The sequence below is a fragment of the Rhodococcus sp. 05-2255-1e genome (assembly GCF_002259025.1).
In the GTDB taxonomy this organism is placed as follows: domain Bacteria; phylum Actinomycetota; class Actinomycetes; order Mycobacteriales; family Mycobacteriaceae; genus Rhodococcoides; species Rhodococcoides fascians.
Map to the genome: position 1 here is coordinate 186094 of NZ_NOZE01000033.1, position 55594 is coordinate 241687.

Here is a 55594-nt window from a genome sequence, read left to right on the forward strand (position 1 = left end):
GTCCCAGTTCGCTGGAGTCGATCGGCCCGGTGACGGTCTGGACGATCATTGCTTACCCGGTGCGCTCTGCAGGTGCTTGAACAGCGAAGCCAGAGAGTGCCCGCGCATGTTGATCCAGATGGCGACGAGCAGAACGACACCGGTGATGATCGGTGTCAGGAACGGGCTCACACCGAGTAGCGTCAGGCCGTTGGCGATGATGCCGGTCAACACTGCACCGATGACGGTGCCGATGACCGTTCCCCGGCCGCCGAACAGGTTGGTGCCTCCCAACACCACTGCGGTGATGACGGTGAGCTCGAAACCATTGGCGGAGTTGGCCGATCCCGAACCGAGTCGTGCAGCGATCAATAGGCCCGCGATGCCCGCGGCGAGCCCGGTGAACACCAGGGTCATCATCAGCACGCGACGGGTGTTGACGCCGGAGCGTCGGACGGATTCGACGTTCGAGCCGATTCCGGTGACGTAGCGGCCGAATCGTGTGCGGTTGAGCGCAACAGCGCCGACGATCACTACGGCCAGAGCAATCCATGCGCTTGCCGAAAAGCCCAGCCACGACGCCGTACCCAGTTTCGCGAAGGCGGTACCGGGAGTGATCGGCACCGAGAAGCCCTCGGTCCTGTACAACGCGATGCCGCGGATGATGGACAGGGTTGCCAGGGTGACGATGAACGGCGGAATGCCCTGATACGCGGCGAGCCAACCGTTGACCAAGCCCCATGCGGCACCCATCAGAGGTGCCGCGACGAATACCACCGACGAGTCGACTCCGGCTTGGATGAGTTCGGCGCTCATCGCGGCGACGAAGGCAACGGTCGCTCCGACCGACAGATCGATCTGACCGGTGGTGATCACGAACGTCATGGCAACGGCGATGATGAGCACCGGAGCAATCTGCGTCGCGAGATTCGAGATGTTGGTGAAGGTCAAGAACGAGGACGTCGTCACCGAGAACACCAGGGCCACTGCGACGGTGACCGCCAGCATGGCCAGGGTGGGTTTGTTGGTCTGCTGCCACAGAGTCGGGCGTGCCGCGAGTTTCTCCACGGTCGGCTGGGCTTTCTTGTCCACGGTGATCATGGGCGGCCTTCCGGCGAGGAGGGTGAACGCTGGGGAACCGGCGTGCGCGTGATCAATCCGACGAGCGACTCGATGTTCAGATCGCCGATCGGAACATCGTCGACGCTCTGCCCCTCGTACATGACGGTGATGCGGTCGCAGACCCGGAACAGGTCCTGTAGGCGGTGCGTCACCAGGATGACTCCGACGCCTTGGGCTGCGACGTCGGTGATGAGCTTGAGGACTGATTCGACCTCTGCCACAGCAAGAGCGGCGGTGGGTTCGTCCAGAATCAACACGTCCGGTCGAAACGAGACCGCGCGTGCGATGGCCACCGTCTGGCGTTGCCCACCGGACAGTTGCCCGATCTCCTGGTAGGTCGACTTCACCTTCACGTGCAGGTCCGCCAGAATCTTGGCGGAACGTTCGTGCATCCCGTGGCGATCGAGGAACGGCCCTTTGCGTGGCTCGCGGCCGAGGAACAGATTGCTTGCGACGTCCAAGGTGTCGCACAGGGCGAGGTCTTGGTAGACGATGCCGATTTTTTTCTGTTGCGCGTCCAGCGGTGTCGAGAAGCGCACCGGTTCCCCGTTCACCCGCATCTCTCCACCGTCGTGTTGGACGGCGCCGGCAAGGATCTTCATGAGCGTCGACTTGCCGGCGCCGTTGTCTCCGACGACGCCGAGTACTTCGCCGCGGGCGAGTCGAAGGTCGACTCCGCGAAGCGATTTCACCGGGCCGTACGATTTGGTGATTCCCGAGAGTTCGATCAGTGGCGCGACCGTCAGGTCTTGTTGTGCCATAGGGCTACTTCTCCAGGTAGTACATGTAGTCGCCGACGTTCTCCGGAGTGACGATCTGGGTCGGTACCGGGATGTCAGCTGGTGCGGTCCGTCCGCAGCCGAGGTCGATGGCGGCATTCATGGCCTCGTAGCCGAACTCGAAGGTGTTCTGCTGCACGACGCCTTTCAGCCACCCTGCGTTGAGAGCGGAGACGGCCTGATCGGACAGATCCCAGCCGACGGCCTGAATTCGGTCCTGGGCGTTCTGGCTGTTCACCGCGGCGACCAATCCGATCAGAGCAGGCTCCCCGGTGGCGTACACGTACTGCATGTCCGGGTTGCCGGTGAGCAGGTTCTCGGCTGCGGTCTGCGCGTTCTCCTGGATGTTGCGGCCGTCGACCACGGTGCCGACGGTCATCCCGGCCGCCGAGACGGTATCGGTGAAGCCCTTCTGACGTTCGAGCTGGATGGTGCTGTTGAGTGCGCCGACGATTCCCACGGTGCCGGTGTTGTTCGCCAACGCAGTGAGGGTGTCGCCGATCTGAACGCCGCCTTCGGCGTTGGCGGTGCCGACCTGCGTGTCCACGGCAGGATCGTCGACGGTCGCGTCGACTGCGACGACCGGAATGCCCGCAGCATCAGCCTTGATGATCGAGGGCTTGATGCCGTCCGTGTCGATGGCGTCGACGATGATCGCGTCCACGCCCGAGGCGATGAGATTGTCGAAAGCGTTGGCCTGGCTGACCGAGTCGTCGTTACCGCTGATGATCTGCAGCTCTACGCCGGTCTGGTCCGCGATTTTCTGGGCAGCATTGTTGATCTGATTGAAGAACAGCGCCTGGAGGTTGATGGTGACGAGACCGACCTTGAGGGCACCGTTCTTACCGTCGCACGAATCGGCGACGCGGCTCGGATCCGGGATGCTCGACGCAGCTGCGTCGGTTCCGCCCGCGGTGTCGCTGCTGGATGCGGAATCGCACGAGGTGAGGGTGAGCGCGAGTGCGGCACCGAGAACGAGGGGGAGTGCGCGTTTGATCATCGGGTCTCCTGAAGGTCGACAGTGGCGAGCGTGGTCGTGAAGTCGGTGAGTTCGGTCGGCGTGGGGCATCCGCGTGGTCCGGCTGTGGCGCAGGCCAGAGCTGCCGAGGCTCCCGCCATTCGGGCTGCGTGGATCGGGAGTTCGCCCGCGTCGATGAAGGCGATGTAGGTACCGCAGAAGCAGTCTCCGGCTCCGACGGCATCTATGACGTCGACCGGTACTGCCGGTTCGGTGATGGTCTCACCCGAGGGTGTGACCAGGGTCCACCCGCGTTCGCCGTCGGTGACGACGAGGTGGGTGTCGTGCTCGGCGGTCAGTATCGGCCACCGTTCGGCTGGAATGCCGAAGCTGTTCTGCCACAGACTGCGTCCGACGATGACGTGGTCGGCAAGGGCGAATGCGTGCAGTGCGGCGTCGAGGTCGTCACAGCCGTCGAGGTCGATGGCGAGGCCGACGTTGTCGGGGAGTGTGGGTGGGAGCATCGATGCGCGGTAGCCGTCGAGGAACACGCGTCCACCGTCGATCGAGAGCTTGTCGAGGACCGTGCGTAGTCTGCCTGCGTCGTTGGCGTCGTCCTGGCTGATGATCGATCGGTCCCCGCCGTCGGCGATGAGAACCACTGCGGTGGAAAGGAATGCGTCGCGCGGTGCCCAGCTGGTGTCGACTCCGTCGCGTTCGAGGGCCGCGAGGAATTCGGAGGATCGGATGTCCGGGCCCACCGCTCCGGCGAACGCGACGCGGGCTCCCATGCGGGCTGCCGACACTGCGGCGTTGGCATTCATGCCGCCGTCGATCGACTCGATCGTCGTGGCCTGCACCCTCTCTCCGAGGGTCGGAACATGCGGAACATGAACCGTCACATCGTTGTTGGCGTAGCCGAAAAATACGATCATCGTCTACTTCCCGGCTGCGCGGGACACGTCGCGAACCTTCTCGCCGGAGACACGGCCCCACCAGCGTGCGTTCTCTTTCACCGAAGAAGCGATGATGGCACCGTCGCACTCGTTCATCAGGTCGGCGACGTTGGCCGCCGTGATTCCCGATCCGATGATGACGGGGAGCACTGTGTTGTTCTTGATGACCGACACCTCGTCGACCGAGGCGGCGTCACCGGTTCTCGAGCCGGTGGCGATGAGGACGTCTGCGTCGAAGAATTCCGCGTCCTCGGTCTGTTCGGCGATGGTGCGATCGGCAACGATGGCGTGGGCACCGTGCTTGACGTGCACGTCGGCGAAGATCTTGACCGGGTCGGCACCGATGCGGTGGCGAAAGCGGGTGGTCTTGGCTGCTTGGCCTTCGATGAATCCCTCGTTGGCGATGTAGGCGTTTGCCCACTGGTTGACCCGCACGAAGCTCGCTCCGGCGGCCCACGCTGCGGCCACGCCGCATTCGCCCGCGTTGGACAGGATGGATACTCCGACTCTGCTGCCGAACTCACCGACGACGGAGGCGGTGACGACACCCATGCTGGCGGCTGTTTCGTATCCGTGCTCTCCGGGCTTGAGGAAGGGTATGTCCCAATGATTTTCGACGATGACGCCATCGAATCCGTTGTCGATGTATGCGTGCGCCTCCTCCACGGCGAAGGCTGCGATCTCGGAGACGGGCTGGCCCTTGTAGTGCGGGCTGCCCGGCAGTGCGGGCAGGTGGATTGCGCCGATGAGTGCAGGTGCCGAGGTGAACATTTCGGCCAGCGCCGACGGCTTGGTCGGAAATACCCCCAGCGAGGCTGAGGGGTTCGGATCCGACGGGGACGTACTCACGTAGGGAGCTCCTCTGGTGTGGTCGTCGACCGAGGCGATGTAATCGATTGCCTCGTATGTATGCACCGTAGGCGATCGGCACCGGGTCGTGTCAAGGAATTCGCGAGTCGTTTATGTAAACGATTACCTCTACTGTGTAAACAGCATCGCAAGCGACCGTGCGGTTCGCTAGCCTCGGTTCACACGCGAGAGTAGGAGTTGGATGCGCAAAGCAACCATTCGCGACGTCGCGGAGCGCGCGGGCGTCTCGACAGCCACGGTGTCCCGGGCGCTCTCGGGGTCACGTCCGGTGTCGGACGACGTGGCCGCGAGCATTCGGCAGGCGGCGGCCGATCTCGGCTATTCGGGCAACATCATCGCCAGTTCGCTGCGCCGCAACCGCACGGACACGGTTGGGATGGTGGTGCCCAGTATTGCCAACCCGTTCTTCACCTCGCTCGTCGTCAACGTCGAACATGTTCTCTCGCAGCGTGGACTGCAGTTGTTCCTGTGCGATTCGCGATCGGATCCGGAAGTCGAGGCGCAACGGCTGCGTAGTCTGGTCTCGCGTCAGGTCGACGGCATCATCATCAGCCCGTGCCATGGAGAACGTTCCGCCGAGGCGGTTCGTGCGTCGGCCCGTGCGATCCCCGTGGTCCAGCTCGACCGCTTCGCTCTCGATACTCATACCGATTGGGTCGGCGTCGATGATGACGCCGCTCAGGGCCTGATCATGGATCACCTTGCTGCACAGGGTGTTCGGAGTGCCGCGTTCATCAGTTCCGAGCTGACCAATTCGTCGACGGAGTTGCGGCGGGCGGGCTTCTTCCGCCATGCCGAGCGCGTGGGGATTCGGACGCGGGACGAGTGGACGTTGTTGGGTGATTATTCGATCGACTGGGGGCGTGAGTCGTCGCGCTCGATCCTCGCTTCTCCCACGCGGCCCGATGCGGTGGTGGGTGCGGACGACCTGATCGCCCTCGGGGTGCTGCAGAGCTGCCAGGCTCTGGGATTGTCGGTCCCGGGCGATGTGATGGTCACCGGGTTCGACGACATTCCGTTCTCTGCATTGAGCAATCCGCCGCTGACCACCATCCGGCAACCGCAGGAACGAATCGCTGAAGAGGCCACTCGCCTACTGGATCAGGCCATGAACAGCGATCACACCGGCACTGCGCACATCGCGTTGCAGCCGGAGTTGGTGGTCCGTCAGTCGACGGTCGGCCACGCACGCGTCGCCGCGGTGTAGGCCACGATCGCCGCATCGAGTTCGTCGAGCGTCACGGTTTCGTCGGCGGCGTGCATCAGTGCCGGCGTCCCCGGCCCCCACACGACAATAGGGGCACCGGGGGCAGCGGATCCGATGATGGACGCGTCGGTGAAGTACGTGACCGGTTCTGTAGCAACGGTATGCGGAAGGCCATCCACCCATCGGTCGCCTTGGGGTGTGCGAACTCCTGGCAGATCGATGCGAGCGTCGGCGTGATCGACCTCGGGTTGATCGCGCCACCAGGACAGCAGTGCCGAGCCGTCCCCGACGGTGCGATGGTCGACGACGACGTGTGCGGTGTCGGGAACGATGTTGGGTGCCGAGCCGCCGTCGATCAATCCCACGTTGAACGTTTCGGCGCCCAGGAACTGATCCGTAGACAGCGGGAGCTCGGTGCGGGCTCGTGCCAACACGTCGACCAGTTTCATGATTGCACTCTCGCCCCGTTGTGGAGTGCTGCCATGTGCCGCAATGCCTTTGGTGGTTACATCGACCCACAGTGCTCCTCGATGCCCCAGGTGTACCTGGTTCCCTGTCGCCTCGGGAACCACAACCGCTCCCACGGCGCAGTCGGCGACGGCGTGGCGGGCGGCACGCGCACCGAGTGACCCGATCTCTTCGTCGCTGGTGAGCAACAGGGCGGCAGGAACCCCGTTGCCGAAGGCGTCCATCACCGCAGCGGTGGCGGCAACAAGCCCGGCCTTCATGTCCGAGGTGCCGCGGCCACGGAGTACACCGTGTTCGATATCCGCGGCGAAGGGATCGAACTGCCAATTCGACAGATCGCCCGCCGGAACGGTGTCCACGTGGCACGCGAACATCAACCGCTTCGACGTCGGCGGGGAGGGATTGGTGATCAACAGCCATGGGTGGGGACCATCCGGATCGCCGTCGATGGCAAGGTCACCGACGCGGGCCCTGAGTACGGACACGATTGCGTCCATCGATGAGCGCTGGGGACGAGGATCACCCGACACAGTGGGCTGGGTGACCAGTTCGGTGAGAAGTCCGACGGAATCCATGACTCCAGTATGCCCGTGGTGCCTGCGGCAGTGGTGCGGCAATGCGCCGCAGAGGGCACATAACCGCACCACTGCCGCAGGCATCTATGAGGCGTTGGCGATGATTGCCTGCGCGGCTTCGGTCGGTGCCTGAGTCGGGATCCAATGTGTCACTCCGGCAAGCACAGTCAGGGTGTAGCGGGCATCGACGTACTGTTGTGCGCGTTCGATGGCCGAGCGGCCGATGAAGGTGTCGCCGTCACTCCACACCATCGATGTCGGGACTGTGATGCGCAGACGGCCGATACCAGGGTTGGAGAACGGCAGTCCGCGATACCAAGTGACAGCGAAGGGAAGTGCGCCGTAGTCGACGACGTCCGTGCGCGTGCGCTCCAGGTCGTCCGCATTCATACCGCTTTTCTCATACCACTTTTCGGCCCTCTGGCCAGGCCGTGTCATCCATTTCTCGGGGAGCACCGGCAGTTGGAAGAATGCGAAGTACCAGGAGTGCAGAATTTGTCGTGAGGTGAGCAGAGCCGTCATGAACGACCCGGGATGCGGGACGGAGAATGCCGTCAGTGACGACACCAGATCGGGGCGTCGGCCTGCGGTGACCCACGCGATCATCGCTCCCCAGTCGTGGCCGACCACATGCACCGGGGCACCGATTTCGTCGATGAGGGCCACGACGTCGTTGACGAGCGCACCGACGCGATAGTCGCGTCGGCGTTTGGGTCGGGCACCCGGCGAGTACCCGCGCTGATCGGGCGCGATTGTTCGGAACCCCGCCTCGTTCAGCTGGTCCATCACTGCGGACCACGACGCGGCTCGTTCGGGAAAGCCGTGTAGCAGCAACACAATCGGTCCGTCCAGAGGTCCCTGGTCGAGGACGTCGAAATCGAGTCCGCCATGGGTGTAGCGTGCGATCCTCTCGCTCACCGAAGAATCCTTTCGTTGGTCAGCACGTGCTGGGAACCGATGCACCGGCGAATTCGGCGACGAGGAATTGCACGGCCGCGTCGTCGCTCACATTGTGTCCCTGCTCTGTTTGTTCCTGAGCGACAACCCGATCGCCGAGCGCACACGCTGCGCGGACGGCGTCGGCCGTCCACTGCGGTAGCACGATGTCGTCGCGCGCACCGTAGGCGACGAACATCGGCACGGTGGTTCGTACCTGCGGGAGGGTGTAGCGGCCGATCAGATCGAACAGCTTCTGTTCTGCCTCGGGGGATCTCGGTGCGAACTCCGTCGGTGCCATCTCGCTGACCGCGCGCTCCTTGGTTGCGGTGTTCGTGCCCTGGCACGCGAGTAGCAGTTCTGCGTTGGTCTGGGCCACCGTGCCGCTGTAGTCGCGAGGGTCGAGGGTGGGATCGACCTGTTGCGCCCCGTAGAGCAGGTACGGCAGCAGCCCTTTCTGCGGTGTGGTCAGGGTGCCGTCCCTGGCGGCACGCGCCAGCGGTGTCAGATCCGTGGGCGGGGACAATGAGACCGAGGCGATCAGTTCCAGCCCTTGCCCATAGCTGGAGTTCAATTCGTTTGCAGCCCAAGCGGCTTGCCCGCCCTGCGACAATCCGACGGCCGCCCACCGAGCAGAGGTCTCGGGCAGGGCATTGTGGACGGCGCGAGCCGCGTCGATCATGTTGTGGCCCGCAGTGCGCGGCTCCAGGTACGGGTGGGTGCCGTCTCCGCTACCGAGTCCTTGGTAGTCGGGCAACACCGTGACGTAGCCGAGTTCGGTGAAAGCCTCGACCGTGGAGTCCAATCCGAGTAGGTCGGGGTACAGGGAGGGCCCGCAGTCGGCCTGTACGCCGGTGGTGCCGTGGCCGTAGACGACGATCGGCCATCCACCTGCCGGAGGTGTACCGGGTGGAACAGCGGCGACACCGGAGACCGCAGTCGCAGAATCATCGATACCGGACGTCGACTCGTACACGAAGCGATAGACGGTCGCTCCCGTCGCAGTGAGCCTGGCCGACCGGGACCCGAAATCCTCCGACTCGAGCAGCGTCCCCGCAGTACCCGTCAGCTCGTACCCCGACTGTGCTGCGGACGTCGTTGCGGGCGCGGGCGAGTCGGGCACAGCGGGCGACGAACTGCATCCGACGGCCGTCACCAGCGTGAGCCCACACGCAGCTGCGAAGAGTCGACGAGACGACAAGGCAATGGATGCGGGCATATCGCGTGTCTACCAGAACGCAGCCAACAACTCCTCGGTCGCCTGCAGTGGCGCATACCCGTCGGGAATGACGCGACGGCATCCGTCGAGTTCGATGGTGAAATTGCGAATGTTCGACGGCCATCCAGCAACATAAGTCGTCACCGCCGTCCGCGTTGCGGACATCGAGCAGGGCCCGGCGGGTGCCAAGTCTTCGATCGATATCCCGATTTCATCTGTGGTGCCGACAGGGACCCTGCCGGAGAACAAGCAATACATGTAGCCGACCGTCAGTCCCGTGGCGGGCTCGGTACCCACGACGGGGTCGGCATAATGAGGGGAGCAACTGGACACGCTGAGCCGTGCCCGTTGGAGAACAGGGTCGCGATGCTCCGCCACGTCCACCAACTCGAGTGCCCGGATTGCCTCGACTCCGTCTTGTTTCGCGAGGCCGCATTCTCCGACGGGAAGAGTCGGTTGCATCGCTCTGCCTTGAGCGTCTTCGAGCCACAGTTGATCGGGTTCAGCCACGCTGTAGGTCGGACACAGGTCCGCATTCAGCTCGCGTTCGGACGGCTCGTTCAGCAGACGTATCGCGGTGGAGAAGTCTCCCGCTCGGCGTAGCTCGCGGTAGGCGACTGTGCCGTCGGGATCGACGGTTTCGCCGCCTTCGCACATGACCGCGGTTGCCGGCACAAAATCCTCCGGAATTGTTCCAGGGATCGGCCGATCGACAGCCGGGGTCGGTCTGTCGACCGGCTGAAGAACCTGGCATTCGAAGGACTCCGCTGATCCGATTTGGGCCGCCGGACGTGCGGGTCCGAGCGACACCGGCGACGCACAGGTGACCGCGGTGATGGCGACGAGCATCAGTCCCACCGTCCATCGCCATGTCATCAGCACAACGTAGCGGCATCGCAGTTCAGGGTTTGTCGCTTCTGATTTTCGGGGACTATCGCAGCCATGAGGATTGGCGTCGTTGTCAGTGCGGTCGTAGCGGTTGTGGTGTCGTTTCTCGGCTCCGGCGCGTGGATAGGGACGCCCATTGCCGAGGCGGCCGGCGGGGCGCTCAGTGCCACGTCGACGCTGGTGGCTCCCGCTGGTCCCGCGTTCTCGATCTGGTCGGTGATCTACACCGGTCTCATCGTCTATGCCGTCTGGCAGTTCCTACCCGGTCGAACTGCACGTCACGACGCCTTGCGGGCACCGGTCATCGCGTCGATGTTGCTCAATCCTGCGTGGATTCTTGCGATTCAGTTCGGGCAGGTGTGGCTCAGCGTGGTGGTCATCGTTGCGTTGTTGGCCGCTCTCGTGCGCGTGTTCGTTCTCCTGCAACAGCAGCGCCCGGAATCCGTGGTCGACGCGGTGATCACCGACGGCACGATGGGCCTCTATCTCGGGTGGGTGTGCGTGGCCACCATCGCCAACATCTCGGCGTGGCTGGTCGATCTCGGAGTCACCGGTGGCGCGACGGTGTGGGCGGTCGTTGTACTGGCCGTCGCAGCACTGGTCGGGGTGACTCTGGCGCGTTGCTCGAACGGAGCGATCGCTCCGATGCTCGCCATCGTGTGGGGCCTGGGATGGCTGGCGCAGGGGCGTCTCGGCGGCGAGCTGACGAACGCCACGGTCGGATGGACGGCTGTATGTGCCGCAGCGATCGTCGCCGTCGTGACGGTGGGAATCAGGCTCCGATCACGGCGGTCGACGGTCCATCGCCGCGTCAGGGCTGTGTGACATAGGTCGAGAGTCCGTCGAGGGTTTCTCCGAGCCGCTTCTTGAATGTCCCCTGTAGCGCTTTGCCGATGGGCCCGACCAGCAACGGGCTGGACACGACGAGGTCGATGGTGACGGTCGTATTCTCGCCTGACGCTTGGCATTCCACGCGCATGTGAATTTTCGAGCCGGTCGATCCTTTGCCGTCGAAGATGATTTCGTGCGGCGGGTCGAATGCTTTCACCTCGAAGGTGATGGTGTCGACCAATGCCGCAACCTTGATCTTTTCGACCATCACCGCTCCGACCGCGATGGTCTGCGGTGGTAGTTCCTCCCACCCGACGTGCAAGGCATGCCAGTGCTCGAACGTGGTGACGTCCGAGACGGTGTTCCAGACCTTCTCGGGCGAGGCGGCGATGTCTCGGCTCATGGTGGTCGTCGTAGTCATCACGGTCCTTTCGATGGCGGATGTTCCTGTCGATTACGCACCATTGTTGACTTGATGTCAACGTTGACTTCGAGTCAACTAACTCGTACGGTCGGGAGACTCAGATCTCCTGCCGCCTCAGTGACTCGGGGCCGAATCGAAGGGAACACCATGACTGCCGCCACAAATCCGCCCGTTCTCGAGAACCACCCCATCGACAGCGGCGCAGCCGTGTTGGTCAATGTGCGCGCGTTGCTGCCCGAGCTGAAGAAGGGTGCCTCCGAGAACGAGCGGGCCCGTCGGCTCTCCGACGACACCGTCGACGCCCTCCGGCGAGCGGGCGCCTTTCGGGTCGCGGCACCGACCCGGTTCGGTGGACTCGAATCCGGCCTACGCACGATGCTCGACGTCTCTGCCGCTGTTGCCGAAGGTGATGGTGGCGCGTCCTGGGTCACCACGTTGTCCAACGTCAACCATTGGGCGCTGGGTTTGTTCTCCGAGCAGGCGCAGGCGGAGGTGTATGCCGATGGGCCCGACGTCATCATTTCGGGCGTCGTGTCGCCCACGGCCGTCGCGAAGCCGGTGGAGGGTGGGTATCGGGTCAGTGGTCAGTGGCCGTACGCGTCGGCGAGCCTGCACTCGACGTGGTGCACGGGCGGTGTGGTGATCGAGGACGAAGACGGATCGGTGATGGATCAGGGCATGGCGCTGATCCCTCGTAGCGACTATCGCGTCGACGACACCTGGTACGTGGCGGGCATGCGAGCCTCCGGCAGCAACACCGTCGTGGCCGAAGATGTGTTCGTGCCCGAGCATCGGATGCTGTCGATGATGGGGGCTTTCAGCGGATCGTATGTCGCCGAACGCACGGATTCGGCCTTCGCGCGGTCCGCGTTCGGGCCGATGCTGGTGATGGTTCTGGTGGGTCCACAGCTCGGAATGGGCCGAGCTGCTTTGGAATTGGTACGAACCAAAGCGGCAGAGAAGTCCTTGGCCTACACGGTGTTCGACCGCCAAGCCGATTCAGTCGCCTTCCAGATGATGGTTGCCGAGGCCGCGCTGAAGATAGACACCGCCCATCTGCACGCCTATCGCGCCGCCGACGACGTGATGCGGTGGGCCGACGCAGCTGAATATCCGGATTTGCTCTCACGCGCACGGGTGCGCGGGGACGCGGCAACAGCACTGCGCAGCATCAACGAGGCGTTGAACATTCTGTTGGACGCCACCGGAGCGGGAGCATTCGCAGATGTCAATGCGCTGCAACGTATCTGGCGTGACTCGAATGTCGGAGCGCGACATGCGGTGATGCTGCCGCGAGTGTCGATCGAGACCTACGGCAAGGCGCTGCTGGGGGTCGAACTGCACGACCACATCACCCCGATCATCTGATCGAGACCGCACATGATGAAGCCCTATACGTCGACGCGCGTCGTGCCCGGGCCGATGGCCTAAGCTCGTCAGTGTTTCACGGAGGTGCCGTGAGCCGACGCGATGAGATGGGATCTACAGTGCCGGAGGCCTCCTCGAGAAAGCAGGCGCGCTCTGCGCAGGCGGCGGAGACTCGTCGACGGTTGATCGACACCGCGGTTGCCCTCTTCGCCGAGAACCCTTACGACAAGGTCGGTGTCACCGAGATAGTCGAGGCCGCCGATGTCGCGCACGGCCTCTTGTTTCACTACTTCGGTAACAAGCGGGGCATCTATCTCGAGGCCATGCGTGCGACGGCCGACGGGTTGTCCCAGTCGTTCGTCGATCTCCCGGATGCGGAACCCGACGTGCAGTTGCGTGCGGCGCTGAAAGCTCATCTCACGTATCTCCGCACTCATCGGGGCCTGGCGCTACGCATGGTGCTGGGCGGCCGAGGGGCCGATCCGGAGGCGTGGCAGGTATTCGAGGAAGCTCGGGCCGGCGTTCTCACAGCCGGGGCGATGCTGCTCGGTCTCGATCCGCACAATAGTGCGATCGCTATGGCCGGGCGGGCCGCCGTCGCCGCCATCGACGAGACCACCGTCAGGTGGCTGGAAGACGAGAGCGCCTTCGAGATCGACACGGTCGTCGAGATGCTGATCCACCTTGTCGCGGGGTGCCTCGAATCGGTGTCGATACTGGACTCCAGTGTCTCGGTGGACGCCGCAGTGGCCACGATCCTCGGTAACGGGAATCGATCCGGCATCGATTCCCGGTCCTGACAACTCCTTGCCTGTCACACGGTCTCGGCGTAGTACCTCCTCCACTGCGTTTCGAGGAAGTCGGACAGCGAACTCCCCGAATCGTTGGTACGCCAGGCGACGTGACCGTCGGGTCGGACGAGGACCGCTCCGGTCTCACCTACCTCGTACAGCGATATCAGTTCGTTGCGATCGACGCCGACGGGTGCATCCAGCACGACGAGCGACATACCCGGGCGTGCATCATGCATACTCTCCACCACCGGCTCCCACGCAGAACCATCGAAGGTGAACAGCGTCAACATGTTCGGGTCCAACACGTCGTGCGGCGAGACGAGTTGCCCGTCGGCCGAGACGAGCGCGTGCGGCAATCGCGCACCGGGGTACGTGGTGGGCACGTAATCGACAACATCTTCCACGGGCTTCGTCGACGCGTCTTGCGCGATCAGTGGACTGTCGTAGAGGTAGCCGAATTGCAGACCGGTGGAGACGAAATGCTCCAACTGCAGTGGAATCGCCGCGGCGATCTCGGCACGCAGTTCCGCCGACCCGGGGACGTCCGGGCGCAGGCTTCGTGACCGACTCATCTGCTTGCGGGTTGCTGCAGCCGCGATGGGCGCGATCAGTCGGCCCGGAATCTTGTTCAGTGGTGCCCGGCCCATGGCTTGAGTTGCCTTGGCCAGCATGGCGTTGGTGATCCCGACGCGCTTGCCGATGTCGTCCATGCGGAAGTGGTTGGCCACACTCTGTTCGGCGAACTTCTCCACCACCGGGCGGCGCTCGGTGTCGTAGGTGTCCAGCAGCTCCGGGCCTGCCGCACCAGAGAGCACGGCATCGAGCTTCCACGCGAGGTTGTGGGCATCCTGCACTCCGGAATTGAGCCCGAAGCCGCCGGTATGCGGAAAGCGGTGAGCGGCATCGCCCAGCAACAGCAGCCGATCGTGGCGAAAGGTGTCGGCCGTCTGCGACGTCATCACCCACGTGCCCGTCGATTCGAGCGTGAAGTCGTTCGTACCCAACGCCTTCGGTAGCGTCTTCTCCCAGAATCGACGGCCGTTCGTGGCGATCTCCTGCGCTGGATGCAGATAGGCCGTCATCAGGATGTAGCGGTGGTCGGCGTGCGAGATGAGCACTCCGCACAGGTCCGGGGTGTAGATCCAACTCAACAGCGGACGCGCGTCGTCGGGAAACAGCGTTGTCGACGTGAAGAACGCACTGCCCATGTTGGCGAGTACCGGTCCGGTCAGCGATATCCCGGCGGCGTCGCGGGTCGCGCTGTTGGCGCCGTCGCAAGCGAGGACGTACGGCGCACGTACTTCGGCGGCGTCACCCGTGAGGGTGCGGAAGGCGACGCGCGCGTCACCGGAGTTCGATTCGACCGATTCGACGGAGACTCCGCGGCGAAATTCGATCAGCGGTTCGGCGTCCACGGCGTCCCACAGTGCGGGCATCAGAATGTGCTGGCCGATGTGCGACACCATGTACGGGCTTTGACTTTCCACGGTGGCTTTGCGTTCGGGATCGGACAGCAGATCGATCGACCCGATGGCGTCACCGGCCAGGTCGCCGTACCAGCTGATCAGATTCACCTGCTCGTGCGGAGGCGACATCGCCGCTATCGACTTGGCCAGTTCGGGGCTGTACTCGTTCCAGATCTCCAGCGTCCGAGCATTGATGACGTGAGCCGCCGGATGGAACAAGGGACTGGTTCGACGCTCCAGCAATACCGTTCGAATACCCCTGCGCGCCAGCAGAAGCGCTGCAGTGGTCCCCGCCGGACCGGCACCGATGATGACGACAGGAGTGCTCATCGGACGACGGCTTCCTGGGTCCCCAGGTCGATCGACCCGTCCGGAGTGCGAATGGTGGCAGTGACGACGTCGTCGACCGAAAGGTACTTCGGGTTCTTGGCTTGGCGTGCGAAGAAGAACTTCCACTTCAGTGCCGGCGGGATGAGTTCGCCGATCTTCTGGATTGCTTTGGGCGGCGCGGAGATTGCCGTGCCGATCGGAGTTCCGGTCAACAGGACGTCGCCTGCGGTCATGTTCTGAAAACGGGCCAGTCTGGTGAAGGCCTCGGCGGGAGGAGTGATGAGGTCGTCGCCGATGGTCTGGTCCTGACGGATCTCCCCGTTGACCGCCAGTGTCATGCGTAGCTCGGGCAGTCGTCGCAGCTCGTCGTTGTCGAGCAGCACCAGCCGAGGGCCGAGTGGGGTGAAGGTGGGATACGACTTGCTCTCGTACACCTGCACTTTCGTCAACTGGATCTCCCGAGCCGACACGTCGTTGGCCACGACGAAGCCCGCCACGTAGGACGCGAGGTTGTCGTCGGTGACGGTTGTCCCGATGGGGATATCGGCACCGACCACCACGCCCAGCTCGATCTCGTAGTCGAGCAGAGCTACCTCCGGTGGCTGCCGAATGGGATCGTTCGGGCCACTGATCGACGCGGACGACTTACGAAAGAACTTCGGCTGCAGGGTCTTCGGGTCGGAGCCGGCATCGATCGCATGGGAACGGTAGTTCAGCAACTGCGCCACCACTCGGCAGGGTGCGGTGATGGGCGAGACGAGCCGGAGCTCGGCGACGTTCGTCCCGACCCCCGATGCCGCCTCGATGGCCGCGCGATCACCCAGTAGCTCACGGGTGGTCTGCGCGGTGGTGTCGATCTTGACGGCCTGGTCGCCGTCGAGACGCCACCAGCCGTCCGTGGTTCGAATGATGTTGATGGGCATAGCTTTCGATCCCCCCTAGCAATCGGTCACAAAGTTTTCGGTGTGATGGTCTTCTTGTTGGCGATCACCGGCCGGCCGGGCCTGGTTCCGGCCTCACGTTGCCGCAGTTCCTCGTGGGTCGCTCCGTTGCGGAGTCGGCTGAGGAGGTAGTCGGGGTCGATGTTGACGCCGATGGGATTGCGCGCGAATTCCTCGGTGAAGAAGAAGGCCGCGGTGTGATCGGGGTCGAAGTTCTCCACCTGGAACTCGAGCCGAATACCGTCCGGGTCCTCGTAGTACAGCGAGATCGTCGGCCCGTGGTTGATGGACCACACCGGAAGGATGCCCTGGCGCTTGAGCCGCACGTAGTTCTCCAGCAGTCGTTCCAGCGATCGGAACGTCAGGGCGATGTGATCGATGCCGTAGGCCTTGCGGCGCAGCTTGGCGAAGGGGAACAGGAACTTCACCGGCTTGGGCACGGCGATGATCGCGAGTCGATGCGACTCGTCGTCCCAGGTCAAGAACGTGATCTCGTCGTCCTGGTAGGCGATCTCGGCCCCGAACACCGTGCCGTACCAGCGCACCATCTCCTCGGTTCGCGCCGATTTGACGACCCAATGCGCGATGTAGTCGGGCGCGACCCGTTGCGTCTCGATCGTCGGTGCATCGTGCGTTGCGCTCATGAATCGACCTTTCGTCGCGATCGGAGTGTGACCCAGATTAAGTGCAGTTTGACTGTCAGTCAATAAATTGACTGACAGTCAGTAGGTTGCGAGCGTCGACCGATGCCGTAGGTGAGAAGACGTCCGGGAATCAGGCGGGCGGGATCAGGAGGTGAACACGGCCGACGAGGGTCAGAGCCGTGTCGGCGTCGGCACCGTCGAACACCGCTGTGTGGATGCCGCGCATGGCACCGGTGAGCAGTCGGGCTGAGGCGGGGAGGTCTGTGGCGTTGTCGATCTGCCCTGCTTCGGCGGCGGCGCGGAGTAGTTCGGTGATGGCATCGACGAAACTGTCGTGCCAACGCTCAGCTGTGCCTTCGGATTTCGGGACTCCGAGATTGCGGAACAGCACGTGCGTGCGTGGTGTCTCGTAGATGCTCTCGGCGGCTATTCGCAAAAATGTCTGCAGCTGTTCGAGTGGGGTGCTCGGCCAGCCTGCGTCCGCAGACCGTTCACGGATGCGTTCGATCAGAACGGTGGCGGCGTCGTCGACGGCGGCCTGAAAGAGTTGGCGTTTGTTGGGGAAGTGGTGGAAGGCCGTTCGGGGTGCCAGGCCGCATCGGGCAGCGACACTTTCGATCGTGATGTCTGCGTAGTCGGCGTGCCGAAGCAGCTCTTGGGTGGCCTCGATGAGCCGCGTCGGTGCGGGCCCGGGTTCGTCCGTGGTCGACGACCCGGCCCAGCGGTACAGCGTGGTGGTGTGGATGCCCAAGTCCGTGGCCACGGCTGCCGGGCTTTCGGAACCCGCGAATGCCCGTGCCACCGCCTCTCGGCGATCGGCGAGTGTGAATCTCGAGACCCTGGCCATGATCGTGACAGTCTAGTGCAGCATTCGTGCGAGGGCCGGGAGTAGAACTCGTGCGGGGACGATACCCGCCGTCGCCGCCTGCAGAGCATTGCGTCGACCCGAAACAATATGTGGCCGTGACCGTTTGGCGTCGAGTTCCTTCATGGCGGTGGCGACGACGTCGGCCGGTGTCTGGTAGGTACCGGTGGCTGTGGCCGAATCGCCTATGACGTCGAAGAATTCGGTGTGGGTGGGGCCGGGGTTGAGTGCGAACACTCTGACTCCGTGTTGCGCTGCTTCGTACCACAGCGACTGGCTGAAGCTCAGCACGAAGGCTTTGGCGGCCGCATACACGGCAAGAGTCGGGACAGGTTGGAATGCCGTCGTGCTGGCCACATTGACGATGGTGCCTGCTGTGCGGGCGATCATGTCCGGCAGGAACGCCGAGCAGATGTCCACGACCGCGCGGATGTCGACGGCGACGAGCCGCTCGAAATCGTCGGCGTCGCCGTCGACGAACGGTCCTTGGACCGCAAATCCTGCGTTGTTGACGATGAGGTCGATGCGCTCGGGAACGATGGCGCGGAGCCGGCGACCACTGGCCTCCTCCGACAAGTCCCAGGGCACTGTTCGGCAGCGCACACCGTAGGTCGATTCGACCTCGTCCGCCAGCGCTGTCAGACGATCTTCCCGTCGGGCGACGAGCAGCAGATCGGAGCCGCGGGCGGCCAGCACGCGCGCGAACTCGGCGCCTATTCCGGAACTCGCGCCGGTGACCAGCGAGCGGTCCGGACTGTAGCGAAAAGCCCTGCGGCTCATCGGTCCGAGCGCCCGAGCTCAGCGGCCGAGCGCCGGGCGAACTCCTCGTACGAGGTGGGTGCTCGTCCGAGCAGGGTCGGAAGAACCGTCAGGTCTCCCGCGGGCAGACCATGGCTGTCGTAATGGGTCATCATCGTGCGATACGCCTGACGTGCGTCTTCCGGCCAATTCTTCATGTCGCGGGGGTTCGAAGCGGCCTGCGCGCCGCGAACGAGGTGCCCGAGCGAATTCAGTTTCGTCGATCGCACGGCGTGACCGATGACGGTGGGGACTGCAGGCAGCACGTCGAGCGAGTTAGTCAGCGACGAGGGCGGGATTCGGATGGCGGTCACCGCATGCCCCAGCACGCGTGACCAGATCTCGGCCATCTGGTGTCGGGTGAGTTCGACCGTGGACAGGTCGTAGGTGCGGCCGGTGTGCGGCGACGGGTCGATCAGTACGTTCGCCGCGGCCTCGGCGACGTCGGCGAGATCGACGACACCCATCACACTGTCCGGCGACACCGGGTACGGCATGACGCCCGCCTGCAGGAACTCCCACACTTCCAGGTAGTTCTGCATGTAGTGCGAGGGCCTGAGAATCGTGGTGGGAATCCCGCTCTCCCGGAGCAGGCCTTCGGCGATGTCCTTCTGGTGGTGGTGTGTCAGCTGATGCAGGTCCGGATGGATCACGGAGTGAAACACGATGTGCTGCAACCCACTTGCCGGAGTCGTTGCGATCAGGTACTCGATGATCGGTCTCTCGTCGATGATCTGGGTCGGTGCCGCGTGATAGAGCACGTCGGCTCCGGCCAGAGCTCTGTCGAGCGTGTCGGGCGACCGCAGATCGCCCACGACGACCTCGGCTGCCCCGTCTCGACGGGTGGTCGCAGCCTGACTGTCGTTCTTCACGACAGCGCGGACGGGCATCTTCTGCGCGGTCAGCTGCTGGACGAGCAACCGTCCGATCCCGCCTGCGGCACTGGTCACTGTGATCATCGGACCTCCTCGATGGTGAGCGCGGCAACTCCGGCTCGGTTGCATATATTGCAGATGAGCCGCACATAACGCAAGAGGTCGACGCAAATGCCGACTCGATCTGCATTAGTCTCGGACGGTGCCCTCGAACGACGTCGACGATGCAGAGCAGTCGCGGCGTGCCCGCCCACGTCGCGATCGCCGTCAGGCGTTGATCGACGCCGCGATCGAGATGATCTCCGAAGGTGCCAGCGCAGACATCAGTGCGGCGGCGATCTCGCGCAGAGCGGGTGTGGCGCACGGGTTGCTCTTCTATTACTTCACCGACAAGCAGGGCCTGGTGCAGGCTGCGCTGGCCGACGTTCTGGGCAAGTTGTCCGACGCGCAGGGGCCGCAGTCCGAAGAGCGGACCGTCCGAGCGCGGCTGGAAGGATTCGTCCGACGGCACATCGAGTTTCTGCGGAATCACCGAGCGCTCTACTTGCGCGTGGTGCGGGAGGAGGAGTTCGGTGAGGCCGGCGTCGAGAGCGCCCTCCGGCAGGCTCGCGCCGAGGGTGAGCGTCAGGTCGCGGCCCTGGCCGAACTTCCGGATCCGTTGCCGCCGCTGGTCGCTGTTGCGATTTCGGGGTGGACAGGCTTTCTCGATCGAACCGCCGATGCCTTCTTGGAGACGGCGGATCTCGATCTGGACGAGTCGGTCGCGCTGATCGTCGACGCATTCGAAGCTGTCATCGATTCCGCGACTCGCCGAGGTGCCGGGCCGCGGTGATCAGGTCGACCAGAAACCGCAAAGGCCGATTCCGAAAATTGCGCAGATTGCTCAATATTGATGACTTCTATTGCGCAGCCCGCCGGGTTCTGATCGACTGACGCCGGTTGCATCACAGACGCGACTGACTCGGCGCTTCGCAATCCGAACGCTTGCCTCATGGAGTGACGGGACCCATCCGGTCCCGCCACGTCCACTCGATGCAATCTTTCGTCGCCTATTTCAGGAGTGCTCGCCATGACCAGCCTCAGCTCGACCACCGGCAATTCGACCGACGGTGATTCGGTCACCGGGGGGCGCGAAACCCTGCACGACATTTCCGAGCGGGTGCTGTGGCTGTCGACGTCGATGATCCACCACGCCAACCGAATCCGGCCCAATCCGACGGGTCTCAAGGTGGGCGGTCATCAGGCGTCGTGCGCGTCGATGGTCACCATCATGACCTCGCTGTGGTTCGAGCAGCTCGAAGCGGGCGACCGAGTGTCGGTCAAGCCGCACGCGTCGCCGGTGCTGCACGCCATCAACTACCTTCTCGGTGAGCTGGACGAGAAGTATCTGACGACGCTGCGCTCGTACGGTGGTCTGCAGTCCTACCCGTCGCGCGCCAAGGATCCCGATACCGTCGACTACTCGACGGGATCGGTGGGTATCGGTGCGACGGCACCTATTTGGGGCGCAATGTCGCGCCGCTTCGTCGACTCCGCATTTTCCGCAGACACCCCGAGTGGGTTTCGCGGACGGCAGTATTCGCTCGTCGGAGACGCCGAGCTCGACGAGGGTGCCGTGTGGGAAGCCGTCATCGATCCGGGCATCGGTGAGTTGGGCGAGATCGTCTGGATCGTCGACCTCAACCGGCAGTCCCTCGACCGAGTGGTGCCGAACATCGCCGCGCGTCGCCTCGAGAAGATGTTCGACGCGGCAGGCTGGCAGGTCATCACCGTGCGGTTCGGTCGGCTGCTCGAGAACCTGTTCGCGCGTACCGGGGGCGACGCCTTGCGGCGCCGCATCCTCGACATGCCCAATCCCGAGTATCAGCGGCTGTTGCGGTGCTCGGCGTCCGAATTGCGAGATCGGCTGCCCGGCAACGGTTCCGATGCCGCGGCGATCACCGCGCTCATCGGTGACCTCGACGATCTGATTCTCACCGAGTCGATTCGCAATCTCGGCGGCCATGATCTCGACGCGCTGCGCGAGGCCTATGCGCAGATCGACGACACCCGGCCCACGGTCATCATCGCCTACACGGTCAAAGGCTTCGGGCTCCCTACACAAGGGCACCCGCAGAACCATTCCTCCTTGTTGACGATCGAGGAATATGCCTCACTCGCAGAGACTCTCGGCACGGATGCAGACTCGCCCTGGGGCCGCTTCGACGACGCCACAGCTGCCGGGCAGTTGTGCGCCGATGTCGCCGAACGGCTGCGCCGCGAGCCGGTGCCCGTCTCGGCACCGCCTGCAGTTCCCACCGACATCGGCCGTACTCCCAAGGGCACGGCCACGACGCAGGCCGCGCTCGGCCGCACCCTCATCGACCTGACGCGTGAGGCCCCGGATGCGGCTCGACGCGTCGTGACGGTCAGTCCCGATGTCAGCTCCACCACCAATCTCGGCGGTTGGGTCAACAAGGTCGGTGTCTGGTCGTCGTCGGAGCGGCACGACTGGTTCGGTGACGATGCCGAAACCATCATGCACTGGCGTGAGGGTCCCACCGGTCAACACATGGAACTCGGTATCGCAGAGACCAATCTGGTCGGATTGATGGGTGAGCTCGGGGCGACGTGGAGCCGGTGGGGAGAGCCGTTGTTCCCCATCGGGGTGATGTACGACCCGTTCGTCGAACGCGCCCTCGAACCGTGGTCGTACGGCATCTACGCGGGCGGTCAGTCGATTCTGGTCGGTACGCCGTCAGGCGTCACGTTGGCTGCGGAAGGTGGTGCGCACCAGTCGATCAAGACTCCATCGATCGGTCTGGAGCAGCCCGGGTGCATCTCGTACGAGCCGGCTTTCGCCATCGACGTCGAGTGGACGTTGCTCGCCAGCATCGCGAAGTTGGGTCGTCCCGACGGCACCTCGGCGTACCTGCGTCTGTCGACCCGTCCGGTCGATCAGACGTTGGCCGACGTGCCCAGCGATCCGGCGGCGCGCGAACGCAGGCGCAAGCAGGTGGTGGCGGGCGGGTACCCGCTCGTCCGGCGAGACGGAGCCACCGTCACGATCGCGGCGATGGGTGCGCTCATGCCCGAAGCTCTCGACGCCGCAGCACGTTTGGAGCGCATCGGCATTGTCGCGGACGTCCTGTGCATCACGAGTCCGGGCCAGCTCTATCGAGCTGTCCAGGCTCGACAGGGACACGGCGACGCGGAGTCGTGGATTCTCGATCAGCTGTTGCCGGCCGATCGGGCGACACCGATGGTGACCGTCCTCGACGGCCATCCGCACACGCTGGCCTTCCTTGCGAACGTGAACCGCGTGGCGTCGACGTCGTTGGGCGTCAGCAACTTCGGTCAGGTGGGCTCTCTGGACGAGGTGTACAAGCATCATCACATCGACACCGATTCGATTGTCGGTGCCGCTCTGGATGTCACCGGTCAGTAGTTCTGACACGCCAATCGATTCACCGTGCGCACAGCCGTCCAACCGGCCGCGGCGACGAGTAGAAACCCGATTCCCTGAAGGCCGGGGGAGTCGTCGGCTCCCCCGAGGACGAACGCGGCACCTCCGAGTGCGGCGATGACGATGGCCACGAGAACGGCAACGACGTTGCCTCTCCGCGTCTTCGATGTGGTCATTCGTCCACCCATTCCAGGAGGTCTCCGGGTTGGCAGTGCAGCACCCGGCACATGGCGTCGAGGGTGCTCAGTCGTACGGCTTTGGCCCGTCCGTTCTTGAGGACTGCGATGTTGGCGGGCGTCAGCCCCACGCGTTCGGCGAACTCGCCGACGCTCATCTTCTGCTTGGCCAACTGAACATCGATGCGCACCACGATGGCCATCAGATGACCGCGTCCATGTCGCTGCGCAGTTCCGTGGCCTGCCTGAGCAGTGTCCTCATGACGACCATCAACAGTGCGGCGACGGCGACGATGACGACGAGCAGGAAGAGCAGTAGCGGCAGGCCTGGGTCGTCGGCTCCGAATCCGACGTAGAGGAACACCGCGACCAGCACCACCCAGGCCGCGACGATCGACCACGTGATCGTGTCGACCCACACCAACGAGGCGCGGGTGAAGATGGCATTGCGGTTCACCATCGTCAGCAGCTTCCATGTCGCGACCACGACCACCTGAATGCACAGCACCCAGAAGATCGACACGATGGTCAGCGGCCATCGCAGGTACGCGGATTCGGGAGATTCCTGGGCCATGTGGGCGAACTGGCCGGGCAACGACATGACTTGCATCAGAACCAGCACCGCGAACAACGCGGCGAGAAACAGGCGAAGCAACAGGACTACCGCTCGATATCCACTCAGCATGTAGCGAGTATCGACAGGAATCTATCGAAAGTCAATAGATTAACGGGGTGTCGAAACCATCCAGTTCCGGTTGACAGCGGGCGTACGGTTGTAACATTCGGCGAGGGCCAACGCCGTAGGTTGCTCGTTCACGGCGAAGGGTGTGATGGCCGCATCGTATGGGGGCGGGACCACGTGACCGATCGGACATCCGAGGGACCGCCGGACGATTCGGCTGCCGAGAGAGCGGCCGCCGCCGCGTTCGACGAGCAGATCGCGGCGGCACTCCCGAGGCGATCTCACGTGCCGGGTGCGACGACGTATTTCGCGGAAGACACCTTCGAGGCGCTCGACGTGTTCCGCGGAATATTGCTCGAGCACAGCCGATTCGAGACTGTGCTGCAGGGCCTGTGCGAGCAGGCCGTCGTGGCAATTCCCGGGGCGGATATGGCGGGAGTGACCCTGCTGCATCATGATTCGGAGAATCCTGCCACCGCTGCTTTCTCGGACGCTCGCGTGGTCGATATCGATGCCGATCAGTATCGCGCGGACGAGGGGCCGTGCCTCGAAGCGGCGCGCCACGATCGACTGGTGTGCGTCCGAGTCGACGACATCACCACTCGCTGGCCCGCATTCGCAGCCGCAGCAGCAGACATCGGAGTGCAGAGTTACCTGTCGGCACCGCTGGCAGTCGACTCCGAGCATGCAGGCTCGCTCAACATCTACGGGTTCGATGCCGATGGCTTCAACGATATCGACGAAGTGGTGGTGAAGATGTTCGTCACGTCGGTCGAAGCGGCAGTATGGAATTCCCGGCACACGGCTGAGGCGAAGCAGGAAGTCGTCGGTCTTCGTGCGGCAATGGCGACCAGGGCGACCATCGAGCAGGCCAAGGGCATCCTGATGGCAACGCAATCGATCACTCCCGAAGCCGCGTTCGCCGCCTTGGTGCAGCAATCGCAGCGAGAGAACACGCGAGTTGCAGTGTTGGCGGCCCGGGTGGTCGATTCGGTCGTCGGACGGCAGGATGCCGAATGGCCGTAGTGTCGGGGTAGCACGGTCCACCGAGCATCATCAATGGTTCAGCGAAGCCGAACGATCTGCAGCACCGAAGGTCGAGAAGGTCAAGGCCCATGACGGACACTCCGATTCACGACGAACTTCAGCACTTTCTCGACATGGATACCGGCGGGGGGAGTCGGAAGAACGAGCCCATTGCTCGGCCGGCACCGGACCCGGCGGCCGAGCACGGCCCACCCCGGCACCAGAGAGCCTGACGGCATGGCCACGGCGCAGGAGAAACAAGACGCAGCGATGGTCGTGTATCGGCGCGCGAAGGAACACGAGCAAGGGCTCGCGGATGTGCGTGGGCAGACCGACGCCGATGTCCCGCTGGTAGTCGGCGTCGACGATGCCGAGTTGCAGGGCGCGGTCGAGGCCGACATGTCGGCGCAGGAGGCCCTCAGCGTGGCCCTCAGGGCCGTCGACGACTAGAGCTGTACGCGATCAGCTTTCGTTGACGTCCCGCACGGACGCAGTGGGTACGACGGCCGCGTGGACGTCGCCGCTGTAAGACGCCGGCAGTGGACTACTGCACAGTGTGCGAGCCTCGTCGGTCGAAATGCCGAGTGCGCGGAGCACTCGCTCGGTCGTGCCGTCGACCGTCGCCGCCTCGTCGCGGTCGGGTTGCGCCAGGAGCAGGCGGCCCATGGAGAGCAGTGAACCGGCGACTATCGCGAGGGCGAGATCCGGGTCGTCGACGTCGAATCTTCCTTGCGCTGCGGCCGATTCGATATCGCGACGAGACCGTGGTGCCAGGCCGCCGGCCGCGGCGAACGCGGCGGCCTCGGAGTTGAGCAGTACGCGGCTCAGTTGCGGTTCGAGGCGGAACAGGCGTCCGGACAGTCTGAACGATTGGGTGAATTTCTCGACCGGGTCCTCGAAACCGACGGTGAGCGAATCGAGGTAGTCGCCGACGGACTCGAGAGCGGCGTCGATGGCGGCCTGCCACAGTTCTTCTTTGCTCTCGAAATAGTTGTAGAACGATCCGTTGCTGACGTCGGCGGCCTGCGTTATTTCGAGCACGGGTGCATTGGTGTTCCCGCTGGCGAGTAATCCTTGGGCGGCCTGGATCAGCGCGGCTCTGGTGCGTGCCTTGCGGCGCTCGACGCGGTTGCCTTCGGTCACGATCTGCTCCTGCTCTGCGGGGTCCGTGCAGCCTATCGCGAATCAATGATGACGAATTCGTCAAAAACCCTTGACGTACTGCCGTGCCATGAGTGACGATATCGTCAACACCTTGCGAAGGCAGGGTATCGACTTCCGGCGGCACCGAAGGACCCCATGACGACGAACGCGACGATCCCGCAGTACCGCGCCGATCTGTACTCCACCGATGCGATCCTCGATCCGTACCCCCACTACGCACGGCTACGCGCCCTCGGCCCGGTGGTGTGGCTGCCGCGCCAGCAGGTGTTCGCCGTCTCGCGCTACGCGGACTGCAAGGCGGTGCTGCTCGACGACGAGACCTTCATCTCGGGGGACGGCGTGGCACTCAATCCCGTCGCCAATCGGCTGGGCCGCGAAACGACACTGAACAGTGACGGCGACGAGCATGCGACCAAGCGATCGGTGCTCGCGCATCGACTCACTCCGAAGGCCGTGCGCAAGATGAAAGCGGCCGTGGAGGAAAAAGCGAACAACATCGTCGACGCGGCACTGAAGAAACAGTTCGTCGACGGCGTGGACGATCTCGCGACAGCGCTGCCGATGTCGATCGTGCCCGATCTCGTCGGGTGGCCAGAGGACGGCCGCGAGGATCTACTCCGTTGGGCGGGTGCGACATTCGACTCCCTCGGCCCCGTGAATCGACACTCGATCACCGCCGTCAAGGGTGCCGCAGAGATGCTTGCCTTCTCGCGGCGCGTGGTGCGAGATCGATCGGTGATTCGGGGAAGCATGGGCGACGACGTTCTGAAGGCCGCCGACGACAACAAGATTCAGAAGTCGGCATGTCCCGCGCTGATGATCGACTACCTCGGTCCCTCGCTCGATACCACCATCGGAGCGATTTCCGGGGCCCTCGACCTGTTCGCGCGGCACCCCGAGCAGTGGCAGGCGATCAGGCAGGACCCGGACCTGATACCCAATGCGATCAACGAGGTCGTTCGATACGAGTCGCCGATCAGAGCCTTCTCGCGTCGAGCGATCCGTGACGTCGAGATCGACGGATCACGAATCCCGAAAGGTGCTCGCGTACTGGTGGTCTACGCGTCGGCGAACCGCGACGAGCGTGAATGGGACAACCCCGATGCCTTCGACATCACCCGTGACGCGGCGCGTCAACTCGGCTTCGGTTCCGGCGTGCACGGGTGCGCCGGCCAGGGGCTTGCTCGTCTGGAAGCCCAGACCATGCTCCGGGTGTTGGCGCAGCGGGTAGAGAAGTTCGTTCCCGCAGGTACACCCGTACGCGCTGTCAACAACGTCATTCATCGATACGAACGGTTGCCGCTCAAATTGGTGGCAGCAGAAGGGACACAGCCATGAGGATCGACGTCGATTGGGATCGCTGCGAGGGCCACGGCATCTGTGCCGAACAGGCACCCGAGGTGTTCAGCCTCGATGACGAGGGCGAACTGCACTACGCCTTCGATGGCAACGACATTCCCGACGACCTCGCGGCCTCGGCCCGGTCTGCGGTCGGCGTGTGCCCGGTGGCGGCACTGCGAGAACAGGCGTGAGCTCTCTCGAGAGCAGGATCGTCGTCGTCGGAGACTCCATAGCCGCGTGCACCGCTGTCCGCGAACTGAGGGCCCGCGGACACGAAGGTCCACTGACGATGATCGGGGCCGATGCCGACGGTTGCTACGCGCGGCCGCCGTTGTCCAAGCACGTGCTCAAAGGCGAAGCAGCCGAGGCGGAAACGTGGGATCTGTCGGACCTCGGGATCGAGACGATCGGTGATCGGGCCGTATCGGTGAATGCCGAGGCCCACACAGTCACGACCGCCGCCGGTGCCGATGTTCCGTACGATCGGTTGATCGTCGCCACCGGAGCGGCTGCACGTCGCATCGCGGCTCCCGGGCAAACGGGCGAGACGGTGCTGCGGACCTTCGACGATGTTCGGGCACTACGTCCGAAACTCGATGCGGCGCAGACGGCGATCGTCGTCGGTGCCGGATTCCTCGGCATGGAGGTCGCCAGTGTGTGCGTCTCTCGCGGAATCGCGGTCACCGTCGTGGACGTCGACCCTCCGTTGACACGGCTACTGGGTACCTACCTTTCCGACGCGATTACCGCGCGTGCCGAGGCCGCGTCGGTCGAGTTTCTCCGCGCGGACAGCCCGGTTACGTTGACGGGCAACCCCGTTACCGGGATCGAGTTCGCGGGCCGCACCCTCGACGCCGATGTGGTGGTCACCTGCGCCGGTGATGTGCCCGAGACGGAGTGGTTGACCGGCACCAGAATTGCCGACGATCGAGGTGTTGCCATCGACGAGAGCTGCGCCACAGCAGTTCCCGACGTGTTCGCCGCAGGCGACGTCGCGTATTCACGTGCCGGTTCCGGTCGAGCGCCGTTCTGGTCGAATGCCGTCGCGCAGGGCAAGGTCGCCGCGGCCTCCGCACTCGGCCTCGAACCCACGTGTGCGCCCGCCGACGACTACTTCTGGACCGAGATTCTGGGACTGTCCATCAAGGTCGTCGGTCCTCTTCCGCTACTGGGTGATCCGACCGTGCTCGAGGGTTCCGTCGACGACGGATCGGCGCTGCTGCAGTGGAACCACGAGGACGGCCGCACGACCATCGTTGCCTACGGTATGAAGAAGGCCGTCGGCCTGCTCCGACGGCTTGCTCGCGACTCCGCTGTTCCCACTACGTAAGGAATTTCATGGCTTTCGGCTCTGCGTCCGGTCTGGTTCGTCGTCTTCCCGAGGCGGTCGGGCTCGCCCGGGCAGCGATCGGCATCGCCCACATGGTTGCGCCCACTCGCGCCAACGAACTCCTCGCTGGGCCCGACGCGGCGGTAGCGACGACGCGAGCTGCGGCTCGCACCTTCGGAATTCGTGAAATCTACATCGGCGGCGGGCTGTATGCGGCAACTCGGTACGCGCCGAAGGCCGTGCGCACTCTGCTGCGAGCAGGTGTGGCCGTCGACGTCTGGGACACGGCGGCGTTCGCGCTCACCGCTCACCTGCCGCAACGAACGAGAACAGCCGGCTGTGCAATTGCCGGAGGCTTCGTGATCGCCGGCGCGCTGGCAGACCTGCAACTGGACCGGTAGTCGGCGGTGGACAACATCGCTCGAGTCGTTCGCGCGGCGAGCATCAGTGCTGTTCGCCTCTACAACCGATTGGAAGTGACCGTAGCGCAACCGGTTCCGGATACCCCGGTGCTGTTCGTCGCCAACCATGGGTTCGGCGGAGTCATCGATCTCAACGTGTTCGCATTCGCGGCCGCATACGACGAGCTCGGTATCGACCGCGAGTTGATCACGCTGACCCACCAGATCGCGTGGACTCTGCATGCCGAGAAGCTGATCGAACCGTTCGGTGCCAGGCCCGCCGGGCGTCGAACGGCCCTGGACGCTTTTGCGGAGGGCAGCAGTGTCCTGGTCTTCCCGGGCGGTGACGTCGATGCTTTGAAATCGTGGCGGCATCGCAACGACATAGTGTTCTCGGGTCGGACCGGGTTCGCCCGTTTGGCAATCGAGGCGGGGGTGCCGGTCGTCCCCGTCGTCACAGCAGGAGCGGGGGAGTCCCTGCTGGTACTCAGCAGTGGTAAGCGGTTGGCGAAGGCGCTGAGGTTGGACAAGGTGCTGCGGCTCAAAACTTTTCCGCTGTCGGTGTCCATACCGTGGGGCGTCAACCTCGGTCTGGTTGGGCTTCTTCCGTACCTGCCGCTCCCCACCAAACTCGAGACGTCGGTGCTCGCGCCCATGCACCCCGACGCCGACGAGTCGGCGGAGGAGTTCGCGGGGCGGGTGCACGGGGCGATGCAGGCCGAGCTCGAAAAATTGACGAAGAATCGGCGGCCTCTCATCGGATGACTCGCCGAGCCGGCGATGCAGTCATACTCGGACCATGCGTTCGAAGCAGAAGATTCTCGACGCCACCCTCGGGCTCATCGTCCAGGGTGGGTTCGAGGATGTCACCATTGCCGCGGCCGCGCGGGCTGCGGGCGTGACGCGTCAGACGGTGTATTCGATTTTCACCACCCGTGAGGACATGATCTCCGAGGCCATGGTCGGCCTTGTCGTCGGCATCATCGGTGGCATCCGAGAGGAGGCCGATCGAGCCGAAACGCCATCGGAGTTCATCGTCGAGATGATCGTGTCCGCACGCAACCTCGTTCGCAGCGAGCCTGTGCTCAACTCGCTGCTACGTTCTGGCAACGCAAATCCGTTGTTCGATCCGGACGTCGTGGATCGGGCCGAGCCGGTGGCGCGTCAATTCCTCGATGGCTACATCGAACGGAACCCACAATTCGATTCGACTCGGTTCGAAGGTATCGAGCGAGTGCTGGTTCGAGTGGCGCTGTCCGTCATCCTGTTCGACGACGCGCAGATCCACGACGACGACGGTTTGCGGTCATACCTGCGGCGCTGGCTGATTCCGCTCCTGTTCTGACGGACCCCCAAAAACTTGACACCATAAGCCGCATCTGTCTAGTTTTGCTTCGCACGTGCACGTGACACAGGTCTCGGTGCGCGCTGCTGCACACCATTGGGGGGTACGTGTCGAATTTGAATCGCCGTTCGTTTCTCGGCGCGACTGGAATTGCGGGATTGGCCGCACTGTCGGGCGCGGGGGTGGCGCGAGCAGCGGGCGGGCGACGCGTCCAGATCCCGCTGGCCCGCGAGGATCATCGTGTGGTGATCATCGGATCGGGGTTCGGCGGTGGCGTCGCCGCGTTGCGCCTGGCCGAAGCCGGGGTGCCGGTTCTGGTGCTCGAGCGCGGAAGGCGTTGGAACACAGGACCGAATGCGGACACGTTTCCCGATGCCACGTCACCGGACAAGCGGATGCTGTGGCACGGTTCGAGTCCCAACCTGTTCGGCAGGCCAGTTCCGTTCGATCCGTACGTCGGCCTCCTCGATGCGGTCCCCGGGGACAACATGACTGCGCTGTGCGCGGCCGGTGTCGGAGGCGGATCCCTGATCTACCAGGGAATGACACTGCAGCCATCGCAGCCGGTGTTCGAGGAACACTTTCCGGCCGGACTGGATTGGCCGACTCTGAATCGGGTGCACTACCCACGCGTGGCGCGGATGTTGCAGCTCCAGCAGGCTCCCGACGAGTTGATCGGTACGCCCAATTATCAAGCAGCGCGGGTGTTTGCGGCCAATGCTCGTCGAGCGGGGCTGCCGGTGTCCAAGATCCCGATGCCGATCGACTGGAACTTCGCCCTCGACGAGACGCGCGGGGTGATGGCACCGTCGTACACCGATGGGTCCGGCGCATTCGGAGTCAACAACGGCGGTAAGCACTCCGTGGACGTCACCTACATCGCGGCCGCCGAGGCGACGGGGCTGGCCACGGTTGCGACACATCACCACGTCACCAGTGTCGAGCGGCGTGACGACGGCCGTTGGACGGTGTATGTCGATCGAATCGACTCCGACGGAACGGTACTGGAAAACAAGGTACTCACCGCCGGCGCATTGATCATGGCGGCGGGCAGCCTGAACACCACGAAGCTGCTCGTGCGTGCCGGTGCCACCGGAGCGATCTCGGACTTGCCGGACCAGCTCGGACAGGGTTGGGGCACCAATGCCGATCGCATCTACGTGTGGTCGAGTATCGAGCATACTTTCGGTGCGCCCCAGGGCGGTCCGGTGGTGTTCGGCAGTCTGAACTGGGACGACCCGAATACTGCGCACACCGTCATCCAGGCCTCGATACCGCCGTTGTCGTTCGATGCCCACAGCACGATGCTCGTCGGGTACGGAGTCAGCAGCGGCCGCGGCCATTTCGGCTACGACTCCTCCATGGACCAGGTTCGACTACATTGGCCGGCCAACGGCGACAGCCTGATACAGGACGGTTCGATCGATCCGACGGTGCGTCGTATCGCCGGATCGGGCAGTGTTCTCACCGATACCAATGCACTGTTCCCGTCCACCTGGCATCCGTTGGGTGGGGCCAACATGGGCGCGGTATGTGATCTCGACGGTCGCGTGCACGGCCAGCGAGGCCTGTATGTACTCGACGGGGCGCTCATGCCCGGCACCACCGCAGCGTGCAACCCATCCATGACCATCGCCGCACTGGCCGAACGTGCGTTGGACAACATCGTTGCCGACGATATCGGCACCGTTATTTGACCCCCACCAGAAAGAGACCGATGCATCTGTACCGCAACATGATCGGCGTCGCCGTCACCGCCGTGCTCGCGTCTTCCCTGACCGTGCTCAGCGGCTCGGCGGCGAATGCCGACCCCGTCGACGACTTCTACGTGCCTCCGGCTCAGGTCGTCGACGACCCGGGGGCCGTGTTGCGGACGCAGCCGATGTCACTGTTCGCGGCTCTGCCCGGTGCGGACGGTGCCTACCCTGTTCAGGCGCAGCGGGTGCTGTACTCGTCACGGACGCAGGACGATACGCCGGTGGGCGTGTCGGGCACGTTCATCGAGACCGAGGTGCCCTGGCGCGGTGCAGGCCCGCGGCCGACCATCGTCGTCGCGCCCGGCACGGTGGGTCAGGCCGATCAGTGCGCTCCTTCTCGTGCATTTCCGACGACTGTCAACGCTGTGACACAACCATTGTCGATCTCGTTCAATCAGGAGTTGTTGTCTTCCACTCTGTGGGGATCGATGGGTGCCAACGTATTCGTGACCGACTACATCGGGTTGGGAACGCCCGGCGTGCACACCTATGTCAATCGTGTCGAGCAGGCTCATGCGGTGCTCGACGGTGCTCGTGCCGCGAACGAGCTTCTCGGTGATACCGATGCACCCGTTGGTATCTGGGGGTACTCCCAGGGCGGTGGGGCGGCAGCCGCGGCGGCCGAACTCGCCTCGGAGTACGCACCAGGTCTGAATGTGAAGGGCACCTGGGCCGGAGCACCTACAGCGGACTTGCTCGAGGTGTTGAAGACCGTCGACGGGACGCTGATCGGAGGGGTGATCGGCTATGCCCTCAACGGGTTCGTCGAGCGGGATCCGAGCTTGCTGCCGCTCGTCGAAGAGAGACTCACCGATCACGGCAAGGCGGTGCTGAACGATCTGTCGACGCAGTGCATCGGCGACACCATTCTGAAGTACCCGTTCCTGCGAACCGAATCGTTGACCGCGGACGGCAAGTCGATGCTCGAGAATCTGGGCACCATTCCGCAGGCGGGTCGCATCCTCGAGGCTCAGCGGATCGGTCGCAGTACTCCGAACGCACCGGTGATGATCACCAGCGGACTCAACGACGACACCGTGCCGTACGGTCAGGCCCGGCAGTTGGCTCAGGATTGGTGTGGGCGAGGGGCCACGGTGGAGTTCCGAACCAACCCGTTGCCGCCGATCCTGCAGGGTGCGGTGTTGCCCAACCACTTCGGGCCACAGCTGATCGACGGGTACGGCGGCGCCGCCGCAGCGTTCCTGATGGATCGGTTCGCCGACGTCCCCATGGCACCATGCTCCATCGAATGATCGGCGGCCGCAGGCGCTGGCGGCTGGTGCGAGAATTCGTACTCCGCCACCGCTGCCCCGCACGCCTGAGCGCCGAGCAACGCGCCGCTGACTATGTCGCGATAGCAGAATCGTTCGGGGCCTTCTGGCCTCGCGACACACGACGAGTTCGTGTGCTGATCAGCAGTTTCGGCGATCGGGATCCCGATGCAGTCCTTGCCGCGATGCGCCCGATTGCAGCTCCGGTTCAGCTCCACCCGGTGGTGCGGGTGTGGAATCGTGCCGTCGACTAGGGCAGCGTCGACACCGCTGCGCTCGACCCTGTTGCGGTCGCAGCGTCGAGTGGAGGCTGTGATTGCAGGCGGTGGCCCGGACATCGTCTTTCAGCCGATCGTCCGTGCACGCGATGGGGTGATCGAGGGATACGAGGCCCTGTCGCGTTTCCCGGCGGGCGGCGGTGACACCGAGGCGTGGTTCGCGGATGCAGCGCAGTGCGGCCTCGGTCCTGCTCTGGACAGATCTGCGGCCGTCAAGGCACTGGGCGAATCAGCGCGTCTGCCGGATGGTTGCTTCGTTGCGGTGAACCTCAGTGCTGCAACGCTACTGGTCGATGCTGCCCTCGTGGATGTGCTGCTCGACTTCGGCCGACGACGGTCACTGGTAATCGAGCTCACCGAACATGCCGCCCAGGACGACGAGGATGCGGTGGTGGCAGTGTTGGCCGAACTTCGACGCGGCGGCGTCGCTGTCGCAGTGGACGATGTGGGATCCGGGTACGCAGGTATGCGGCAGCTCGTCGTGCTCGAGCCGCAGATCATCAAACTCGACGCGTTCGTCGTTCACGGCATGAAAGGCAATCGCGTGAAGTTGGCCTTGGCCGAACTGGTGCTCGAGTTCGCGCGAAAAACCGAGGCCAGGTGCGTGTTCGAGGGCATCGAGACCGACGACGACCTCGAAGCGGCCACGTCGATCGGGGCCGACCTGCTGCAGGGCTTTCGAGTGGGCCGCCCTGCGGCGGTGTAATCAGATCTGACCAGCAGGTTGAGTACGGCCCAACTGTGGGTATGCGGCGGACTAGGAACGAGACGAGTTCCGAAGGCCGATGCGGTCGAACGGGAGACACGCGGCACCACCACCGAGGGTGAATCGAAGGAGACGGACTGATGGCCGATGACGACAGTGACATCAAGACGGAGTTCGATGACCTCGTCAACATGACGGCGAAGGAACTCGACGAGTTTCTCGGCACCGATGACTCGAAGGACGTTGGGCAGAAGAAGGAGGGCGGTGAGTCGACGGGCCACGAGAGCGGCCGCCGCATCGTCGAAATCCTGAAGACGAAGAAGGCGGACCTGTCCGACGACGACTACGAGCACATGCGAAAGGTCGTCGGCTACTGCAAACGACACCTTGCGCAGCGGCCCGACGGGGACATCACCGACACCAAATGGCGCTACTCGCTGATGAACTGGGGCCACGACCCGAAGAAGAAATGATCTCGCTTCGTTGGCGGGAAGTCTGCTCCACTCGACGCCTCGGTCGCGAGGTTTCTCCGACTCGGGGCCCAGAGTGGAGCACAAGTTGCACACGCACCGACACTGGGCTGATTCAGCTGGGATGGGTGGACATCTTCACGTGCGGGATTCCCGCTTCCAGGTATTGCTCTCCCACTCGAGTGAATCCGAATCGGCCGTACCATTTTTCGAGGTGTGCTTGCGCGGACATCTCGACCACTCCGGGGTATGCCTCGAGGGCGGCCTCGACAAGCTGTCCGGCATATCCGCGGCCACGGCCGGCAGTCGCGGTCGCGACGCGGCCGATGTGGACCGTGTCGTTGACGAGCACTCGGAGGGTGGCCAACACCTCGCCGTTCTCATCCTGGATCCAGAACAGCTCCGTCGTCGGAAGTAGGTCCGCGCCATCGAGTTCGGCCTCGTCGACGATCTTCTGTTCGTGTACGAATACCGCGACTCGAAGGGCCATGATGCGGTACAGAGTGCTCGGATCGACGCGTGAGAGCGGTGCGTGATGGAGGGTGGTCATCGGGTCCGTTTCGTGGTTTCGGTTTCGCGATTCACACCGTGAGCGGCACAACGGTTCCCGGCGGTACGTCGTTGTATCGGGCCGTGATCTTGTTCAGTTCCAGCTGGTAGTACAGGGACTGCAGGCCGAAGACGAACGTGAGCAGAAGTCCGACGACCGAGCTGCACGTCGGCTGAAGGCCGGCCGCGCGTTGGGCGTCGGCGATGCGGTTTCCTGTGTTGTAGTAGCTGATCAACGGCGCGATGATGGTCCAGCCGAGGAGGAGCAGAACCAGCAGTGGGCCGACGACCGGCGGGTCGACCTTGCGTCGGTCGAAGTCCGCCATCTCACGGTGGATGAGGTAGTACCAGACGAAGTGGTAGATGCCGAGGGTGATGAGCGGCAACAGGATCCACACGACAACGGGGTTTCGCCGCTTCATCGCACTACCTTGGGCAACCGGACCGGTCATGATGCTCCCCAACTTTATCGGACGGCGTGCGGTGGACCGTCCAATTCTCGCATGTCGGTGGAGCGATGCACAGGTTCGGATCAGATCAGTCCGTCCAGATCCGAGGCTCCCTGGACGAGGAATTCGAGCAAGGCTGAGTTGGTGGGATCGACTCTGCCTGCAATTCCTTGCAGACACAGAGCGCCGACGACATCGGAACCGCGCGTTCGTACCGGTACCGCCAGAGCGGCTCGGCCGATTCGTGATTCCTCGTTCTCGAACGAAACTCCGGTGGCGAGGATGCGGGCAAGATCGCTGTGCAGGGAAAGCTCGTCGACGAGGGTGTGTGCGGTGACCGGCCGCAATTCGAGGTTGTCGACGGCCCGCGGTGTGAACGCGAGCATGAGCTTTCCCACGGCGTGCGCATGCGGATTTCGCATGATCGTCGGTGCCGAGACAACCTCGTGGTCGGGGTCCACGTCGACCATGCGCACTGTGCCGCCTCGTATCGTGGCGACGTAGAGGCCGTGCCGCGTCTGATCGCGCATGTCGCCGAGAACGTTTGCGACAGTCCGGACCGGGTCCGATCCCGTTGCTGCATAGGCCAGTTCGGATGTACGCCGCCCCAACGCGAAGCCCGACAGGTCCGGCACTCGTACCAGGAAGCCGTCGGCCACCAAGAAGTTCAGCATGCGGTAGGCGGTGGCCGGTGGTACGTGCGTATGCGCCGCAATCTGTTTCGCGGTTGCACCGGCACCCAGGTACGCCACCGCTTCCAGCATGGCCAGAGCCTTCTGTACGGCTTTTGGTTGTTGCCCCCCGAACCCCGTTCCCGATCCACCCCGGCGCGCATCGTGTCGTTCGGTCACCACGGTTATCTCCCGTGACGAGGAGGAGTCAGTACGGGTTTGCCCGCTGCGCTCATCTCCAGTTCGGCCGATCCCGGTAACAGATCGGCTGTTTCGACGCTGTCGAACACCCCGATAGCGTCGATGCTCTCAGGTCTGAACCACCGCAGGAACAAATGCCAGATCGTGCCGGACGCTCCGAGCGCCACGAACCACGCGATGTACGCCCAGGCTCCGGATCTGGCTGTGTCGATCACAGCGAATATCAACAGTCCGGATCCGGCTGCAGCGGCGCACAATCCGCACAGTCGAGTCCACACGGTGTGTTCGGATATTCGGCCGAGGAATCGCAACGCGGCAATCGACACCATCGTGTAACCGAGAACGAGCGCAATCTCGATCACGACGTCGTAGTTGTCCGGTGCGTGATCGGGGTTGTGCCAAAGCGACCCGAACAACGAGACACCGACGAAGAGCGTGACTGCGGCCCAGGGGGTCCGGAAGCGAGGATGTACGCGATCGAGAATGCTCGGGACGATCTTCTCGATGCTCATCGAGAACAACAACCGCGAACCGGCCTGCGCGAAGCCGAGTGTGGAGGCGATCCAGGACGAGCACACGCCAATGTTCACCGCCATCACGAGAAGGAGGCTCGCCCCGGAATCGACGCCGCCGAAGTACGCGTTGAGGAGTGTGCCTGCGTGCCCGGTCATTCCGGCCCATCCGGCGAACACGTAGAGCGCTCCGACCAGTAACGGGGACACCAGTAGCGTCCGGCTCACCGAGCGCAGGGGCGTACGGGCCTCCGGTCCGAAGAACGCGGCACTCTCGAATCCGGCGAGGCTGAGCACAGTTTGCATCGCAAGGAGGAGGACGAACCCGATCGGTGCATCCGTGGAGGTGTTCGTCATGTCCAACTCGACCGGCGCGCGCATCAGCAGCGCGGTGATGAGGACGAGGGTGCAGATCTCGATGACGAGAATGGTCCGACTCGCGAAGCGCACGCCTCTGACCGCGATCGACACGACGACTACAGCGACAACGGCACTGGCGATCATCACCGATCCACCACCGAGGTGAAGTCCCGATACCTCGGCGACCTTGACGAGGTTCGCGCCTGCATTCGACAGCACCGAAATCGACACGCCCACGTAGCCGACGAGCAATACCGCAGCGGCGGTCAGAGTGGCCCGTTTCCCGAGGCCATGGGCGACAAAGCTGTAGAGCGAACCCGATGCCGCGAGCCGGAGGGTGAACTGCCGGATGCAGAAGGCGACGAGGGTCATGACGAAGGTGGCACCGACGATGGCGACGAGCCCGGCGCTGCCTACCTCGAAGGTCGACATCCACAGAGCGATGAACACCATGCACGTCGCGGGGGCCATGGTCGACATGGATTGACCGAGCAAATCGAACGGGGTCAGTTGCTTACGCCCGAGCGCGCTCAACGGGGAGTACACAGGATTGATGGGCCGCTCGGTCAGAGCGGCCTGTTCGAGGGCGGCACGCAGTGCACTGGTGTTCATCGTCGTCCTGAGGGCCGTGTCCGGGGTGGGAATAAAGCCGGTAGAGAAGGACAAGGTACGACGCGGTGATTTCTTCCGTGTTTCAACGATTTCAACGGTTGGAAGTTCAAGTGGGAATTGGCGACCCAAAATCGAACCGGACGTCGGACGGGCAGTGATTCAGACCATAGTCGGGCGCGTCGGATCGCTCTGACCTGCGCGGATCGGCCACTCGACGCACCACTTGGCGTCGTCGCGCATGTAACTCGGGAGAAGCGCCTCCGACGCATCGACCTTGGATGATTCGTTCAGCCGACCGAGCGACGGGCGGCGTGAAGCGAACGAGGTGACGAGTTGGCGATGCTCTGGGCAGCCCTATCGTGCGTTGTCGGCGCAGTTCTATTGGTGGCTGGCATACCGAAGGTCACGGACAACCAGCGGATGATCCGCGCAGTGCGCGGGTATCGCCTGCTGCCCGATCAGCTGGCCGTGGTTGTGGGTCGAGTGCTTCCCTGGCTGGAGATCGTGCTCGGGGTCGGCCTGATTCTCGGCATCGCTCCGGTGGTGACGGGCGCGGTCGCGTCGGCGATGTTCGTCGCGTTCTTCGCCGGACTGACGATCAACCTGCTGCGTGGACGCCGTGATCTCGATTGCGGATGTTTCGCGTTCTCGGCCGGTGGCGAAGAGATCGCCCACATCGGATGGTGGCACTCCGCCCGCGCAGCGTCGTTCGCGATCCTCGCGGCGGCCGTGACTCTGACTCCTGACATCGGCGTGTTCGACCGCCTCACCGGAACGGGAGTCGGCCTGTTCGTCGTCGCACTCGTGTGCGTCGGGGTCTACGCGCGCTCGGTCATGTCCTTCGGCCGCCGCCCGATCGACGACTACCTCACCAACGCGGCCATCGAGCTCCGCGCAATCTCGTCCGTCAGCCGCTACTGATCTCTCTCATTCCGAAAGGCACGTCGATGACTGTATTTCTCGTGACCATGGTTCTCGTCCTCACCGTGGCCGTAGCCGGGCTTCTGCTCATGATTCTCGGACTGGCCCGCGAAATCGGCCGAGTACAAGTGCGTTTGGGGCCGCTCGGCGCTCGGATGATGGACACCGGCCCCAAGATCGAACAGGCAGGACCCAGCTTCCACGGTCTCACCGATCATGTCGGACGCACGGTCAGTGTCGGTGGCCATCGCGAGCGGCCGCAGTTGCTCCTGTTCACCGCTCCCGGATGCTCGACGTGCAAATCGCTTCTGCCCGGTATGAAGTCGATGGCCAAGGGTGAATCCGACCTCGACATCGTCATGATCTCCGACGGCACTCCGGCCGAGCACGCAGAGTTCCTAGCCGGCGCCGGACTGGGATCCGAGCTGAGCTACGTCGACGGCCGGGACGTAGGAATCGCGTACCAGATCGGCACCACACCGTTCGGCGTCATTCTCGACGAACACGGCAAGATCAAGGCGAAGGGCCTGTGCAACCACATGGCCCAGGTCGAGAGTCTGCTCAACGCACTCGAATCCGGTACGCCGTCGCTGCAGCACCTGCACACCCAAGCTGCCCGAAATCACGCAGGCGCTGCCTAGTCCCACTCGGATCCCTTCACACATCGGAGAGCACATGGACAATCACGAACATCCCCACGATCCGCACTCGGGTAGTAGCGAGCAGCGGTATCCGGTCGACGAGAACACCGTGGCCGAGCAGGCCGAATGGATGGCAGGACGCGGAGGCAGCTTCGCGAGCAGGTCCGGACGTAAACTGTCCGAACGTGTTTCGCGTCGATCCATGATCTCGAAGATCGGCAGATGGACGCTCGGTGCCTCGGGAGTGGCCGTCGTCAGCGCGCTCCCGGTCTCTCGGGCATACGCGCAGGAGACTCCTGCGGCTCCCACACCCGAGCCGCAGGTTCCCGAGTACGACGGCAGCAATCCCGCCGAATGCGACTATTGGCGCTGGTGCAGCATGGACGGAACGTCCTGTGCTGCATGCGAAGGCGGCGGATTGACCACCTGTGCACCAGGATCCAAGCCCGGTGCCGAATTCTGGGTCGGCTGCTGCACCAACCCCGCCGACGGCAAGACCTACCTCATCGCCTACTACGACTGCTGCGGTGCGCCGAGCTGCTCCAATGCATTCTGCGGTGAACCCGACATGCAGGCAACGATGTACAACCCGGTCAGCGGCAGCTACGACCAAGAAATCATCTGGTGCGTCTCGGACGAATCGCAGGCTTACACCTGCACCATGGCTCCGATCGTCGGCGCGGACTGCCAGGCCCGTCCCGCTGCTCGCCCGAAGGTAGGTGCCGGCTCGTGACCCGTCTACGCCGCACCGCGGTACTCACTGCCGTCCCGTTGGCCGCCCTACTGGCGATGACGTCGTGCAGTTCGTCGAGCGAGGACACCGAGGACTCGGCCTCGTCGACCGAGGTCACCTACCCGTCCGTCGAATTCACCGCGCCCGGTGAGGGAATCGGTCTCGGTGAAGAGGATCAGGAGATCACGGGCCAGATCCCCGAGCCGCTCCACGTCGGCGAGATCACCCCGATCGGCGCAAACCAGATCCTCGGCATCGAAGGCGGCTTCGGCAAGCTCGAAATGACCGTCAACGCAGTCGATCCCGCGACCGGCAAGGTCACCACTCGCGTGACCGTCGGTGCGGGAATCTGGGATCCGGTGGTGCACGGGTTCGTCGGCGAGACCAGCAGCGACCCGGCCATTGTCGCAGCCGAGGTGTGGCGTCCACGTGGATCACGTGGGGCAGCGGACTTCACCGTCAGTACCTATTCGGGAAACCTGCTCGAACCGAAGGAGGCGAAACTCCCCGATGTGGCACGAGTGCACTCACGGGAAGGATCGAACGCCGTCACCTCCGACGGCAAGTACTTCGTCAGCTGGGACGACGGGCTCTACGGAATTCGCGTCGTGGATCTGGGGGCCGGCAAGGAATCGGGCGCACTCCGCATAATCGGCTGTGGGCCGTTCACCTGGATGGTCGGCCATGATCTGTACAGCGTGTGCGAGGACACCCGAGAGCTCTTGCACGTCAACATCGGTGACGACGGCGTCCCGACCGAGGTGGGCCGAGAGAAGGTCCTCCCGGACGACTTCGTCAGTACCCGTAAGACGACGTTCGCCGAGGAAGCGAAGAAGGCTCTGCTTGTCAGTGAGAACGGCGACGTGTTCGTCTTCGACTTCTCGAACGGACTTCCCACCGAGGCAGTGAAGCCGATCGGAAACGCCGGCGACCCGTCCGGACGCTTCTCGGAGAACGTCATCAACGCCGACGCGACCCGCATGGCCATCACCTACACCGACAGCATCATCCATCCGGACTCTGCGCGCGGCGGCTCGGTGGCGAAGATAGTACTGTCCGACGCTGCGAATCTTGCCCCCGTTCGCTCGTTGACGTTGGCGGACATCGGCATCGAGAGTTTCTCCTCTATGGCGTTCAGTCTGGACGGCAAGACGTTCTACGTACTGGGCGACGGTGCCGAGGTCGACGGCGAAGCGCCCCAGAAGCTCGTCGGATTCGATGCCGCAACAGGACAGCAGGTCAGCTCCGTCGACATCGACGGCGCAGTCAACCCGATCACGAATCTGATCACGCCCGAGGAAATCGAGTGACTTCGCCCGACATCCGGTCGATGCTGGGCCGACGCCGCTTCCTGTCCCTCGCGACAGCAGGCGTCGGCCTGGCGGGAATCGGTGCACTCGGTGTCGCCGGTTGCAGCGCCTCCTCCGAGGGGACATCCGGATCCACGGACAAGTTGAACTACATCAAGCCGACCGACCCAGAAGTCGCTGCCGCCGAGGCGGCGCGCGCATCCTCCGGGAAGACAGCGACGTACGCCCTCGCGGCCGGCATGGCAGCGGTGGACCTGGGCGGGCGTCTGGTGAACACGTGGACCTACGGAAGCGGTGCGGTAGCGCCGGAACTACGGCTCACGGCCGGCGACACGATGCGCGCATCGGTCACCAATTCCCTGTCGAGCGACACGAGTATCCATTGGCACGGCATCAGGATTCGCAACGACATGGACGGCGTGCCACCCGTGACGCAGGAGGCGATAGTTCCGGGCAGCACCTTCGACTACTCGTTCATCGCCCCCGATCCCGGGACGTATTGGTACCACTCGCATTCCGGCCTTCAGGCCGACCGGGGGTTGTTCGGTGCCCTGATCGTCGAAGATCCCCACGACAACTCCGGTGCCGACGCCGATACCGTTCTGGTACTGGATGATTGGGTCGACGGACTGGGAACCACACCCGACGCGATCATGGCAGCGCTGAATCCGGAACTGCACGGCGGCGGTCACGCCGGTCACGGCGGGGGAGCGGCTCCGGCTCCGATCGGCGCAGACGAAGCCACTGTTGCAACGTCGTTGACCTCGTCGGGACACGGCGAGTCGGAGGTGCTCGGGGGCATGACGCAGCACATCGCCTATCCGCTGCACCTGATCAACGGCCGACCTCCCCATGACCCTGCCGTCGTCGAGGCTGCTGTCGGATCTCGACTACGGCTGCGAATCATCAACGCGGGAGCGGAGACTCCGTATCGGTTCGCGGTCGCCGGACACCGCATGACGATCGTCGCTGTCGACGGCTTCGACGTGGTGCCGGTCGAGACCGATGCGATTCTCATCGGTATGGCGCAGCGATACGACGTGCTGGTGACCGTCGCTTCCGGAGCATGGCCGATGGTGGCCGCAGTGGAGGGCCGACCGGGATACGCCTCGACGGTACTGCGCAGCACAGATGCCGCACCCTTGGCGAATCCTGATGTTGGAGCGTCGATTCCGGAGCTGGGACGCGAACTGATTCTAGAGAGTGACCTCCGGCCGGCCGAGAAGTCGAAGCTGGCCGACAGGGCTCCCGACCGCGAGTTCTCGGTGGATCTGCTGCAGGCCGGTGATCGGTACGTGTGGGCGATGGCCGGGGCGGATGCGGGCAAGCTCGTCATGAAGCAGGGCGAGCGAATCCGCATCACCATGAACAACACGTCGACCATGTGGCACCCGATGCACACGCACGGACACACGTTCGCCGTTCCGGACTACGGCGGGCTGCGCCGAGACACCGTGAACGTCCTGCCTGGGACCTCCCTGGCGATCGACTTCGATGCCGATAATCCCGGCGAGTGGATGTTCCACTGCCACAACGCCTATCACTTCGAGGCGGGTATGACGGCGAACTTGATGTACATCAGATGAGAGGCAATCCATGAAGAAGATACTTGTCCTGGTCGCGGCGCTGGTTTCGCTGCTGGGCCTGACGGCGTGCAGTAGCGACTCGGGAAGCGATGCCCCCGCTGCGACCGTCCGAGTCGAGAACATGAGCTACAGCCCGGCGTCGGTGACGATAAAGAAGGGCGAGACCGTCGAGTGGATCTTCGACGACAACGGTCTGCCGCACGATGTCGTCGAGACGGCCGACGAGACCTTCAAGAGCGAGCTGCTGACCGAAGGTAGCTACTCCTACACCTTCGAGGAGGCAGGCACATTCGACTATCACTGCACCCCGCACCCGATGATGCTCGGCACGGTCGTCGTCGAGGAGTAAAAACGGTGGTGGCGGTCTCCATCCTGACGATCGCCGCCGGGTGCTCGTCGGAACCCGGCATCGACGCCACCGTGCTCATCAGCAACGTCCGCTTCGATCCACAGGAGGTGAGCATTCCGGTCGGCGGCACCGTCGAATGGCAGTTCGACGATGGCGGACTGCTCCACGAAGTTCACGCCGACGGCGTGTTCGACAGTGGTGTCAACGGAGACAGTACTTTTCGGTTCACGTTCGACACGCCGGGTGACGTGGAGTACCACTGCTCGATTCACCCGTACATGTCCGGAACGGTTCACGTCGGCTGATGTGAACCACCACAGAAATCGAGGAGGTATCCATGACCACGATCATCGATCACACTGCACTGCAACAGGATATGCCCCAGATCAGACCGACCCTGCAGAGCTCGGTGGGGCTCGGCACACGCACCGTTCTGATTTCGGCTGCCGCCGCGATCGGCGCGGGTGCTGCACTCGCGTTCGGTCCGACTGCCGCTACCGGGCTGACCGGTGTCGTCGTCGCCGCGGGAGCCGTCACGGCACTCGCGGCCAACTGGTCGACGTGCGGAATGTCCGTCGCGGGAGTTGTCGTAGCACCCAAGCAACCCGGGCGTAAGGGGTCATCCACCCCGGTCCGTCGACTCGGTTGGCACGCACTGGGTTCCGTCGTCACCGGTTCGGTCACGGGTGCCGCGATCGGTGCCGTCGGGGGAGTCGTCTCGGGTGCTGTGTCGGTGGCCGCGATGCTCGGGGTGTGGGCCGCCCTCGCTCTCGCATACGGATTGCACGAACTGGGGCTGATCTCGATGCCGACTCCGATGCGTCGACAGCAGCTACCGCGTCACCTGCGGCGGAGTATGGAACCGTGGAAGGTGTCCCTGCTGTTCGGTGCCATCATCGGACCGGGCTTCCTGATCTACATCAGGTCCAGTGCGTACTACCTGATGGCACTGGGTGTGGCAGCGCTGGGCTCGCCTGCGCTGGGTGCGGCTCTGTTCGTGACGGTCTCGCTCGGCCGCTGCATGCCGAGTGCGCTGGCTATCGTGCACACCCGCCGGGGCGGATCGATGCCCGGCTTCCTGTCGTTGATGTGCGTCGTGGACCGCCGCGTTCAGGCGTTCACGGGTGCCGTGCTCGTCGGTGCAGCCGTGTTCGCGGGAGTCGTTCTGCTCTGAGCTCTGCAATCAGGGGTGGCCCGGGTTCGATACCCGGGCCACCCCTGCTGGTCTGGTTGGAACCTCGTCGCTCGGGGAATCATGTGTTGGTGGACGACGACGATGTTCTGGCGGTGTTTCGGCATGCATTCGACTGCGCGCGCAGCGGTGACGCCTCGTGGTTGCAGTCGTTTTTCGAGGCCGGAGGGTCCGTCGACCTGACCAACGACAAGGGCGACACGCTACTGATTCTGGCGGCGTATCACGTACAACCGGGTGCGGTGGGCACGCTGCTGACGCTGGGGGCTGCGGTGGATCGCGTGAACGACAACGGCCAGACAGCGTTGGCGGCCGCGGTGTTTCGTCGGTCGATACCCATTGTGCGGATGTTGCTGGAGGCAGGCGCAGACCCCGCAGCCGGAGCTCGATCGGCACACGCAATCGCCCAGTACTTCGAGTTGGACGACATGGCAGCGATGCTGACCGAGCCCCAGCCGGGCTAGCCCTACTTCTTGGCCTTGGCTGCCCGCTTACGAGCAGGCTTGTCGGGGACCGAAGGCGGGATGTTCGACGCCATCACCGCGGGGGCACGATCCCAGGCTCGGTGCAATCCGACCGCAGCGAACAATGCGTCGTTGAACGCTTTCACCGCTGTCTCGCCGATGACGACGCCTGCGTCGTCGGCACCGATTCCAGCCTGCTCGAGCAGTGCCGTTCCGTCGCCCCAGGCACCCATCGCTTTGCAATGACGGAATGCTTCCTGCAGCAGCAGGATCAGCTTGATGTCGTTCGTCGGTGTTGTTCCGCCCGCGACGACGAAGGCGTCGAACTCGATCGAACGAACTGTGAGGAATGTTCGCTCGACAACCTGAGTGCGCATGCCTTTACCGAGAATGCCGCCGGCCGCAGCGATGACGTGCACTGTGGCACCGCGGCGCGCGGCTGCCGTCCGTAGCTTGCCGATTCCGGACAGGTCCGATCCGGCGTCGGCGATGACGCCGATCTTTCGTCCGGCAATCGGTCCCGGAGCCTCGACGATCTGAGACAGTGCGGGGGAGAGCAATACGTCCTCAGCGGGTGTGCCGACGGGTGCGGGTAGGCCGAGGCCGGCGGCGACGCGCTCGCACAGGTCGGCATCGACGTTCGAGAGAACCTCGAGTTCACGTTCTTTGATCGATTGCTCGAACACTTTGCCCAGCTCGAACGTGAATGCCTCGACGAGGTGATCCTGCTCGACCGCACTGAGGCTGCGATAGAACATGGTGGGCTGGGTGAAGTGGTCGTCGAAGGATGCGGGGTTTGCTCGTACTGCGCGTCCCTCGATGAGGCGTTCGGTCTGCACGTAACCGTGGTCCTTCTCACCTGCTACCGCTGGTTCTCCGTCGTCGACGGAGTTGCTGAGGTACGGGGCAAGGCCGGTGTGATCGGCGGTCTGGTGCATGCCGTCTCGCAGCATGTCGTTGACAGGTGCATGCGGCCGGTTGATCGGCAGTTGCGAGAAATTGGGGCCGCCGAGACGCGTGATCTGGGTGTCCAGGTAGGAGAACAGACGCGCCTGCATCAGTGGGTCGTTGGTGACTTCGATGCCCGGCACCAGGTGGCCCGTGTGGAACGCGACCTGCTCGGTTTCGGCGAAGTAGTTCGTGGGGTTCGCGTCGAGGGTGAGCTTGCCGATGGGTTGCACCGGAACCAGTTCTTCGGGAACGATTTTCGTGGGATCGAGCAGATCGATGCCCTCGTAGGTCTCGGTGCCGTCGTCGGGCATGACCTGGACTCCGAATTCGTATTCCAGTGGGGCACCGGCCTTGATGCCGTCGGACATGTCGCGTCGGTGGAAGTCCGGATCGACGCCCGCGGCGATCTGGGCTTCCTCCCACACCAGTGAATGCACTCCGGCGAGTGGCTTCCAATGAAATTTCACGAGCCTGGTCTCGCCGTTCTCGGCGACGAGGCGGAACGTGTGGACGCCGAAGCCTTCCATCGTGCGATACGACCGCGGAATACCTCGATCGCTCATGTTCCACATGACGTGGTGAGTTGCCTCGGTGTGCAGCGAGACGAAGTCCCAGAACGAGTCGTGTGCCGACTGCGCTTGCGGCAGTTCGATATCGGGCTGCGGTTTGCCGGCGTGAATGATGTCGGGGAACTTGATGCCGTCCTGGATGAAGAAGACGGGCATGTTGTTCCCGACCAGGTCGAAGGTTCCTTCGTCGGTGTAGAACTTGACCGCGAAACCGCGGGTGTCGCGGACGGTGTCGGCGGAACCACGCGATCCGAGAACGGTCGAGAACCGCACGAAAACCGGTGTCCGCTTACCCTTCTGGGCGAGAAATCCTGCCTTGGTCACGGTCTTCGCCGACCCGTAGGACTCGAACGTTCCATGTGCGGCGGCACCGCGTGCGTGCACGACGCGCTCCGGAATTCGCTCGTGGTCGAAGTGGGTGATCTTCTCGCGAAGATGGAAGTCCTCGAGCAACGTCGGGCCTCGATCGCCCGCCTTGAGCGAATGATCGGTGTCGGGTAGACGTACGCCTTGCGCAGTGGTCAGGAAATCCCCGGTTTGGGCTCTCGTATCGCGAGCTCCGGTCGGGCCGTTGGGTGCCGGCGACGATTGATCCGGGCGAGGGATGGGTGGCATGTTCGGCCTTCTTTCGTTGTTGGAGCTGTCAACTCGGACGTTCGTGGTCGATGGACGGTGGGCTTCGATGTCACGCGCTCCCCGGGTCGTCGTAGAACAAGCCGTCCCCGCGGACGATGTCGAACGCGAGGGAGGAGATCGAGCGGGCATCGGCGTAGGCACGGGCACGCAGCCGCGCGGTTGCCTCGTCGAGCGACACATGCAGACGCTCGGCCAACACACCGACTGCGATGTTGATGTCGGACCGAGCGGAGCGGAATGGGCCGTCGGGTGGGCGAAGTGTCGACTCGTCGAAGAAGTCCGGTCGGGCTGCGACTTCACTGACGACGATGTCACCGAGGGTCGAGGCTGCGGCCTGGGCAGCGGTGATCTGTTGTGCCGTCATAGTTCCTGACTTCTGGGTGTAGAGCTCGAGGACCCCGAGTCGAGCACCGCCACTGAACAATGGGAATGCGTACACCCCGTGCACGCCGAGCTCCTGAAGAACTTCCGACGCGAACGATGGCCATCCCGTGGTATCGGGCCGGTGACCGATGTTCGGGTGCAGTTGCGGCACCCCGGTGACGAAGGCATCGATACAGGGGCCCTCGCCGGTGGTGAATTGGAGCTCGTCGATCCGGGCAGCTTCGGAGTTCGTGGCGTACAGCAGATCCCGAGCATCGGCATCGTCGATGAGGATGGCGACCGCGGCTCCGTCCACGCCGGCGTCGGTCACACACCTCTTGCTGACTCGTGCAACCCCCTCCAGATGGTGTCCGTACATCGATGCGCTGAAGCTATCGGAGTCCGGGGCGTGGGCGCGTCGGGACTCTTCCGTATTTTCTTCCTCAGCCACGTTGCCCTGCCTCTCTGCGTCATTCGCACCGCCACACCGGATCAGCGCACCACGCGGATCTGTTTCATCGATCGGTCGGTGGCGTCCGGGATGTTCACGGAGTCCGGTTGTGTTCCTCCCGCAATTTTCGACCTTGCTCGACGGCCTGTGCGTCTTTTTCGTCGTTCTTGTCCGATACCCGGGTGTCTCGGGGCGGCAGTTGCAGACGTTCTTCGGCGACGATTCCGGCCTGGAGTTGGCGGCCGCGTTCGAGTTCGGAGTCCAATTCGGCACCGAACAGCAAGGCCAAGTTGGTGATCCACAGCCACAGCAGGAACACGATGGCTCCGGCAAGGGAGCCGTAGGTCTTGTTGTAGCTGGAGAAGTTGGCGACATAGAAGCCGAATGCGACGGTGGCGAGAATCCATACGATGATGCCGACCGCGGCACCGGAACTGATCCATTTGAACTTGGGCTGCTGCACATTCGGTGTTGCGTAGTACAGAATCGCGACGGCGAGTACCACCACGATCAGGACGAGCGGCCACCGTGCGATGTTCCAGATCGTCAGTGCGGTGTCGCCCAGCCCGACGGCGTCGCCCACAGCTTTGGCCACGGGGCCACTGATGGCCAGCATGACGGCCGCGAGCGCGATCAGGACCAGGGCGATGAGCGTGACCAGAAGCATCACGGGGCGCAGCTTCCAGATGGGCCGACCCTCGTCCACCTCGTACATGCGGTTCATCGCGCGGCCGAATGCGCCGACGTAGCCGGATGCAGACCACAGTGCGCCTGCGATACCGATGATCAGAGCGAATCCGGCAGTGGGCGCTTGGACGAGCTGTTCGATGGTCGGACGCAACGTGTCGACAGCGGACTGGGGGCCGAGATCGCCGACAACCTGCAGGACGCCGTCGACCGTGGCCTGTCCCTGGCCGAACACACCCAGCAACGACACGATGGCCAGGATGGCGGGGAAGAGCGAGAGCACGGCGTAGTAGGTCAAAGCAGCTGCAAGGTCGGTGCACTGATCCCGGGAGAACTCACGGGCAGTCTTCTTCAGAACATAGATCCACGACGGCTTGGTCAGATCGGCGGGTGAATCCGCTTTGCGCGGATCGTCCGGATCTGCCTCGGTGGGTGCGGGTGATGCTGCTGAATCGGCCATGGCGATCGCATACCCGGGGTTTTTCGGTGGAAACCGGGAAATGCGACCGCCATGACGGTCGTTCGATTCTGCCGTCAGTTCACTTCGTTGCGCTCGTGCTCGGTACGCGCGTCGAGGTCGCTGTCGTCGAGATGCTTCGGCGTCTTGGCGTGCTCTTTGTGGTCGGGGTGAGCTTCCTCGGTGGGGATCATGACGTCGTCGAGGGTCGGTTCGTTGTTTTCACTCATGGTGATTCGATGCCCGGGAGAATGGCGGCTCAAACTCCTGAGCCAGTGTGGTTTCGATCGAAGTGCAGGGGGCACTTCGACTGTGGTCGATTTTCGGAGGTAGAGATGCGAACTGTAGTGATCGGCGCGACCGGCAATGTCGGCACCGCCCTGCTACGAAGGCTCACCGACGAGCATCCGGGCAATTCCATTCTCGCCGTAGCGAGGCGTCCGCCGAGCCTCAATCCTTTTGCCGAGCAGGTCGACTGGGTTCCGCTGGATCTCACCGGCGAACACGCACCGTACGAGCTACGCGCGTTGTGCCGCGGCGCAGACGCAGTGGTTCATCTGGCCATCGCCTTCCAGCCGATGCGTGATCGCGATTATCTGCGGGCAGTCAATGTCGACGCAGTGCGCACGGTGGCAACTGCCTGTGCGGACGCCGGAGTTCCTCATCTGGTGCACATGTCTTCCGGCGGGGTGTACGCACCGGGGTCGTACGGCGAGAAGGTGGACGAGTCGTGGCCGAGAACGGGCGTGTCTTCGTCGACGTACAGCATGGACAAGGCCGCCGCCGAGGATGTGCTCGATGAGTTCGAGGCAGCGCATCCCGATGTCGCGGTCGCTCGAATCAGGCCGGGCCTGATCGGGCAGTACGAGTTCGGAAGTGCGCTGTTGCGTTACGCTCTACCCGATCTCGTGCCGTCGGCAATCGTCGATCATCTTCCGATCCTGCCCATCGACAGGTCGTTCGCCGTTCCCGCCGCCCACAGCGACGATGTCGCCGATGCCATCGTGCGAGTGCTGGATAGGCGTGCAACCGGGCCCTACAACCTCGGCGGCCCGACGCCCGTGCGAGCCCACGACGTGGCCGACGCGTTCGGTGCGCGCATCGTGCCCGTGCCCTCTCGGGTGTTGTCCGCTGCTGCGCGCCTCGGCTTCGAGACCCACGTGTCCGCAGTGCATCACGGTTGGGTCGATCTCGCGTTCGCCACCCCGATGTTGAACACCGACCGCGCTCGACGGGATCTGGACTGGACTCCCCGCATGGACGGCCCCGACGTGGTCCGAGAGGTCATTCGCGGGATGCGCGACAACGCAGGGTCCATCACGAGCGCGCTGCGCTCACGTACGGTTGCCGACCGCATCCGCGCCTTCCGTCGACGGGGATTCATTTCGCGCGCGAAGAGGCCGTGAACACGGCATGTTCGACGCGGTGGCAGGTGTAAATTCGCGCTCATGGCATGTCGAATCAGTGAATTGGTACTCGAAGGTCGCGACCCCGAGGCCTTGGCGACGTTCTGGTGTGAGGTGTTGGACTTCGTCGTATTGGACAGGGAGGGTGACGGTTCCGTCGAAATCGGTGCGCGCGACGGTTTCGGCGGCTCGCAGCCGACCATCATCTTCATCCCCAGCGAGAATCCCGAGCCGGCGAAACCTCGACTGCACATCGACGTCAATGCAACCGATCGAGATCAGGACGCCGAGCTCGAACGACTGCTCACCCTCGGTGCCCGACGAGTGGACGTCGGCCAGACCGGCCAGGAATCGTGGCACGTACTGGCGGATCCGGAAGGCAACGAATTCTGTTTGCTGCGTCCAAGACTCAGTCCCGTGTGACGGTACTGTTCTGGCGGTGATCGGCATCCGTCGACCGTCTGGACCAGTAGCTGGCCAGCAGCGATCCGGATACGTTGTGCCACACCGAGAAGATCGCCGCGGGAAGCGCTGCAGCGGGTGAGAAGTGAACCGATGCGAGTGCCGCTGCCAAGCCCGAGTTCTGCATACCGACTTCGATGCTGATCGCGCGGCGGCTGGCCACATCGAGTCCGCATGCTCTGCCGATTCCGTAACCCACCGCGAGCCCGAGCGAGTTGTGCAGCACGACGGCAACGACGATGAGGGCACCGATCGACAGCAGGGTCGGCGCGCTGGCGGACACCACGAGGACAACCACAGCGGTGATTCCGGCGACCGAGACAAGCGGCAAGGCGTCGAGCATACGATCGATGATCTTCGGGAACAGAAGTCGCAGTACAACTCCCAGTACGACGGGTACCAGCACGATCTGCAGGATCGAGACGAACAATCCGCCTGCATCCACCGGCAGGTATTCGCCTGCGAGCCATAGAACCAGCAGTGGTGTGAGTATGGGCGCGAGGAGTGTGGACACCGACGTCATCGCCACCGACAGTGCGGTGTCACCCTTGGCGAGGTAGACCATCACGTTCGACGCCGTACCTCCGGGGGCGGAGCCGACCAGCACCATCCCGGCAGTGAGCGCAGCGGACAGACCCAGGACATTCGCGATACCGAGACCGAGGAGCGGCATCGCGATGAACTGCGCTGCGACACCGAGCAGCAGTGCCCATGGGCGGCGTGCCACCACGGCGAAGTCGGACAGCCGCAACGTCATTCCCATGCCGAGCATGATGATCGACAACAACCACGGAACCGCGGGTGTCCCGCCGCTGAACGTGTCGGGCGTGATCAAGGCCAGAGCACCCGCCGCGACGACGATCAGGGCAAACCATTTGCCGGTGAATTCGCTGACGGTCTTCAGCTGGGGCATGTGGAGACTCCAAAGGTGGTGGTCGAGGCGTCGGAAGTCTAGCCCGATTCTGTACTCGGACTGTTCCAGTAGCCGAAAAGCCTTGACCGGCCGGTGCTCACGTCGGAGGAGCGATGGTCGTCGACAACTCCAGCAGATGTGTGCGGGTGAGCGTGTGAGCGCGGTGCTCATCGCGTGCGGCGATAGCCTCGACGACGTGCGTGTGGGCGTCGTGGTCTGCGTCCTCTCCGAACGCGCCCTTGATCTTCAGCATGTCGATCATGGCGGTCCGTAGCCGTGGAGCCATGGAGTCGAAGAGTTCGAGCAGGATGTCGTTGTGCGACGCGACCACGATGGCGCGGTGAAAAGCCATGTCCGCCTCCACCAGATCGACCGCGTCGGCGCGGGCGGTGTTGCGTAGCTCGAGTGAGCGACGGATGACGTCGAGGTCGGTGGGAGTGCGTCGGGTTGCGGCGAGAGCTGCTGCCTCACCTTCGATGGCGAGGCGGGCCTCGAGGACGACGGTGATGTGTGAGCGCTGGAGAACTCTGTCCCAGTCCGTCCGCGCCTCGTCGATCGATTCGACGAAGACTCCCGATCCCTGCCGGGTGACTAGGATTCCGCGCCCCGCCAGTTGTCTGATTGCCTCGCGCATCGTCGATCGCCCGACGTCGAACATGGGGGCAAGGGTCGTTTCACCTGGCAGTTTGGTGCCGACCGGCCACTCACCGGACTGGATCTTGGCATGCAACAGTTCGGCGGCCTGATCGGCCAACGAGGTTCGGCGTATCGCGGTCACAGTGGAAGACTACTCCTCAGCTTGTCTGAGGAGTAGTGCTACATTGCTCGCATGCGCACAGATTTCCCCACTCTGTCCACTCCCGCCGGACCCGTTCCCGTCGGCGCGCCCACCTGGAATCGGCAGCGGCACTCCCAGATGCCGTCGCATCGTTACCGTGACGTCTACGCCAAGGTCGACATTCCGCTGACCCGGCGTCGCTGGCCGGAGCGACGGTTGACCGAGGCGCCGCTGTGGGTGCCGGTCGATCTGCGCGACGGCAACCAAGCGTTGCCCGAGCCGATGGATCCTGCCCGCAAAAAACAGTTCTTCGAGTTGATGGTCGCGATGGGATACAAGGAAATCGAAGTCGGGTATCCCTCGGCATCGCAGACCGATTTCGATTTCGTGCGGCTGCTGGCACACACCGATCTGGCACCCGACGACGTCACCGTGGTCGTCTTCACCCCGGCTCGACGCGACCTGATCGAGCGAACCGTGGAGTCGATCCGCGGAATCACCAACGACGTCGTGATCCACATGTACACCGCCACGGCTCCGACGTGGCGCGAGGTCGTGCTCGGCAGGGAAGCCAACGAGCTTCGCTCACTCATACTTTCGGGCGCAGCCGACGTTCTCGAACTTGCCGGCGACCTGCCCAACGTGCGATTCGAGTTCTCACCCGAGGTCTTCAATCTCACCGAACCCGACTACGTCCTCGATGTCTGTGATGCAGTGACGACTCTGTGGGACGCGACGCAGCAGCGGCCGGTCATCCTGAATTTGCCTGCCACCGTGGAGGTGGCGACGCCGAATGTCTATGCAGACCAGATCGAGTACATGAACGACAACCTTGCGCGACGAGACAGCGTGATCCTGTCGGTGCATCCGCACAACGACCGCGGGACGGGCATTGCCTGCGCCGAGCTGGCCGTCCTGGCCGGTGCGCAGCGAGTGGAGGGCTGCGTGTTCGGCAACGGAGAGCGCACCGGAAATGTCGACATCGCTACTCTCGCATTGAATTTGCACGCACAGGGTATCGATCCCATGATCGATTTCTCCGACGTCGATCAGATTCGACGCACCGTTGAATACTGCAACCAGCTCGAGATTCACCCTCGGCATCCGTATGTCGGCGACCTCGTACACACCGCCTTCAGCGGTACGCACCAGGACGCTATCAAGAAGGGTTTCGTCGAGCATCGCGCTCGGGCGCTGAGGGAAGGCCGTTCCGAGCGCGATATCGAATGGCGGGTGCCGTACTTGCCGATCGACCCCGACGACATCGGTCGCTCGTACGACGCGGTCATTCGCGTGAATTCGCAATCGGGTAAGGGAGGAATCGCGTATCTCCTCGAAACCAACTACGGCATCGAACTTCCGCGTCGCCTGCAGATCGACCTCGCCCGGCATGTGCAGGCCCGCACGGATTCGATCGGTACCGAACTGTCGGCCGAGCAACTCTGGGACGTCTTCCAGGAGGTGTACATCGGTGTCGACGAACCCGACGTGACCCTGATCGGCTTCGACTCTCACGACGACGACGGGTCCGCCGACACCTGCATCACATTGAAGATCGACGGCACGTTCTTCGAGACTTCACACACGGGAGTCGGACCCGTCGAGGCACTCGTCGACGCGTTGTCTGCTCATGGCAGGCACGTGGACATCCTCGGTCTGACGCAGACGAGTGTGCGAGCGGGCAACGACAGTGATGCGGTGTCGATGCTCGAATATCGCACTGCCACTGGGCCTCGATGGGCGGCAGGGATCGATCGCTCCGTTCTGTCCGCCACCCTCGACGCGGTCCTTCGTGCCGCCGGCTCGGCGACCCAGCGGGACTACGTGCTCGGTAGCGATCGGCGTCCGCCGCATGTCGGTGGCTGATCAGTGCAGCATGTCGAGTATTCGAGGTAGGGCGTCGTCGACGGTTGCGGCAATGACGTCGTAATGAGTGGCACCGGGCACGGGCAGGTAGGCCACGTCGCGGACGCCCTGTGCCACCAGTTCCGCAGCGAGGGCGGTCGTCAGAGCCGGCGGCACAACGGTATCGGCCAGCCCCTGCTCGATGGTCACCGGCCGTGTGTAACCGGTGGTCGGCACGGATAGGTAGTCGCGGATAGCTGAGGTCATGGCGGGGTCGGAGAGCGATCGAGCCAGGAGCTGTTGTGGTGCAACGCCACTGGCCTTCTGTCGTAGGTCGCTGATGCAATTGTCCTCTGCATGCGCCAGGTAGTCGCGCCCAAGTTCGCTGAGATAGCTGTTCACGTCGAGATCCGGCCGAGAATCCCTGAGCCCGTACAGGACGTAGATCAGAGTGGCCGTGATGTTGTCGAGTGGTGCGATGCGAGGAGTGGTGGGAGAGAGCAGCGGAAGGACGGCTTCGAGGTTCGACGACGGTGCAAACGACATCACCCCGCGAAAATCCGACCGTTCTCCGTAGATGTCCGCGCGAGCCCCGGTGGTGAGTGCTGCTGCGCCGCCCTGAGAGTGTCCGGCGGCAACCCAGGTGCGCGACAGCTCGGGAAGTTCGTCTGCGGCAGCGCTGACGATGTCGGTGACGGCGTTCGCCTCCGAAATGCTGTTCAGGTAGTGGTGGGCGTCGGTGGTTCCGAGTCCGATGTAATCCGTCGAGACAACGGCCGTGCCGCTTCTTAGCAGCTGGGTGAGCAGGGGCTTGGACAGCTCGACGGCCATGGGGTCCTCG

64 protein-coding genes (2 of these 64 running past the window's edge) are annotated in these 55594 nt (G+C 63.8%); 32 read left to right on the forward strand and 32 right to left on the reverse strand.

Going from position 1 to position 55594, the window contains the following annotated elements; genetic code table 11:
- The 6 genes in view from CH262_RS19815 to CH262_RS19840 are tightly spaced (at most 4 nt apart) and all read right to left on the reverse strand, a layout consistent with a single transcriptional unit that may run on beyond the window.
- Positions 1-49, reverse strand: partial view of a phosphotriesterase family protein gene (locus CH262_RS19815; protein WP_027495428.1) — the start only. The gene continues 977 nt to the left of window position 1, outside the view; 49 of the gene's 1026 nt are visible here — the first part of the coding sequence; the start codon lies at positions 47-49; its stop codon lies beyond the left edge, outside the window.
- Positions 46-1080 carry an ABC transporter permease gene (locus CH262_RS19820; protein ID WP_032374888.1) on the reverse strand — a complete coding sequence of 345 codons (1035 nt, stop codon included), beginning with the start codon at positions 1078-1080 and terminating at the stop codon, positions 46-48. Before CH262_RS19820 ends, CH262_RS19815 begins: the two co-directional genes overlap by 4 nt.
- The gene (locus CH262_RS19825; protein ID WP_032392130.1) at positions 1077-1862 is read right to left on the reverse strand and encodes an ATP-binding cassette domain-containing protein; all 786 of its coding nucleotides are present in this window, start codon (positions 1860-1862) and stop codon (positions 1077-1079) included. Before CH262_RS19825 ends, CH262_RS19820 begins: the two co-directional genes overlap by 4 nt.
- Positions 1863-1866: 4 nt before the next feature.
- Positions 1867-2880 (reverse strand): substrate-binding domain-containing protein, encoded by a 1014-nt coding sequence (locus tag CH262_RS19830; RefSeq protein ID WP_094718227.1) that lies wholly within the window; start codon positions 2878-2880, stop codon positions 1867-1869.
- Positions 2877-3773 carry a carbohydrate kinase family protein gene (locus tag CH262_RS19835; RefSeq protein ID WP_032387635.1) on the reverse strand — a complete coding sequence of 299 codons (897 nt, stop codon included), beginning with the start codon at positions 3771-3773 and terminating at the stop codon, positions 2877-2879. Before CH262_RS19835 ends, CH262_RS19830 begins: the two co-directional genes overlap by 4 nt.
- A gap of 3 nt (positions 3774-3776) precedes the next feature.
- Positions 3777-4643 carry a BtpA/SgcQ family protein gene (locus CH262_RS19840; protein WP_256988878.1) on the reverse strand — a complete coding sequence of 289 codons (867 nt, stop codon included), beginning with the start codon at positions 4641-4643 and terminating at the stop codon, positions 3777-3779.
- A 202-nt stretch (positions 4644-4845) separates the two neighbouring features.
- Between CH262_RS19840 and CH262_RS19845 the strand changes: the two genes are divergently transcribed.
- Positions 4846-5871: a LacI family DNA-binding transcriptional regulator gene (locus CH262_RS19845; RefSeq protein WP_032406079.1), complete on the forward strand. Its 1026-nt coding sequence runs from the start codon at positions 4846-4848 to the stop codon at positions 5869-5871.
- On the opposite strand, the gene CH262_RS19850 is transcribed toward CH262_RS19845, so the two are convergent.
- The 4 genes from CH262_RS19850 to CH262_RS19865 all read right to left on the reverse strand — a co-directional run bounded on the left by CH262_RS19850 (position 5832) and on the right by CH262_RS19865 (position 9945).
- The gene (locus CH262_RS19850) at positions 5832-6914 is read right to left on the reverse strand and encodes a M20 family metallopeptidase (protein WP_094718228.1); all 1083 of its coding nucleotides are present in this window, start codon (positions 6912-6914) and stop codon (positions 5832-5834) included. The genes CH262_RS19845 and CH262_RS19850 overlap by 40 nt on opposite strands.
- 84 nt (positions 6915-6998) lie before the next feature.
- Positions 6999-7832, reverse strand: a complete 834-nt coding sequence (locus CH262_RS19855; RefSeq protein ID WP_094718229.1) for an alpha/beta fold hydrolase — start codon at positions 7830-7832, stop codon at positions 6999-7001.
- A gap of 19 nt (positions 7833-7851) precedes the next feature.
- A complete protein-coding gene (locus tag CH262_RS19860) occupies positions 7852-9069 on the reverse strand; it encodes a lipase family protein (RefSeq protein WP_094718230.1) in 1218 nt (405 codons plus the stop codon).
- Between the two features lie 9 nt (positions 9070-9078).
- Positions 9079-9945 (reverse strand): hypothetical protein, encoded by an 867-nt coding sequence (locus CH262_RS19865; RefSeq protein WP_143547136.1) that lies wholly within the window; start codon positions 9943-9945, stop codon positions 9079-9081.
- A gap of 66 nt (positions 9946-10011) precedes the next feature.
- Here CH262_RS19865 and CH262_RS19870 point away from each other — a divergent pair, with 66 nt between their 5' ends.
- Positions 10012-10782, forward strand: coding sequence for a TspO/MBR family protein (locus CH262_RS19870; protein WP_094718232.1), 771 nt, complete (start codon positions 10012-10014; stop codon positions 10780-10782).
- Here CH262_RS19870 and CH262_RS19875 read toward each other — a convergent pair.
- The gene (locus CH262_RS19875) at positions 10769-11209 is read right to left on the reverse strand and encodes a type II toxin-antitoxin system Rv0910 family toxin (RefSeq protein ID WP_094718233.1); all 441 of its coding nucleotides are present in this window, start codon (positions 11207-11209) and stop codon (positions 10769-10771) included. The genes CH262_RS19870 and CH262_RS19875 overlap by 14 nt on opposite strands.
- Positions 11210-11359: 150 nt before the next feature.
- On the opposite strand from CH262_RS19875, the gene CH262_RS19880 reads away from it, so the two are divergent.
- Complete coding sequence (locus CH262_RS19880; protein ID WP_094718234.1) at positions 11360-12580, forward strand: oxidoreductase; 1221 nt, start codon at positions 11360-11362, stop codon at positions 12578-12580.
- A gap of 89 nt (positions 12581-12669) precedes the next feature.
- Complete coding sequence (locus tag CH262_RS19885; RefSeq protein WP_143547137.1) at positions 12670-13380, forward strand: TetR/AcrR family transcriptional regulator; 711 nt, start codon at positions 12670-12672, stop codon at positions 13378-13380.
- A gap of 14 nt (positions 13381-13394) precedes the next feature.
- On the opposite strand, the gene CH262_RS19890 is transcribed toward CH262_RS19885, so the two are convergent.
- From CH262_RS19890 to CH262_RS19915, 6 genes are all read right to left on the reverse strand, one after another.
- Complete coding sequence (locus CH262_RS19890) at positions 13395-15170, reverse strand: FAD-dependent monooxygenase (protein ID WP_094718236.1); 1776 nt, start codon at positions 15168-15170, stop codon at positions 13395-13397.
- Positions 15167-16093 (reverse strand): fumarylacetoacetate hydrolase family protein, encoded by a 927-nt coding sequence (locus CH262_RS19895; protein WP_094718237.1) that lies wholly within the window; start codon positions 16091-16093, stop codon positions 15167-15169. The genes CH262_RS19890 and CH262_RS19895 overlap by 4 nt, the downstream gene beginning before the upstream one ends.
- A 26-nt stretch (positions 16094-16119) precedes the next feature.
- Complete coding sequence (locus tag CH262_RS19900; protein WP_032367048.1) at positions 16120-16755, reverse strand: VOC family protein; 636 nt, start codon at positions 16753-16755, stop codon at positions 16120-16122.
- A 130-nt stretch (positions 16756-16885) separates the two neighbouring features.
- On the reverse strand, positions 16886-17602 hold the full coding sequence (locus CH262_RS19905; protein WP_094718238.1) for a TetR family transcriptional regulator: 717 nt from the start codon (positions 17600-17602) through the stop codon (positions 16886-16888).
- Positions 17603-17614: 12 nt separating this feature from the next.
- Positions 17615-18400 (reverse strand): SDR family NAD(P)-dependent oxidoreductase, encoded by a 786-nt coding sequence (locus CH262_RS19910; protein WP_094718239.1) that lies wholly within the window; start codon positions 18398-18400, stop codon positions 17615-17617.
- The gene (locus CH262_RS19915) at positions 18397-19377 is read right to left on the reverse strand and encodes an SDR family oxidoreductase (protein ID WP_094718240.1); all 981 of its coding nucleotides are present in this window, start codon (positions 19375-19377) and stop codon (positions 18397-18399) included. Before CH262_RS19915 ends, CH262_RS19910 begins: the two co-directional genes overlap by 4 nt.
- Positions 19378-19495: 118 nt before the next feature.
- Here CH262_RS19915 and CH262_RS19920 point away from each other — a divergent pair, with 118 nt between their 5' ends.
- A complete protein-coding gene (locus tag CH262_RS19920; protein ID WP_094718241.1) occupies positions 19496-20125 on the forward strand; it encodes a TetR/AcrR family transcriptional regulator in 630 nt (209 codons plus the stop codon).
- 237 nt (positions 20126-20362) lie between these two features.
- Entirely contained in the window at positions 20363-22720 is a 2358-nt protein-coding gene (locus tag CH262_RS19925; protein WP_094718423.1) for a transketolase-like TK C-terminal-containing protein, read from the forward strand.
- Here the strand turns inward: CH262_RS19925 and CH262_RS19930 are convergent.
- Genes CH262_RS19930 through CH262_RS19940 form a run of 3 tightly spaced genes read right to left on the reverse strand, consistent with a single transcriptional unit; the run spans position 22714 to position 23599 of the window.
- Complete coding sequence (locus CH262_RS19930) at positions 22714-22914, reverse strand: hypothetical protein (RefSeq protein WP_094718242.1); 201 nt, start codon at positions 22912-22914, stop codon at positions 22714-22716. The two genes, CH262_RS19925 and CH262_RS19930, sit on opposite strands and share 7 nt — an antisense overlap.
- Positions 22911-23117 (reverse strand): helix-turn-helix domain-containing protein, encoded by a 207-nt coding sequence (locus CH262_RS19935; protein WP_027495448.1) that lies wholly within the window; start codon positions 23115-23117, stop codon positions 22911-22913. Before CH262_RS19935 ends, CH262_RS19930 begins: the two co-directional genes overlap by 4 nt.
- Positions 23117-23599 (reverse strand): DUF2975 domain-containing protein, encoded by a 483-nt coding sequence (locus CH262_RS19940; RefSeq protein ID WP_045841071.1) that lies wholly within the window; start codon positions 23597-23599, stop codon positions 23117-23119. Before CH262_RS19940 ends, CH262_RS19935 begins: the two co-directional genes overlap by 1 nt.
- A 174-nt stretch (positions 23600-23773) precedes the next feature.
- On the opposite strand from CH262_RS19940, the gene CH262_RS19945 reads away from it, so the two are divergent.
- From CH262_RS19945 to CH262_RS19950, 3 genes are all read left to right on the forward strand, one after another.
- Entirely contained in the window at positions 23774-24622 is an 849-nt protein-coding gene (locus CH262_RS19945; RefSeq protein WP_143547138.1) for a GAF and ANTAR domain-containing protein, read from the forward strand.
- Between the two features lie 89 nt (positions 24623-24711).
- Complete coding sequence (locus tag CH262_RS27750) at positions 24712-24855, forward strand: hypothetical protein (protein WP_179275054.1); 144 nt, start codon at positions 24712-24714, stop codon at positions 24853-24855.
- A gap of 4 nt (positions 24856-24859) precedes the next feature.
- Complete coding sequence (locus CH262_RS19950) at positions 24860-25072, forward strand: hypothetical protein (protein ID WP_094718243.1); 213 nt, start codon at positions 24860-24862, stop codon at positions 25070-25072.
- A 12-nt stretch (positions 25073-25084) separates the two neighbouring features.
- On the opposite strand, the gene CH262_RS19955 is transcribed toward CH262_RS19950, so the two are convergent.
- On the reverse strand, positions 25085-25765 hold the full coding sequence (locus CH262_RS19955; RefSeq protein ID WP_094718244.1) for a TetR/AcrR family transcriptional regulator: 681 nt from the start codon (positions 25763-25765) through the stop codon (positions 25085-25087).
- Positions 25766-25921: 156 nt separating this feature from the next.
- Here CH262_RS19955 and CH262_RS19960 point away from each other — a divergent pair, with 156 nt between their 5' ends.
- The 11 genes from CH262_RS19960 to CH262_RS20005 all read left to right on the forward strand — a co-directional run bounded on the left by CH262_RS19960 (position 25922) and on the right by CH262_RS20005 (position 34688).
- Positions 25922-27124 (forward strand): cytochrome P450, encoded by a 1203-nt coding sequence (locus CH262_RS19960; protein ID WP_094718245.1) that lies wholly within the window; start codon positions 25922-25924, stop codon positions 27122-27124.
- Positions 27121-27318, forward strand: a complete 198-nt coding sequence (locus tag CH262_RS19965) for a ferredoxin (RefSeq protein WP_032389698.1) — start codon at positions 27121-27123, stop codon at positions 27316-27318. Before CH262_RS19960 ends, CH262_RS19965 begins: the two co-directional genes overlap by 4 nt.
- A complete protein-coding gene (locus CH262_RS19970; RefSeq protein WP_094718246.1) occupies positions 27315-28457 on the forward strand; it encodes an NAD(P)/FAD-dependent oxidoreductase in 1143 nt (380 codons plus the stop codon). Before CH262_RS19965 ends, CH262_RS19970 begins: the two co-directional genes overlap by 4 nt.
- An 8-nt stretch (positions 28458-28465) precedes the next feature.
- A complete protein-coding gene (locus tag CH262_RS19975; protein WP_032392145.1) occupies positions 28466-28858 on the forward strand; it encodes a hypothetical protein in 393 nt (130 codons plus the stop codon).
- 6 nt (positions 28859-28864) lie between these two features.
- Entirely contained in the window at positions 28865-29623 is a 759-nt protein-coding gene (locus tag CH262_RS19980; protein WP_094718247.1) for a 1-acyl-sn-glycerol-3-phosphate acyltransferase, read from the forward strand.
- 34 nt (positions 29624-29657) lie between these two features.
- Entirely contained in the window at positions 29658-30203 is a 546-nt protein-coding gene (locus CH262_RS19985) for a TetR/AcrR family transcriptional regulator (protein ID WP_032400433.1), read from the forward strand.
- Between the two features lie 107 nt (positions 30204-30310).
- Positions 30311-31900 (forward strand): GMC oxidoreductase, encoded by a 1590-nt coding sequence (locus CH262_RS19990; protein ID WP_094718248.1) that lies wholly within the window; start codon positions 30311-30313, stop codon positions 31898-31900.
- 20 nt (positions 31901-31920) lie between these two features.
- On the forward strand, positions 31921-33213 hold the full coding sequence (locus tag CH262_RS19995; protein WP_256988881.1) for a lipase family protein: 1293 nt from the start codon (positions 31921-31923) through the stop codon (positions 33211-33213).
- The gene (locus CH262_RS27755) at positions 33198-33485 is read left to right on the forward strand and encodes a hypothetical protein (protein WP_179275055.1); all 288 of its coding nucleotides are present in this window, start codon (positions 33198-33200) and stop codon (positions 33483-33485) included. The genes CH262_RS19995 and CH262_RS27755 overlap by 16 nt, the downstream gene beginning before the upstream one ends.
- A complete protein-coding gene (locus tag CH262_RS20000) occupies positions 33472-34215 on the forward strand; it encodes an EAL domain-containing protein (protein ID WP_179275056.1) in 744 nt (247 codons plus the stop codon). The genes CH262_RS27755 and CH262_RS20000 overlap by 14 nt, the downstream gene beginning before the upstream one ends.
- A 140-nt stretch (positions 34216-34355) precedes the next feature.
- A complete protein-coding gene (locus CH262_RS20005; RefSeq protein WP_032387659.1) occupies positions 34356-34688 on the forward strand; it encodes a DUF3140 domain-containing protein in 333 nt (110 codons plus the stop codon).
- Between the two features lie 112 nt (positions 34689-34800).
- On the opposite strand, the gene CH262_RS20010 is transcribed toward CH262_RS20005, so the two are convergent.
- The 4 genes from CH262_RS20010 to CH262_RS20025 all read right to left on the reverse strand — a co-directional run bounded on the left by CH262_RS20010 (position 34801) and on the right by CH262_RS20025 (position 38039).
- Entirely contained in the window at positions 34801-35235 is a 435-nt protein-coding gene (locus CH262_RS20010; RefSeq protein WP_094718250.1) for a GNAT family N-acetyltransferase, read from the reverse strand.
- 31 nt (positions 35236-35266) lie between these two features.
- A complete protein-coding gene (locus tag CH262_RS20015) occupies positions 35267-35656 on the reverse strand; it encodes a DUF4234 domain-containing protein (RefSeq protein ID WP_256988882.1) in 390 nt (129 codons plus the stop codon).
- 110 nt (positions 35657-35766) lie between these two features.
- Positions 35767-36543: an IclR family transcriptional regulator gene (locus CH262_RS20020; protein WP_094718252.1), complete on the reverse strand. Its 777-nt coding sequence runs from the start codon at positions 36541-36543 to the stop codon at positions 35767-35769.
- A complete protein-coding gene (locus CH262_RS20025; protein ID WP_094718253.1) occupies positions 36540-38039 on the reverse strand; it encodes an APC family permease in 1500 nt (499 codons plus the stop codon). The genes CH262_RS20020 and CH262_RS20025 overlap by 4 nt, the downstream gene beginning before the upstream one ends.
- Positions 38040-38378: 339 nt before the next feature.
- Between CH262_RS20025 and CH262_RS20030 the strand changes: the two genes are divergently transcribed.
- The 9 genes from CH262_RS20030 (at position 38379) to CH262_RS20070 (ending at position 45235) form a co-directional block, all read left to right on the forward strand.
- Entirely contained in the window at positions 38379-38960 is a 582-nt protein-coding gene (locus CH262_RS20030; RefSeq protein ID WP_179275057.1) for a MauE/DoxX family redox-associated membrane protein, read from the forward strand.
- A gap of 26 nt (positions 38961-38986) precedes the next feature.
- Positions 38987-39601, forward strand: a complete 615-nt coding sequence (locus CH262_RS20035; protein ID WP_032374910.1) for a redoxin domain-containing protein — start codon at positions 38987-38989, stop codon at positions 39599-39601.
- A gap of 34 nt (positions 39602-39635) precedes the next feature.
- On the forward strand, positions 39636-40334 hold the full coding sequence (locus CH262_RS20040; RefSeq protein ID WP_032387663.1) for a methylamine dehydrogenase light chain: 699 nt from the start codon (positions 39636-39638) through the stop codon (positions 40332-40334).
- 56 nt (positions 40335-40390) lie between these two features.
- Entirely contained in the window at positions 40391-41644 is a 1254-nt protein-coding gene (locus tag CH262_RS20045; protein WP_256988906.1) for a hypothetical protein, read from the forward strand.
- Positions 41645-41664: 20 nt separating this feature from the next.
- Positions 41665-43230, forward strand: a complete 1566-nt coding sequence (locus CH262_RS20050; protein WP_094718425.1) for a multicopper oxidase family protein — start codon at positions 41665-41667, stop codon at positions 43228-43230.
- Positions 43231-43240: 10 nt separating this feature from the next.
- Positions 43241-43579: a cupredoxin domain-containing protein gene (locus CH262_RS20055; protein WP_063216515.1), complete on the forward strand. Its 339-nt coding sequence runs from the start codon at positions 43241-43243 to the stop codon at positions 43577-43579.
- 8 nt (positions 43580-43587) lie between these two features.
- Positions 43588-43884 (forward strand): biphenyl 2,3-dioxygenase, encoded by a 297-nt coding sequence (locus tag CH262_RS20060; RefSeq protein ID WP_236253892.1) that lies wholly within the window; start codon positions 43588-43590, stop codon positions 43882-43884.
- Between the two features lie 32 nt (positions 43885-43916).
- A complete protein-coding gene (locus CH262_RS20065; RefSeq protein ID WP_094718256.1) occupies positions 43917-44753 on the forward strand; it encodes a methylamine utilization protein in 837 nt (278 codons plus the stop codon).
- Positions 44754-44842: 89 nt separating this feature from the next.
- A complete protein-coding gene (locus CH262_RS20070; RefSeq protein WP_256988884.1) occupies positions 44843-45235 on the forward strand; it encodes an ankyrin repeat domain-containing protein in 393 nt (130 codons plus the stop codon).
- 2 nt (positions 45236-45237) lie between these two features.
- On the opposite strand, the gene CH262_RS20075 is transcribed toward CH262_RS20070, so the two are convergent.
- The 4 genes from CH262_RS20075 to CH262_RS27760 all read right to left on the reverse strand — a co-directional run bounded on the left by CH262_RS20075 (position 45238) and on the right by CH262_RS27760 (position 49579).
- Entirely contained in the window at positions 45238-47370 is a 2133-nt protein-coding gene (locus CH262_RS20075; protein WP_094718257.1) for a catalase, read from the reverse strand.
- A gap of 70 nt (positions 47371-47440) precedes the next feature.
- The gene (locus tag CH262_RS20080) at positions 47441-48085 is read right to left on the reverse strand and encodes a GAF and ANTAR domain-containing protein (RefSeq protein ID WP_179275058.1); all 645 of its coding nucleotides are present in this window, start codon (positions 48083-48085) and stop codon (positions 47441-47443) included.
- 214 nt (positions 48086-48299) lie between these two features.
- On the reverse strand, positions 48300-49352 hold the full coding sequence (locus CH262_RS20085; RefSeq protein WP_094718259.1) for a YihY/virulence factor BrkB family protein: 1053 nt from the start codon (positions 49350-49352) through the stop codon (positions 48300-48302).
- 74 nt (positions 49353-49426) lie between these two features.
- Positions 49427-49579, reverse strand: coding sequence for a hypothetical protein (locus tag CH262_RS27760; RefSeq protein WP_167326464.1), 153 nt, complete (start codon positions 49577-49579; stop codon positions 49427-49429).
- 105 nt (positions 49580-49684) lie between these two features.
- Between CH262_RS27760 and CH262_RS20090 the strand changes: the two genes are divergently transcribed.
- Positions 49685-50755 (forward strand): NAD-dependent epimerase/dehydratase family protein, encoded by a 1071-nt coding sequence (locus CH262_RS20090; RefSeq protein WP_094718260.1) that lies wholly within the window; start codon positions 49685-49687, stop codon positions 50753-50755.
- Between the two features lie 42 nt (positions 50756-50797).
- The gene (locus CH262_RS20095; protein ID WP_094651069.1) at positions 50798-51178 is read left to right on the forward strand and encodes a VOC family protein; all 381 of its coding nucleotides are present in this window, start codon (positions 50798-50800) and stop codon (positions 51176-51178) included.
- Here the strand turns inward: CH262_RS20095 and CH262_RS20100 are convergent.
- The gene (locus CH262_RS20100) at positions 51165-52130 is read right to left on the reverse strand and encodes a bile acid:sodium symporter family protein (RefSeq protein WP_094718261.1); all 966 of its coding nucleotides are present in this window, start codon (positions 52128-52130) and stop codon (positions 51165-51167) included. The two genes, CH262_RS20095 and CH262_RS20100, sit on opposite strands and share 14 nt — an antisense overlap.
- 97 nt (positions 52131-52227) lie before the next feature.
- The gene (locus CH262_RS20105; protein WP_094718262.1) at positions 52228-52908 is read right to left on the reverse strand and encodes a FadR/GntR family transcriptional regulator; all 681 of its coding nucleotides are present in this window, start codon (positions 52906-52908) and stop codon (positions 52228-52230) included.
- A 51-nt stretch (positions 52909-52959) separates the two neighbouring features.
- Here CH262_RS20105 and CH262_RS20110 point away from each other — a divergent pair, with 51 nt between their 5' ends.
- Complete coding sequence (locus CH262_RS20110) at positions 52960-54774, forward strand: 2-isopropylmalate synthase (protein WP_256988885.1); 1815 nt, start codon at positions 52960-52962, stop codon at positions 54772-54774.
- On the opposite strand, the gene CH262_RS20115 is transcribed toward CH262_RS20110, so the two are convergent.
- On the reverse strand, positions 54775-55594 hold the 3' portion of the coding sequence (locus CH262_RS20115) for an alpha/beta fold hydrolase (RefSeq protein ID WP_094718264.1). It continues 320 nt past the right edge of the window; 820 of the gene's 1140 nt are visible here — the last part of the coding sequence; its start codon lies beyond the right edge, outside the window; it ends in the stop codon at positions 54775-54777.

Bases quoted from the DNA above. Each gene is read 5' to 3' on its own strand.
- CH262_RS20085 (WP_094718259.1), bottom strand. From the start codon at position 49,352: ATGGCCGATTCAGCAGCATCACCCGCACCCACCGAGGCAGATCCGGAC.
- CH262_RS19965 (WP_032389698.1), top strand. From the start codon at position 27,121: ATGAGGATCGACGTCGATTGGGATCGCTGCGAGGGCCACGGCATCTGT.
- CH262_RS20110 (WP_256988885.1), top strand. From the start codon at position 52,960: ATGCGCACAGATTTCCCCACTCTGTCCACTCCCGCCGGACCCGTTCCC.
- CH262_RS19820 (WP_032374888.1), bottom strand. From the start codon at position 1,080: ATGATCACCGTGGACAAGAAAGCCCAGCCGACCGTGGAGAAACTCGCG.
- CH262_RS19890 (WP_094718236.1), bottom strand. From the start codon at position 15,170: ATGAGCACTCCTGTCGTCATCATCGGTGCCGGTCCGGCGGGGACCACT.
- CH262_RS20050 (WP_094718425.1), top strand. From the start codon at position 41,665: ATGCTGGGCCGACGCCGCTTCCTGTCCCTCGCGACAGCAGGCGTCGGC.
- CH262_RS20030 (WP_179275057.1), top strand. From the start codon at position 38,379: ATGCTCTGGGCAGCCCTATCGTGCGTTGTCGGCGCAGTTCTATTGGTG.
- CH262_RS19925 (WP_094718423.1), top strand. From the start codon at position 20,363: ATGACCAGCCTCAGCTCGACCACCGGCAATTCGACCGACGGTGATTCG.
- CH262_RS19895 (WP_094718237.1), bottom strand. From the start codon at position 16,093: ATGCCCATCAACATCATTCGAACCACGGACGGCTGGTGGCGTCTCGAC.
- CH262_RS20025 (WP_094718253.1), bottom strand. From the start codon at position 38,039: ATGAACACCAGTGCACTGCGTGCCGCCCTCGAACAGGCCGCTCTGACC.
- CH262_RS19905 (WP_094718238.1), bottom strand. From the start codon at position 17,602: ATGGCCAGGGTCTCGAGATTCACACTCGCCGATCGCCGAGAGGCGGTG.
- CH262_RS19825 (WP_032392130.1), bottom strand. From the start codon at position 1,862: ATGGCACAACAAGACCTGACGGTCGCGCCACTGATCGAACTCTCGGGA.
- CH262_RS20075 (WP_094718257.1), bottom strand. From the start codon at position 47,370: ATGCCACCCATCCCTCGCCCGGATCAATCGTCGCCGGCACCCAACGGC.
- CH262_RS20035 (WP_032374910.1), top strand. From the start codon at position 38,987: ATGACTGTATTTCTCGTGACCATGGTTCTCGTCCTCACCGTGGCCGTA.
- CH262_RS27760 (WP_167326464.1), bottom strand. From the start codon at position 49,579: ATGAGTGAAAACAACGAACCGACCCTCGACGACGTCATGATCCCCACC.
- CH262_RS19935 (WP_027495448.1), bottom strand. From the start codon at position 23,117: ATGGCCATCGTGGTGCGCATCGATGTTCAGTTGGCCAAGCAGAAGATG.
- CH262_RS19870 (WP_094718232.1), top strand. From the start codon at position 10,012: ATGAGGATTGGCGTCGTTGTCAGTGCGGTCGTAGCGGTTGTGGTGTCG.
- CH262_RS20045 (WP_256988906.1), top strand. From the start codon at position 40,391: ATGACGTCGTGCAGTTCGTCGAGCGAGGACACCGAGGACTCGGCCTCG.
- CH262_RS19985 (WP_032400433.1), top strand. From the start codon at position 29,658: ATGCGTTCGAAGCAGAAGATTCTCGACGCCACCCTCGGGCTCATCGTC.
- CH262_RS27750 (WP_179275054.1), top strand. From the start codon at position 24,712: ATGACGGACACTCCGATTCACGACGAACTTCAGCACTTTCTCGACATG.
- CH262_RS20040 (WP_032387663.1), top strand. From the start codon at position 39,636: ATGGACAATCACGAACATCCCCACGATCCGCACTCGGGTAGTAGCGAG.
- CH262_RS19915 (WP_094718240.1), bottom strand. From the start codon at position 19,377: ATGATCACAGTGACCAGTGCCGCAGGCGGGATCGGACGGTTGCTCGTC.
- CH262_RS19845 (WP_032406079.1), top strand. From the start codon at position 4,846: ATGCGCAAAGCAACCATTCGCGACGTCGCGGAGCGCGCGGGCGTCTCG.
- CH262_RS19830 (WP_094718227.1), bottom strand. From the start codon at position 2,880: ATGATCAAACGCGCACTCCCCCTCGTTCTCGGTGCCGCACTCGCGCTC.
- CH262_RS19860 (WP_094718230.1), bottom strand. From the start codon at position 9,069: ATGCCCGCATCCATTGCCTTGTCGTCTCGTCGACTCTTCGCAGCTGCG.
- CH262_RS20055 (WP_063216515.1), top strand. From the start codon at position 43,241: ATGAAGAAGATACTTGTCCTGGTCGCGGCGCTGGTTTCGCTGCTGGGC.
- CH262_RS20005 (WP_032387659.1), top strand. From the start codon at position 34,356: ATGGCCGATGACGACAGTGACATCAAGACGGAGTTCGATGACCTCGTC.
- CH262_RS19995 (WP_256988881.1), top strand. From the start codon at position 31,921: ATGCATCTGTACCGCAACATGATCGGCGTCGCCGTCACCGCCGTGCTC.
- CH262_RS19910 (WP_094718239.1), bottom strand. From the start codon at position 18,400: ATGAGCCGCAGGGCTTTTCGCTACAGTCCGGACCGCTCGCTGGTCACC.
- CH262_RS20010 (WP_094718250.1), bottom strand. From the start codon at position 35,235: ATGACCACCCTCCATCACGCACCGCTCTCACGCGTCGATCCGAGCACT.
- CH262_RS19960 (WP_094718245.1), top strand. From the start codon at position 25,922: ATGACGACGAACGCGACGATCCCGCAGTACCGCGCCGATCTGTACTCC.
- CH262_RS19900 (WP_032367048.1), bottom strand. From the start codon at position 16,755: ATGAGCGCAACGCACGATGCACCGACGATCGAGACGCAACGGGTCGCG.
- CH262_RS19880 (WP_094718234.1), top strand. From the start codon at position 11,360: ATGACTGCCGCCACAAATCCGCCCGTTCTCGAGAACCACCCCATCGAC.
- CH262_RS20065 (WP_094718256.1), top strand. From the start codon at position 43,917: ATGACCACGATCATCGATCACACTGCACTGCAACAGGATATGCCCCAG.
- CH262_RS20015 (WP_256988882.1), bottom strand. From the start codon at position 35,656: ATGAAGCGGCGAAACCCCGTTGTCGTGTGGATCCTGTTGCCGCTCATC.
- CH262_RS19930 (WP_094718242.1), bottom strand. From the start codon at position 22,914: ATGACCACATCGAAGACGCGGAGAGGCAACGTCGTTGCCGTTCTCGTG.
- CH262_RS19940 (WP_045841071.1), bottom strand. From the start codon at position 23,599: ATGCTGAGTGGATATCGAGCGGTAGTCCTGTTGCTTCGCCTGTTTCTC.
- CH262_RS20095 (WP_094651069.1), top strand. From the start codon at position 50,798: ATGGCATGTCGAATCAGTGAATTGGTACTCGAAGGTCGCGACCCCGAG.
- CH262_RS19835 (WP_032387635.1), bottom strand. From the start codon at position 3,773: ATGATCGTATTTTTCGGCTACGCCAACAACGATGTGACGGTTCATGTT.
- CH262_RS19850 (WP_094718228.1), bottom strand. From the start codon at position 6,914: ATGGATTCCGTCGGACTTCTCACCGAACTGGTCACCCAGCCCACTGTG.
- CH262_RS19865 (WP_143547136.1), bottom strand. From the start codon at position 9,945: ATGACATGGCGATGGACGGTGGGACTGATGCTCGTCGCCATCACCGCG.
- CH262_RS20100 (WP_094718261.1), bottom strand. From the start codon at position 52,130: ATGCCCCAGCTGAAGACCGTCAGCGAATTCACCGGCAAATGGTTTGCC.
- CH262_RS27755 (WP_179275055.1), top strand. From the start codon at position 33,198: ATGCTCCATCGAATGATCGGCGGCCGCAGGCGCTGGCGGCTGGTGCGA.
- CH262_RS19950 (WP_094718243.1), top strand. From the start codon at position 24,860: ATGGCCACGGCGCAGGAGAAACAAGACGCAGCGATGGTCGTGTATCGG.
- CH262_RS19975 (WP_032392145.1), top strand. From the start codon at position 28,466: ATGGCTTTCGGCTCTGCGTCCGGTCTGGTTCGTCGTCTTCCCGAGGCG.
- CH262_RS20090 (WP_094718260.1), top strand. From the start codon at position 49,685: ATGCGAACTGTAGTGATCGGCGCGACCGGCAATGTCGGCACCGCCCTG.
- CH262_RS19875 (WP_094718233.1), bottom strand. From the start codon at position 11,209: ATGACTACGACGACCACCATGAGCCGAGACATCGCCGCCTCGCCCGAG.